This window comes from Streptomyces desertarenae (assembly GCF_042681365.1).
In the GTDB taxonomy this organism is placed as follows: domain Bacteria; phylum Actinomycetota; class Actinomycetes; order Streptomycetales; family Streptomycetaceae; genus Streptomyces; species Streptomyces desertarenae.
Genome location: NZ_JBHUFU010000005.1, coordinates 112,360 through 169,182 on the forward strand (window position 1 = coordinate 112,360; position 56,823 = coordinate 169,182).

At 73.4% G+C, this 56,823-nt stretch carries 49 protein-coding genes, 2 pseudogenes and 1 riboswitch (1 of these 52 only partly in view); of the genes and pseudogenes, 22 read left to right on the forward strand and 29 right to left on the reverse strand.

Annotated features, from left to right (window positions below; genetic code table 11):
- The 4 genes from ACFSJS_RS10385 to ACFSJS_RS10400 form a co-directional block, all read right to left on the reverse strand.
- Positions 1–2,349 carry the 5' portion of a ribonucleoside-diphosphate reductase subunit alpha gene (locus ACFSJS_RS10385; RefSeq protein WP_380899052.1) on the reverse strand. The gene continues 78 nt to the left of window position 1, outside the view, so 2,349 of the gene's 2,427 nt are visible here — the first part of the coding sequence; the start codon lies at positions 2,347–2,349; its stop codon lies off the left edge, out of view.
- Between the two features lie 124 nt (positions 2,350–2,473).
- Positions 2,474–2,658, reverse strand: a riboswitch (cobalamin riboswitch).
- A 485-nt stretch (positions 2,659–3,143) separates the two neighbouring features.
- Positions 3,144–4,754, reverse strand: coding sequence for a monocarboxylate uptake permease MctP (gene mctP / locus ACFSJS_RS10390; RefSeq protein WP_380899053.1), 1,611 nt, complete (start codon positions 4,752–4,754; stop codon positions 3,144–3,146).
- Positions 4,751–5,044 carry a DUF3311 domain-containing protein gene (locus ACFSJS_RS10395; protein ID WP_380899054.1) on the reverse strand — a complete coding sequence of 98 codons (294 nt, stop codon included), beginning with the start codon at positions 5,042–5,044 and terminating at the stop codon, positions 4,751–4,753. The genes mctP and ACFSJS_RS10395 overlap by 4 nt, the downstream gene beginning before the upstream one ends.
- Positions 5,045–5,228: 184 nt before the next feature.
- On the reverse strand, positions 5,229–6,041 hold the full coding sequence (locus tag ACFSJS_RS10400) for a GntR family transcriptional regulator (RefSeq protein ID WP_380899055.1): 813 nt from the start codon (positions 6,039–6,041) through the stop codon (positions 5,229–5,231).
- A gap of 340 nt (positions 6,042–6,381) precedes the next feature.
- On the opposite strand from ACFSJS_RS10400, the gene ACFSJS_RS10405 reads away from it, so the two are divergent.
- The 5 genes from ACFSJS_RS10405 to ACFSJS_RS10425 all read left to right on the forward strand — a co-directional run bounded on the left by ACFSJS_RS10405 (position 6,382) and on the right by ACFSJS_RS10425 (position 12,381).
- Positions 6,382–7,680, forward strand: coding sequence for a sugar ABC transporter substrate-binding protein (locus tag ACFSJS_RS10405; protein WP_380899056.1), 1,299 nt, complete (start codon positions 6,382–6,384; stop codon positions 7,678–7,680).
- Between the two features lie 110 nt (positions 7,681–7,790).
- The gene (locus tag ACFSJS_RS10410; protein ID WP_380899057.1) at positions 7,791–8,786 is read left to right on the forward strand and encodes a carbohydrate ABC transporter permease; all 996 of its coding nucleotides are present in this window, start codon (positions 7,791–7,793) and stop codon (positions 8,784–8,786) included.
- Between the two features lie 71 nt (positions 8,787–8,857).
- Positions 8,858–9,691, forward strand: a complete 834-nt coding sequence (locus tag ACFSJS_RS10415; RefSeq protein WP_380899254.1) for a carbohydrate ABC transporter permease — start codon at positions 8,858–8,860, stop codon at positions 9,689–9,691.
- 9 nt (positions 9,692–9,700) lie between these two features.
- Positions 9,701–11,248 (forward strand): glycoside hydrolase family 3 protein, encoded by a 1,548-nt coding sequence (locus tag ACFSJS_RS10420; protein WP_380899058.1) that lies wholly within the window; start codon positions 9,701–9,703, stop codon positions 11,246–11,248.
- A 44-nt stretch (positions 11,249–11,292) separates the two neighbouring features.
- Entirely contained in the window at positions 11,293–12,381 is a 1,089-nt protein-coding gene (locus ACFSJS_RS10425) for an SIS domain-containing protein (protein ID WP_380899059.1), read from the forward strand.
- Between the two features lie 107 nt (positions 12,382–12,488).
- Here the strand turns inward: ACFSJS_RS10425 and ACFSJS_RS10430 are convergent, their stop codons facing one another.
- On the reverse strand, positions 12,489–13,283 hold the full coding sequence (locus ACFSJS_RS10430) for an SDR family oxidoreductase (protein ID WP_380899060.1): 795 nt from the start codon (positions 13,281–13,283) through the stop codon (positions 12,489–12,491).
- Between the two features lie 81 nt (positions 13,284–13,364).
- Between ACFSJS_RS10430 and ACFSJS_RS10435 the strand changes: the two genes are divergently transcribed.
- Positions 13,365–14,006: a TetR/AcrR family transcriptional regulator gene (locus ACFSJS_RS10435; protein ID WP_380899061.1), complete on the forward strand. Its 642-nt coding sequence runs from the start codon at positions 13,365–13,367 to the stop codon at positions 14,004–14,006.
- A gap of 303 nt (positions 14,007–14,309) precedes the next feature.
- Entirely contained in the window at positions 14,310–15,794 is a 1,485-nt protein-coding gene (locus tag ACFSJS_RS10440) for a sensor histidine kinase (protein WP_380899062.1), read from the forward strand.
- Positions 15,795–15,961: 167 nt separating this feature from the next.
- On the opposite strand, the gene ACFSJS_RS10445 is transcribed toward ACFSJS_RS10440, so the two are convergent.
- Together ACFSJS_RS10445 and ACFSJS_RS10450 are read right to left on the reverse strand one after the other, a co-directional pair.
- A complete protein-coding gene (locus tag ACFSJS_RS10445) occupies positions 15,962–16,219 on the reverse strand; it encodes a WhiB family transcriptional regulator (RefSeq protein WP_028427873.1) in 258 nt (85 codons plus the stop codon).
- Between the two features lie 316 nt (positions 16,220–16,535).
- Positions 16,536–17,504, reverse strand: coding sequence for a diacylglycerol/lipid kinase family protein (locus ACFSJS_RS10450; RefSeq protein ID WP_380899063.1), 969 nt, complete (start codon positions 17,502–17,504; stop codon positions 16,536–16,538).
- A gap of 71 nt (positions 17,505–17,575) precedes the next feature.
- Between ACFSJS_RS10450 and ACFSJS_RS10455 the strand changes: the two genes are divergently transcribed.
- On the forward strand, positions 17,576–18,025 hold the full coding sequence (locus tag ACFSJS_RS10455; protein ID WP_380899064.1) for a hypothetical protein: 450 nt from the start codon (positions 17,576–17,578) through the stop codon (positions 18,023–18,025).
- 74 nt (positions 18,026–18,099) lie between these two features.
- Here the strand turns inward: ACFSJS_RS10455 and ACFSJS_RS10460 are convergent, their stop codons facing one another.
- From ACFSJS_RS10460 to ACFSJS_RS10475, 4 genes are all read right to left on the reverse strand, one after another.
- Positions 18,100–19,191 carry an RNA polymerase sigma factor SigF gene (locus tag ACFSJS_RS10460; RefSeq protein WP_380899255.1) on the reverse strand — a complete coding sequence of 364 codons (1,092 nt, stop codon included), beginning with the start codon at positions 19,189–19,191 and terminating at the stop codon, positions 18,100–18,102.
- Complete coding sequence (locus ACFSJS_RS10465; protein WP_380899065.1) at positions 19,080–19,493, reverse strand: ATP-binding protein; 414 nt, start codon at positions 19,491–19,493, stop codon at positions 19,080–19,082. Before ACFSJS_RS10465 ends, ACFSJS_RS10460 begins: the two co-directional genes overlap by 112 nt.
- Positions 19,494–19,805: 312 nt before the next feature.
- Complete coding sequence (locus ACFSJS_RS10470) at positions 19,806–20,291, reverse strand: GNAT family N-acetyltransferase (protein WP_380899066.1); 486 nt, start codon at positions 20,289–20,291, stop codon at positions 19,806–19,808.
- A 9-nt stretch (positions 20,292–20,300) separates the two neighbouring features.
- The gene (locus ACFSJS_RS10475; RefSeq protein ID WP_380899067.1) at positions 20,301–21,269 is read right to left on the reverse strand and encodes a 1-aminocyclopropane-1-carboxylate deaminase/D-cysteine desulfhydrase; all 969 of its coding nucleotides are present in this window, start codon (positions 21,267–21,269) and stop codon (positions 20,301–20,303) included.
- 667 nt (positions 21,270–21,936) lie between these two features.
- On the opposite strand from ACFSJS_RS10475, the gene ACFSJS_RS10480 reads away from it, so the two are divergent.
- Positions 21,937–22,344 (forward strand): DUF2267 domain-containing protein, encoded by a 408-nt coding sequence (locus tag ACFSJS_RS10480; RefSeq protein ID WP_380899068.1) that lies wholly within the window; start codon positions 21,937–21,939, stop codon positions 22,342–22,344.
- Between the two features lie 358 nt (positions 22,345–22,702).
- Here ACFSJS_RS10480 and sodN read toward each other — a convergent pair whose 3' ends face one another.
- A complete protein-coding gene (gene sodN, locus ACFSJS_RS10485) occupies positions 22,703–23,098 on the reverse strand; it encodes a superoxide dismutase, Ni (RefSeq protein WP_344631430.1) in 396 nt (131 codons plus the stop codon).
- Between the two features lie 173 nt (positions 23,099–23,271).
- On the opposite strand from sodN, the gene sodX reads away from it, so the two are divergent.
- The gene (gene sodX / locus ACFSJS_RS10490) at positions 23,272–23,688 is read left to right on the forward strand and encodes a nickel-type superoxide dismutase maturation protease (RefSeq protein ID WP_380899069.1); all 417 of its coding nucleotides are present in this window, start codon (positions 23,272–23,274) and stop codon (positions 23,686–23,688) included.
- Here sodX and ACFSJS_RS10495 read toward each other — a convergent pair.
- Positions 23,607–24,221, reverse strand: coding sequence for a CGNR zinc finger domain-containing protein (locus ACFSJS_RS10495; protein ID WP_380899070.1), 615 nt, complete (start codon positions 24,219–24,221; stop codon positions 23,607–23,609). The genes sodX and ACFSJS_RS10495 overlap by 82 nt on opposite strands.
- Positions 24,222–24,319: 98 nt before the next feature.
- On the opposite strand from ACFSJS_RS10495, the gene ACFSJS_RS10500 reads away from it, so the two are divergent.
- Positions 24,320–25,102, forward strand: a complete 783-nt coding sequence (locus tag ACFSJS_RS10500; protein WP_380899071.1) for a class I SAM-dependent methyltransferase — start codon at positions 24,320–24,322, stop codon at positions 25,100–25,102.
- 90 nt (positions 25,103–25,192) lie between these two features.
- Here ACFSJS_RS10500 and ACFSJS_RS10505 read toward each other — a convergent pair whose 3' ends face one another.
- Entirely contained in the window at positions 25,193–26,389 is a 1,197-nt protein-coding gene (locus tag ACFSJS_RS10505; RefSeq protein ID WP_380899072.1) for an NAD(P)-dependent malic enzyme, read from the reverse strand.
- A 549-nt stretch (positions 26,390–26,938) separates the two neighbouring features.
- Between ACFSJS_RS10505 and ACFSJS_RS10510 the strand changes: the two genes are divergently transcribed.
- From ACFSJS_RS10510 to ACFSJS_RS10525, 4 genes are all read left to right on the forward strand, one after another.
- Positions 26,939–27,916, forward strand: coding sequence for an ABC transporter substrate-binding protein (locus ACFSJS_RS10510; RefSeq protein ID WP_380899073.1), 978 nt, complete (start codon positions 26,939–26,941; stop codon positions 27,914–27,916).
- Positions 27,917–27,962: 46 nt separating this feature from the next.
- A complete protein-coding gene (locus ACFSJS_RS10515) occupies positions 27,963–28,946 on the forward strand; it encodes an amino acid ABC transporter permease (RefSeq protein WP_380899074.1) in 984 nt (327 codons plus the stop codon).
- The gene (locus tag ACFSJS_RS10520; RefSeq protein ID WP_380899075.1) at positions 28,943–29,716 is read left to right on the forward strand and encodes an amino acid ABC transporter ATP-binding protein; all 774 of its coding nucleotides are present in this window, start codon (positions 28,943–28,945) and stop codon (positions 29,714–29,716) included. Before ACFSJS_RS10515 ends, ACFSJS_RS10520 begins: the two co-directional genes overlap by 4 nt.
- 189 nt (positions 29,717–29,905) lie before the next feature.
- Positions 29,906–30,868 carry a zinc-binding dehydrogenase gene (locus ACFSJS_RS10525; protein ID WP_380899076.1) on the forward strand — a complete coding sequence of 321 codons (963 nt, stop codon included), beginning with the start codon at positions 29,906–29,908 and terminating at the stop codon, positions 30,866–30,868.
- A gap of 76 nt (positions 30,869–30,944) precedes the next feature.
- Here ACFSJS_RS10525 and ACFSJS_RS10530 read toward each other — a convergent pair whose 3' ends face one another.
- The 7 genes and pseudogenes from ACFSJS_RS10530 to ACFSJS_RS10560 form a co-directional block, all read right to left on the reverse strand.
- Positions 30,945–32,006, reverse strand: a complete 1,062-nt coding sequence (locus ACFSJS_RS10530; RefSeq protein WP_380899077.1) for a helix-turn-helix transcriptional regulator — start codon at positions 32,004–32,006, stop codon at positions 30,945–30,947.
- A 1-nt stretch (position 32,007) separates the two neighbouring features.
- The gene (locus ACFSJS_RS10535; RefSeq protein ID WP_380899078.1) at positions 32,008–32,937 is read right to left on the reverse strand and encodes a DUF4097 family beta strand repeat-containing protein; all 930 of its coding nucleotides are present in this window, start codon (positions 32,935–32,937) and stop codon (positions 32,008–32,010) included.
- A gap of 133 nt (positions 32,938–33,070) precedes the next feature.
- Entirely contained in the window at positions 33,071–33,247 is a 177-nt protein-coding gene (locus ACFSJS_RS10540; RefSeq protein WP_202917891.1) for a DUF6104 family protein, read from the reverse strand.
- 144 nt (positions 33,248–33,391) lie between these two features.
- Positions 33,392–37,225 (reverse strand): multifunctional oxoglutarate decarboxylase/oxoglutarate dehydrogenase thiamine pyrophosphate-binding subunit/dihydrolipoyllysine-residue succinyltransferase subunit, encoded by a 3,834-nt coding sequence (locus ACFSJS_RS10545; protein WP_380899079.1) that lies wholly within the window; start codon positions 37,223–37,225, stop codon positions 33,392–33,394.
- 234 nt (positions 37,226–37,459) lie between these two features.
- On the reverse strand, positions 37,460–38,554 hold the full coding sequence (locus ACFSJS_RS10550) for a sensor histidine kinase (protein ID WP_380899080.1): 1,095 nt from the start codon (positions 38,552–38,554) through the stop codon (positions 37,460–37,462).
- On the reverse strand, positions 38,545–39,309 hold the full coding sequence (locus ACFSJS_RS10555) for a response regulator transcription factor (RefSeq protein ID WP_380899081.1): 765 nt from the start codon (positions 39,307–39,309) through the stop codon (positions 38,545–38,547). The genes ACFSJS_RS10550 and ACFSJS_RS10555 overlap by 10 nt, the downstream gene beginning before the upstream one ends.
- Before the next feature lie 62 nt (positions 39,310–39,371).
- Positions 39,372–39,470, reverse strand: a pseudogene (locus tag ACFSJS_RS10560) (spermidine synthase); the annotation flags it as partial.
- Positions 39,471–39,692: 222 nt separating this feature from the next.
- On the opposite strand from ACFSJS_RS10560, the gene lon reads away from it, so the two are divergent.
- Together lon and ACFSJS_RS10570 are read left to right on the forward strand one after the other, a co-directional pair.
- Entirely contained in the window at positions 39,693–42,140 is a 2,448-nt protein-coding gene (gene lon / locus ACFSJS_RS10565) for an endopeptidase La (RefSeq protein ID WP_380899082.1), read from the forward strand.
- Between the two features lie 232 nt (positions 42,141–42,372).
- Positions 42,373–42,921, forward strand: a complete 549-nt coding sequence (locus ACFSJS_RS10570) for a MarR family winged helix-turn-helix transcriptional regulator (RefSeq protein WP_380899083.1) — start codon at positions 42,373–42,375, stop codon at positions 42,919–42,921.
- Positions 42,922–42,937: 16 nt separating this feature from the next.
- Here the strand turns inward: ACFSJS_RS10570 and ACFSJS_RS10575 are convergent, their stop codons facing one another.
- Positions 42,938–43,735: a hypothetical protein gene (locus ACFSJS_RS10575; protein ID WP_380899084.1), complete on the reverse strand. Its 798-nt coding sequence runs from the start codon at positions 43,733–43,735 to the stop codon at positions 42,938–42,940.
- Positions 43,736–44,154: 419 nt separating this feature from the next.
- Between ACFSJS_RS10575 and ACFSJS_RS10580 the strand changes: the two genes are divergently transcribed.
- The 5 genes from ACFSJS_RS10580 (at position 44,155) to ACFSJS_RS10600 (ending at position 50,083) form a co-directional block, all read left to right on the forward strand.
- Positions 44,155–47,013 (forward strand): sensor histidine kinase, encoded by a 2,859-nt coding sequence (locus tag ACFSJS_RS10580; protein ID WP_380899085.1) that lies wholly within the window; start codon positions 44,155–44,157, stop codon positions 47,011–47,013.
- Entirely contained in the window at positions 47,010–47,570 is a 561-nt protein-coding gene (locus ACFSJS_RS10585; protein ID WP_380899086.1) for a roadblock/LC7 domain-containing protein, read from the forward strand. The genes ACFSJS_RS10580 and ACFSJS_RS10585 overlap by 4 nt, the downstream gene beginning before the upstream one ends.
- On the forward strand, positions 47,567–47,956 hold the full coding sequence (locus tag ACFSJS_RS10590; protein WP_380899087.1) for a DUF742 domain-containing protein: 390 nt from the start codon (positions 47,567–47,569) through the stop codon (positions 47,954–47,956). Before ACFSJS_RS10585 ends, ACFSJS_RS10590 begins: the two co-directional genes overlap by 4 nt.
- A gap of 151 nt (positions 47,957–48,107) precedes the next feature.
- The gene (locus ACFSJS_RS10595) at positions 48,108–48,713 is read left to right on the forward strand and encodes a GTP-binding protein (RefSeq protein ID WP_380899256.1); all 606 of its coding nucleotides are present in this window, start codon (positions 48,108–48,110) and stop codon (positions 48,711–48,713) included.
- Between the two features lie 134 nt (positions 48,714–48,847).
- Positions 48,848–50,083: a styrene monooxygenase/indole monooxygenase family protein gene (locus ACFSJS_RS10600; RefSeq protein ID WP_380899088.1), complete on the forward strand. Its 1,236-nt coding sequence runs from the start codon at positions 48,848–48,850 to the stop codon at positions 50,081–50,083.
- A 69-nt stretch (positions 50,084–50,152) separates the two neighbouring features.
- Here the strand turns inward: ACFSJS_RS10600 and ACFSJS_RS10605 are convergent, their stop codons facing one another.
- The 7 genes and pseudogenes from ACFSJS_RS10605 to ACFSJS_RS10635 all read right to left on the reverse strand — a co-directional run.
- Positions 50,153–50,929, reverse strand: coding sequence for a coiled-coil domain-containing protein (locus ACFSJS_RS10605; protein WP_380899089.1), 777 nt, complete (start codon positions 50,927–50,929; stop codon positions 50,153–50,155).
- A gap of 180 nt (positions 50,930–51,109) precedes the next feature.
- On the reverse strand, positions 51,110–52,384 hold the full coding sequence (locus tag ACFSJS_RS10610; protein ID WP_380899090.1) for a glycoside hydrolase family 64 protein: 1,275 nt from the start codon (positions 52,382–52,384) through the stop codon (positions 51,110–51,112).
- Between the two features lie 336 nt (positions 52,385–52,720).
- Positions 52,721–53,017 (reverse strand): hypothetical protein, encoded by a 297-nt coding sequence (locus tag ACFSJS_RS10615; protein WP_380899091.1) that lies wholly within the window; start codon positions 53,015–53,017, stop codon positions 52,721–52,723.
- A gap of 17 nt (positions 53,018–53,034) precedes the next feature.
- Positions 53,035–53,757, reverse strand: coding sequence for a TetR/AcrR family transcriptional regulator (locus tag ACFSJS_RS10620; protein ID WP_380899092.1), 723 nt, complete (start codon positions 53,755–53,757; stop codon positions 53,035–53,037).
- Positions 53,758–53,825: 68 nt separating this feature from the next.
- Entirely contained in the window at positions 53,826–54,761 is a 936-nt protein-coding gene (locus ACFSJS_RS10625; RefSeq protein ID WP_380899093.1) for an AurF N-oxygenase family protein, read from the reverse strand.
- Between the two features lie 204 nt (positions 54,762–54,965).
- Positions 54,966–55,433 (reverse strand): SH3 domain-containing protein, encoded by a 468-nt coding sequence (locus tag ACFSJS_RS10630; RefSeq protein WP_380899094.1) that lies wholly within the window; start codon positions 55,431–55,433, stop codon positions 54,966–54,968.
- Positions 55,434–55,865: 432 nt separating this feature from the next.
- Positions 55,866–56,582, reverse strand: a pseudogene (locus ACFSJS_RS10635) (lytic polysaccharide monooxygenase auxiliary activity family 9 protein); the annotation flags it as partial.
- Positions 56,583–56,823: the final 241 nt, after the last annotated feature.

Sequence of the window (56,823 nt, forward strand, 5' to 3'; positions counted from 1 at the left end):
CGCGGAAACGGGGGTGGGGGCGGGGGCGGGCACGGCGGCGGCCGCGCCGCCCGCGGCGCGCGCGATCCGGGTCGCGGGGCGCGAGCGCAGGTAGTAGGTGGTCTTCAGACCGCGCTTCCAGGCGTAGGCGTACATGGAGCTGAGCCTGTTGATGGTGGGCGACGCCACGAACAGGTTCAGCGACTGCCCCTGGTCCAGGAACGGGGTGCGGTCCGCGGCCATGTCGATCAGGGAGCGCTGCGGCAGTTCCCAGGCCGTGCGGTACAGCGAGCGGACCTCCTCGGGGAGCCACTCCAGCCCGGCCACCGACCCGCCCGACTCGCGCAGCGCCTCACGGGTCCGCCCGTCCCACCGGCCCAACCGCTTGAGGTCGCCCACCAGGTAGGGGTTGACCTGGAGGAACTCACCCGAGAGCGTCTCGCGTTTGAAGAGGTTGGAGACCTGCGGCTCGATGCACTCGTAGACGCCCGCGATCGAGGCGATCGTCGCGGTCGGCGCGACGGCCAGCAGCAGCGCGTTGCGCAGTCCGGTGCCGGCGATCCGCTCGCGCAGCGCCGCCCAGCGCTCGGGCCAGGCGGTCCTCGCGTCCGGGTAGTGGTCGGGGTGGAGGACGCCGCGGGCGGCGCGCGTGCTCTCCCAGGCGGGGTGGGGGCCGTACCGCTCGGCCAGGTCCGCCGAGGCCTCGTAGGCGGCGAGCATGATGCGCTCGGAGATCCGGGTGGACAGCCGCCGCGCCCCGGGCGAGTCGAAGGGCAGCCGCAGCCGGAAGAACACGTCCTGGAGGCCCATCAGGCCCAGACCGACCGGCCGCCAGCGGGAGTTGGACGCGGCGGCCTGCTCGGTGGGGTAGTAGTTGACGTCGACCACGCGGTCCAGGAAGAGCACGGCGGTGCGGACGGTGGCGTCCAGCCGCTCCCAGTCGACCGCCCCGCCGGGGCGCCCCCCGTCCTCGCGCAGGTGAGCGGCGAGGTTGACCGAGCCCAGGTTGCACACCGCGGTCTCGCCGTCGTCGGTGACCTCCAGGATCTCGGTGCAGAGGTTGGAGGAGTGGACGACGCTGCCCGGCTCGGCGGTCTGGTTGGCCGTGCGGTTGGCGGTGTCCTTGAAGGTCATCCAGCCGTTGCCGGTCTGGGCCAGGGTGCGCATCATCCGTGCGTAGAGGGTGCGGGCCGGGACCGTCCGCACCGCCGACCCGGCGGCCTCGGCGCGGCGGTAGGCGGTGTCGAACGCCTCGCCCCACAGGTCCACCAACTCGGGGACGTCCGAGGGGGAGAACAGCGACCAGTCGGCGTCCGCCTCGACCCGGCGCATGAACTCGTCGGGGATCCAGTGGGCGATGTTCAGGTTGTGGGTGCGGCGGGCGTCCTCGCCGGTGCTGTCGCGCAGTTCGAGGAACTCCTCGACGTCCGCGTGCCAGGTCTCCAGGTAGACGCAGGCCGCCCCCTTGCGCCGGCCGCCCTGGTTGACGGCCGCGACCGAGGCGTCCAGGGTCCGCAGGAACGGCACGATGCCGCCGGAGTGCCCGTTGGTGCCGCGGATCAGCGAACCCCGCGCGCGGATCCGCGAGAACGACAGCCCGATGCCGCCGGCGTGCTTCGACAGCCGCGCGACCTGGTGGTAGCGCTCGTAGAGCGAGTCCAGCTCGTCCCGGGGGGAGTCCAGCAGGTAGCAGGACGACATCTGGGGGTGCCGGGTGCCGGAGTTGAACAGGGTGGGGGAGGAGGGCAGGTAGGACAGCGTGCTGGTGAGCCGGTGGAACCCGGCGACCTCCTCCAGCGCCTCCTCGGAGGAGTCGGCGGCCAGGCCGCAGGCCACCCGCAGCAGGAAGTGCTGCGGGGTCTCGATCACCCGCCGGGTCGCCGGGTGGCGCAGCAGGTAGCGGGAGTGGAGGGTGCGCAGCCCGAAGTAGCCGAAGCGGTCGTCGGCGCCGTCCGCCGCGGCCCGCTCCGCCAGCGCGTCGAGCCGTTCGGCGTGCTCGGCGACGAACCCGGCCGTGCGGTCGGCGATCAGCCCCTCGCGCCGGCCGACCGCCACCGACGCGGAGAAGGACACCGCGCCCTGTCCGGCGGCCTCCTCGCGGATCGCCCGGACCAGCAGCCGGGCCGCGAGCCGCGAGTACTCGGGCTCCTCGGCGATGAGGCCGGCCGCTGCCTCGGTGGCCAGGGACCGCAGTTCCCCCGCGCCGGAGCCGGGACTGCGGCCGCGCAGCGCGGCGGCGGCGACCCGGCCCGGGTCGGTGGCGGGCAGATCGGCGGCGAGGTCGGTCAGGGTGCGCAGCAAGGCGGTACCGGAGCGGTCGTCGTCCTCCGGTGCGGGGGCCGAGACGGGCTCCGCTGCTGAGATGGTCAACTCGGTGCTCTCCCTCGTGGGCCTGCGGCCCCGCGGGGAGGCGGGCACGACGGGCGGACGGGCATGCCCGTCCGGATCGGGGCGTGACCGCGCGCGTCCGCCGGCCCAACCCACGGGGCCCGGACGTGACTGGACACCGTCGGCAGGTCCTCGGACTTGTGGCGGGCGGCCGGCCCGTGCAGACGGCACAGGGGCAGCCCGCCGCACACCGTTGCGGGACAGCTCCGGATTCCCACCGGATTCCCCTGCGGCGACAGCGGGATGAGCATACATCTTGTGCCGTATCGAGCCAGCACCCCAACATGTTGTGTCGTGGTGCCCCTGCGGCCCCGTAGAGGGCGGAAACGGCGGACGGTGCGGGAACCGCCCGGCGCCCCCCGGGCGCCGCGGTCGGCGGGGAGGCGGGGGGGGGACCTCCGCCGCGCGGTTCAGGCGCGGCGCACTTCGTACCCGGTGGCGGGCGCAAGGACTCCGTCGATGGCTCGCAGGAACGCCGCACCCGGCGGCGCCGGGCGGCGGGGCCGCGTGCCGCCGTCCTCCCCGGGTGGGAGTCCCCGGGGATCCGCTGGGAGCGGCGGGCGGAGGCCCGGTCCACCGCCGGGGGCGAAGGCGGGCCGGGTGGCCCAGGGGTCCGGGCGGTCCGCGCGTACTCCCCGCCGCGCACCGCGGAGGCGCCCGCGTCCGGCTGCCCGACCGCCCTCCGCCTCCCCGGCGGCCCTCATGCGGCACCCCGCCGGCGGCGCGGGGACTCCCCGTCGGCGGGGTGCGGGGGTGCGGGGGTGCGGCGGGGCGCCTCAGTGCCGGGCGTCCACCGTGGGCGGGGGCAGTTCCTTCTGGACGCCCGGGTCGCCGGCGTCCGCGGTGTAGTCGCCCGCGGTGGTGCTGTCGAGGCCCTCGGGGGCCTTCACCGCGCGCAGGACCAGGGTCATCACGACCGTGACCGCCAGGTTGAGCACGAACGCCGTCAGGCCGATGTAGCCGATCTCGCCGATGAGCGGGATGGTCTGTGAGCTGCTGGCGAAGTGCTGCTGGGTGGGGCTGGAGGTGTTGTAGGCCACCGCCGTGCCGTAGGCCATGCCGACCGCCCAGCCGGCGAGCAGCGCCCAGCGGTGGAACCACCGGGTGAACAGACCGCCCACGATCGCGGGGAAGGTCTGCAGGATCCAGATGCCGCCCAGCAGCTGGAAGTTGATCGCCACGGTCTTGTCCATGCCCAGGACGAAGACCAGCGCGCCGACCTTGACCAGCAGGGAGGTGACCTTGGAGACCTGGGTCTCCTGCGCGGGCGTGGCGCCCGGTCTGACGAACTCCTTGTAGATGTTGCGGGTGAACAGGTTGGCCGCCGCGATCGACATGATCGCCGCCGGGACCAGCGCGCCGATGCCGATCGCCGCGAAGGCCACCCCGGCGAACCAGTCCGGGAACATGGTCTCGAAGAGCTGGGGGATGGCGAGCTGGCCGTTGTCCACCTTCACCCCGGCCGCGATCGCCATGAAGCCCAGCAGGGCCAGCAGGCCGAGCATCAGCGAGTACAGGGGCAGGATGGTGGTGTTGCGGCGGATGACCTCGCGGCTGCCGCTGGAGAGCGTCGCCGTGATCGAGTGGGGGTACATGAACAGCGCCAGTGCCGATCCCAGCGCCAGCGTGGCGTACCCCCAGTGCGCGCCCTCGCCCGGGACCACCGCGCCGCTGCCGGTGGCGGCGAACTTCTCCCCGGCGTCGGCGAAGATCTGGTCGAAGCCGCCGAGCCTGATCGGGATGTAGATCACCGCGACGGCGATGACGAGGTAGATCAGCGTGTCCTTGACGAACGCGATCAGGGCCGGGGCGCGCAGGCCGGAGGAGTAGGTGTAGGCGGCCAGTACGCCGAAGGCGATCAGGATCGGCAGGTCCTTGACGAACCAGTGGGTGGACTCCCCGCCTCCGACGCCCATCACGTCCAGCACCGCCTGGATGCCGACGAGCTGGAGCGCGATGTAGGGCATCGTCGCCAGGATGCCGGTCAGGGCGACGGCCAGCGACAGGGCCCTGGAGCCGAACCGGCCGCTCACGAAGTCCGAGGTGGTCACGTAGCCGTGGCGGTGCGAGACCGACCACAGGCGGGGCAGGAAGAGGAAGATCAGCGGATAGACCAGGATGGTGTAGGGCACCGCGAAGAAGCCCGCGGCCCCCGCCGCGTAGATGGCCGCGGGGACGGCCACGAAGGTGTAGGCGGTGTAGAGGTCGCCGCCGAGCAGGAACCAGGTGATCCAGGTGCCGAAGCTCCGGCCGCCCAGGCCCCACTCGTCGAGGTGCTCGGCGTCGGCGGCCCGGCGCCAGCGGGCGGCCAGGAAGCCCATCACCGTCACCACGGCGAAGAAGAAGACGAAGACGGCGAGGGCGACGACGTTGACCCCGTCCTTCACCGCGTCTCACCTCCCGCGCGCTCCGCGCCGCCGGCCGGTCCCGCCGCGGCGCGCCGGGCGCGCTGCTCGCGCCGCACCAGGGCGTACGCGACCGCCGTCAGGACGGCGGAGACGGGCACCCAGAGCATCTGGTACCAGTAGAAGAAGGGCACTCCGGCGAGCGTCGGTTCGGCCGTCGCGTACGAGCCGACCCAGAGCATCGCGACGAAGGGCGCGAACAGGCAGACGCCGGCCACCGCACGCGCCGGCGTCACGACTGGCTGCGGCCTGGGGGTTCCCGGTGGTGCCATGGCTGCGGCTCCGTCCTCGAGTCGATCACCTCTGGTGCGACGAGGAAATCTAGACCGGCCCTCCGCCCCGCGTCACTAGGCGGGCGGACATCGATCGGGTGTGGATGCGGCTCCTCCGCGCCGCGCGCCGCCCCGTCCGCTCCTCCCGCACCCCGGCCGCCGGGACGGGCCGGGGTGCGGGAGGTCAGCGACCCCGGCCCGGGCGCTGGAGGCGGGCGACGAACTTGTAGCGGTCGCCCCGGTAGACCGAGCGCACCCACTCCACCGGCTCCCCCTCGGTGTCGCGCGAGTGCCGGGAGAGCATCAGCATCGGCAGCCCGACGTCCGTGCCCAGCAGGCCCGCCTCGCGCGGGGTGGCCAGGGAGGTCTCGATGGTCTCCTCGGCCTCGGCGAGGTGGACGTCGTAGACCTCGGCCAGGGCCGTGTAGAGGGAGGTGTACTTCACCAGGCTGCGGCGCAGCGCCGGGAAGCGCTTCTGCGACAGGTGCGTGGTCTCGATCGCCATCGGCTCGCCGCTGGCCAGCCGCAGGCGCTCGATGCGCAGCACGCGGCCTCCGGCGGGGATGCCCAGCAGTTCGGCGAGCCGTTCGTCGGCGGTGACGTACCCGATGTCCAGCAGCTGGGAGGTGGGCTCCAGGCCCTGGGCGCGCATGTCCTCGGTGTAGGAGGTGAGCTGGAGGGCCTGGGAGACCTTGGGCTTGGCCACGAAGGTCCCCTTGCCCTGGATGCGCTCCAGCCGTCCTTCGACGACCAGTTCCTGGAGGGCCTGGCGCACGGTGGTGCGGGAGGTGTCGAACTCGCCGGCCAGCGTGCGCTCCGGGGGGACCGGCGTGCCGGGCGGCATCGTCTCGGTCATCTCCAGCAGGTGGCGCTTGAGGCGGTAGTACTTCGGCACGCGGGCGGTGCGGCCGGCCGGACCGCCGTTCCCGGTCCCGGCGTCCACCGCGGACCGCGTGCCCGCGCCGGCGGCGGTGGCCGCACCTGCGTCGCTCCCCATCGTGCGCCTTCCCGACTCGTGTCGTGACTCGTCTCGTGCGGTCACCGGCTTCCTCCGTACGTAGCGGCTCACATCGTGGCACGGTCCCCGCCCCCGGTGGCGTTCCGGCTCAGATGTCGGTCCGGTAACGGATGCGGCCGCGAGCTTTATACACCGTTGACAGCCCTATAGGTCTAGGCCAAGCTGCGGGCACTGGTCTACACCATTAAGACCGGCCCGGCCCCACGGACAGTACTTCGAAGGCCGGTGCCCACGGCGCGTCCGCGCCGGCGGGGCGCCGGCGGGAGCGGAGATCTCGGGCGGTGGGCGGGGGGATTTCCGGCACCCGAAGGAGAAGGACGTGAAGCGCAAGCTCGTAGCGGCGATCGGCGCCGTGGCGATGACGACCGGTCTCGTGGCCTGCGGGTCGGACGGGGGGAGCAACGCTTCCAAGGACCCCGAGGAGCGCAGCGAGACGCTCACGGTCTGGCTGATGAACGACGCCCAGAGCACCTGGCCCGAACTGGTCGAGGACGTCAACGAGCAGTTCAAGGAGAAGTACCCGAAGGTCAAGGTCAACGTCCAGTACCAGCAGTGGGGCGACAAGGCCAAGAAGCTCGACACCGCGCTGGGCGGCGACAAGTTCCCGGACGTGGTCGAACTCGGCAACACCGAGACCATGACCTACATCCTCAACGGGGCCCTCGCCGAGATCGACCCGGCCAAGTACGACAACTCCGACACCTGGATCCAGGGCCTGAAGGACACCTGCTCCTTCGAGGGCAAGCTCTACTGCGTCCCCTACTACGCCGGTGCGCGCGTCGCCGTCTTCAACCAGGAGATGTTCGAGAAGGGCGCCGGGACCAAGGAGCTCCCCCAGACCGAGGACGAGCTGAAGAAGGCGCTCGACGCGGTCGAGAAGGAGTACGGCGAGGACAAGGCCTTCTCCGCCCTCTACCTGCCCGGCCGCTACTGGTACGCCGCCATGTCCTACGTCGCCGCGTACGGCGGGCGGATCGCCGAGTACGACGAGGGCAAGGGCGAGTGGAAGGCCGCCCTGAGCACCCCCGAGGCGCACAAGGGCATCGAGCACTTCGTCGGCCTGGTCAACGAGTACAACAACGGCGACCGGACCAAGGACGAGCAGGACCACGCCAACGTCATGGCCAACAAGAAGGCGGCCCTGATCTACGGCAACGGCTGGGAGGCCGGCTCCGTCTTCGAGGGCGAGAACGGCAACCCCGAGCTGAAGGGGAAGATCGCCACCGCCGGCATGCCCGGCCCGAACGGCAAGCCCCTGCCGTCCTTCATCGGCGGCTCCGACCTCGCGGTGGTCCAGAAGTCCGAGGCGAAGGACCTCGCCGAGGAGTGGATCTCCCTGTTCACCAGCGAGAAGTCGATGGAGGTGCTGGCCTCCAAGAACATCCTGCCGAACAACACCAAGCAGCTCGAACCGCTGAAGCAGAAGCCGGAGACCGCGCCGATCGCCAACGCGGTGCCGGACGCCTGGTTCACCCCGATCGCGCCCGGCTGGACCGCGATCGAGAACCAGAACGTCCTGGAGAACATGCTGCTGGACATCCTCAAGGGCACCCCGGTCGCCGACGCCACCAAGAAGGCCGACGAGCAGATCGACGAACTGATCAACAACGAGGCCTGAGCCCGCGGCCGGGGACCGCACACCCCGGTCGCCTCCACGGGAGGCGGGGCCCGCCGCGGCCCCGCCTCCCGCGCCCCTCCGGTGAAGAGAACGAACGGAAGGCCAGCACCGTGAGCGCCGCCGACACCAAAGCCGCCGACCCGCCGGCGGCACCACCGCAGAAGCCGACGAAGGCCGTATCGGGGCCGTCGGGTGGGACGGTGCGTCCCAGCCGGACACCGCGGCCCAAGCTCCCCTACCTGCTGATCGCCCCGGCGATCGTGGCCATCGCCGCGGTCTTCGGCTACCCGCTGGTCAAGACCGTGATCATGTCCTTCCAGGACATGCGCCGCGCCCATCTGTGGGGCGGGACCACGCCCCCGTGGGTGGGTCTGGAGCAGTTCACCAACGTCCTCGGCGATTCCGAGTTCTGGTGGGTCACCTTCCGCACCGTGCTGTTCATGGTCGTCTGCGTGGTGGCGACCATGGGGCTGGGGCTGCTGGTCGCCCTGCTGATGCAGCGGCTGTCCACCTGGGTGCGGCTGCTGCTGACCGGTGCGCTGGTGGCCGCGTGGTCGATGCCGCTGCTGGTGGCCACCTCGATCTTCCGCTGGCTCTCCGACTCCGACTACGGCGTGATCAACAGCACGCTGAGCAAGATCCCCGGCCTGGACTTCCAGGGGCACAACTGGTTCCTCGACCCCTGGCAGGGCTTCACCGTCATCGGCGCCGTGGTGGTCTGGGGCGCGATCCCGTTCGTGGTGGTCACCCTCTACGCCGCGCTCACCCAGGTGCCCAGGGAGCTGGAGGAGGCCGCGCAGCTCGACGGCGCCGGAGCCTTCGGGGTCTTCCGCAACGTCGTCTTCCCGGTGATCAAGCCGGTCTTCCAGATGGTGGCGACCCTCTCGGTGATCTGGGACTTCAACGTCTTCGGCCAGATCTTCCTGATGCGCGGCAACAAGCCGGAACCCGAGTACGAGCTGCTGGGCCTGTACTCGTTCAGCAAGGCGTTCGACAGCGCCTCGTTCAGCCAGGGCACCGCGATCGCGCTCATCACCGTGCTGCTGCTCTCCGGTGTGGCCGTGTACTACCTGCGTCAGCTCATGAAGACAGGAGAGGTCGAGTGAGCACCTCCGCATCCTCCGCCGCACCCGCCACCGCGCCCGAGGCCGCCACCGACGGCAGGGACGTCTACGAGCTGCGCCCCGACCGCAAGAGGCACCGCCTGGTCTACGACGTGCTGGGACTGGGGGTCTTCGCGGTGATGGCCTTCCCGGTCTACTGGCTGGTGGTCAGCGCCTTCCGGCCCAACCACGAGATCCGCAGCTACGACCAGACGCTGTGGCCCAGCTCGTTCACCCTCGACAACTTTTCCCGGGCCGTCGACGCGCCGAACTTCTGGACCGCCATCCAGAGCAGTCTGATCATCTGCGGGACCTCGGTCGCCGGCGCCATGCTGATCGGCACCATCGCCGCCTTCGCCATCGGGCGCTTCGACTTCTACGGCCGCAAGCCGTTCATGACCGTCCTCATCCTCGTCCAGCTGCTGCCGCCGACGGCGATGCTCATCCCCATCTACGTCCAGCTCAACACCATGGGCGCGCTCAACGAGTACTGGGGCGTGATCGTCGTCTACCTGGTGTCCGTGCTGCCCTTCACCACCTGGATGATCCGCGGTTTCGTGATCAACGTGCCCAAGGAGCTGGAGGAGTCCGCGATGGTGGACGGCTGCACCCGGATGGGCGCCTTCTGGCGGGTCATCTTCCCGCTGGTCGCCCCGGGGCTGGCCGCGGCGTCGATCTTCGCCCTCATCACCGCCTGGAACGAGTACCTGTTCGCCTACATCCTCCTGCAGGACAACGACAAGTACACGCTCAACGTGTGGCTGATGAACTTCACCACCGACCGCGGGACGGACTACGGAGCCCTGATGGCCGCCTCCGTCCTGATCGCCATCCCCGTGGTGGTCTTCTTCATGATCGTCCAGAAGAAGATGGCGGCGGGCCTCACCTCCGGCGCAGTGAAGGGATAGCCGAACCCCATGACGACTCTCACCGGCGCCACCGGGACCCTGGTCCGCAACGCCCTCGCCGTCCTCCAGCCGGGCTTCACCGGCACCACCGCGCCCGACTGGCTGCTGCGGCGGCTGGAGGAGGGCCTCACCTCGGTGGGCCTGTTCGGGCGCAACATCACGTCTCCCGCGCAGCTGGCCGCGCTCACCGCCCAGCTGCGCGGTGTCCAGCCCGAGGTGCTGGTCGCCATCGACGAGGAGGGCGGCGACGTCACCCGCCTGGAAGCGCGCACCGGCTCCTCCTTCCCCGGCAACCTCGCCCTGGGAGCGGTCGACGACACCGGACTGACCCGTGCCGTCGCCCGCGAACTGGGCCGCCGGCTGGCCGAGTGCGGCGTCAACCTCAACTGGGCGCCGTCGGCCGACGTCAACTCCAACCCCGACAACCCGGTCATCGGCGTCCGCTCCTTCGGTGCCGACCCCGAGCTGGTGGCCCGGCACACCGCGGCCTGGGTCGAGGGACTGCAGTCCGCCGGGGTCGCCGCCTGCACCAAGCACTTCCCCGGCCACGGGGACACCAGCGTCGACTCCCACCACGCCCTGCCCCGCATCGACGCCGACGCCGACACCCTGCACGAGCGGGAACTCGTCCCGTTCCGGGCGGCGATCGCCGCGGGCAGCCGGTGCGTGATGAGCGCGCACATCCTGCTGCCCGCCCTCGACCCGGGGCTTCCGGGCACGCTCAGCCCGGCCGTCCTGAACGGGCTGCTGCGCGCGCCCCGCCGGGAGGGCGGGCTCGGCTTCGACGGGCTGATCGTCACCGACGGGATGGAGATGAAGGCCGTCGCGGCGGCCTACGGAGTCGAGCGGGGCAGCGTCATGGCCGTCGCCGCGGGCGCCGACGCCATCTGCGTCGGCGGGGGGCTGGCCGACGAGGGGACCGTGCTGAGGCTGCGCGACGCCCTGGTGCGGGCCGTCGTCGAGGGCGAACTGCCGGAGGAGCGGCTCGCCGACGCCGCCGACCGCGTCCGCGCCCTGGCCCGCTGGGCGGCGGACCGGGCCGCCGCCCGCCGGAACGGGGAGACCGTGCCGCCGGACCCGGGGATCGGGCTGGCCGCCGCCCGCCGCGCCCTGAGGATCACCGCCACCGAGGCGCACACCCCCCTGACCGGGGCGCCCTACGTCGCGGCCTTCACCCCCGTGGCCAACATCGCCGTCGGGGACGAGACCCCCTGGGGCCTGGCCGCCGAACTGGAGGAGTTCCTCCCGGGGACCGCGACAGGGTCCTGGGGCCGGGAGCAGGCCGCGCAGGCGGGTACGGAAGCCCTGGTCGAGCGGGTGCTGGCCGAGGCGGCCGACCGTAGGATCGTCGCAGTGGTACGCGACGTCCACCGGCACCCCTGGATGGCGGACGCCCTGGACGCCCTGCTCTCCGTCCGCCCGGACACGGTGGTGGTCGAGATGGGCCTGCCCCAGGCGCCGCCGTCCGGAGCGCTCCACATCGCGACCCACGGCGCCGCCCGCGTCTGCGGACGGGCCGCCGCGGAGGTCGTCGCCGGCCTGGGAGCCGACGGCTGAGCTCCGTGGACCGTACGCACCACAGACACACGGGAGGCCCCAGCATGACCGCCACGAACCCGGCCGCGGACCCCGGAGCGCGCGGCGACCGGCCGGGCCGGATCATGTCCGGCGAGATGGCCGAGCAGCCGGCCGTACTGCGGCGGATCCTCGACGAGGGGGCGCCGAGGATCCGGGAGACCGCCGAGCGCATCGCGGCGCGCAACCCCCGCTTCGTCCTGCTCACCGCACGAGGCACCTCCGACAACGCGGCCCTGTACGCCAAGTACCTGCTGGAGATCCGGCTGGGCAGGCCCTGCGGGCTGACCTCCATGTCCACCACCACCGCCTACCAGGCGCGGCAGGACCTGACCGACTGCCTGGTCATCGCCGTCAGCCAGTCCGGCGGCTCCCCGGACCTGGTCGCCTCCACCCGGGCCGCGCGCGAGGCCGGGGCCGTCACCCTGGCGGTGACCAACAACCCGGGCTCGCCGCTGGCCGAGGCCGCCGAGTTCCACATCGACGTCCTGGCCGGTCCGGAGAAGGCCCTCCCGGCGACCAAGACCTACACCGCCGAACTGCTGTCGCTGTACCTCCTGGTGGAGGGGCTCAGGGGAGGTGGAGACGGCGCCGGCGAGGCCAAGGCGCTGCCCGACCTGGCGGAGTCCGTCCTGGCCCGCCGGGAGGAGGTGCGGCAGCTGGCCGCCCGCTACCGCTTCGCCGAGCGGATGGTCATCACCTCCCGCGGCTACGGCTACCCCACGGCCAAGGAGGCGGCGCTGAAGCTGATGGAGACCAGCTACATCCCGGCGCTGTCCTACTCCGGCGCCGACCTGCTGCACGGCCCGCTGGCGATGGTCGACAACGTCTCCCCGGTGATCGCCATCGTCCCCGACGGCAGGGGCGGCCAGGCCCTCCAGCCCGTCCTGGACCGGCTGCGGGACCGCGGCGCCGACCTCGTCGTCGTCGGCCCCGAGCGGCAGGTGGCCGATGCCTCCGCGGGCTTCGTCCTGCCCACGCAGGGCGTTCCCGAGGAGCTCCAGCCCGTCCTGGAGATCCTTCCGCTGCAGCTGCTGGCGTACGAGGTGACCATCGCCCGCGGCCAGGACCCGGACGCCCCCCGCGCCCTGGCCAAGGTGACCGAGACCCGCTGACCGCCGCGCCCCGGCCGGACCCCGCGCCCTCCCCGGCGGGGCCCGGCCGGGGCACCCCGGGTCTTCGGGCGCGGTGCGCCGGTGCCGCCGCGGCCGGGTTCGCCCCCCTACAGCAGGGCGCCGCCCGTCGCGTCGACCCACTGCCCCGTCACCCAGCGGCTGTCACCGGAGGCGAGGAAGGCCACCACGTCGGCTATGTCCTCCGGCCGGCCCACCCGTCCCAGGGCGGCCGTCTGCGCCGACTGCCGCCATGCCCGGCAGTCGCCGCGCAGCCAGCCGGCGTTCATGTCGGTGTCCACCACACCCGGGGCCACGGCGTTGACCGTGATGCCGCGCGGGGCCAGCTCCTTGGCGAGCGTCAGGGTGAAGACGTCCAGCGCCCCCTTGGCCATCGAGTACGCGATCAGCTCGGGCACGGCGTTGCCGCGCGTCAGCCCGGTGGAGACGTTGACGATCCGCCCGCCGTCCCGCAGCCGCTCCAGGGCGAGCCGGGTGACCAGGAACGGCGCCTTGGCGTTGACCGCGAAGACCCGGTCGAAGTCCTCCGCCGTCAACGCCGCGAGCGGTTCGCGCCGCCCCGTGATCCCGGCGTTGTTGACCAGGACGTCCACCCCGTCGGCCTCCCGGTCGAAGGCCTCCCACAGCGCCTCCGCGTCCCCCGGCACCCCCAGCTCGGCCCGGACCGGGAACGCGGAGCCGCCCGCCGCCTCGATCGCCGCGACGGTCTCCTTCGCGGACCGCTCGTCCCGCCCGTAGTGCACCCCGACCCGGAGGCCGTCCCTGCCCAGCCGTTCGGCCACGGCCCGCCCGATCCCCCTGCTGCCGCCGGTGACCAGCGCCGTCCTCCCCGCTGACCCGGCACCCCCCGGCACCTCCGCCCGCTCCCGCACGAGTGCGGCCATGACGATCACGCCCCTTTGTGTATCGGTCGCTACAGAAAGGACGGTAGCAGCATTCTGAAGCGACCGCTATAGAATTCCCCCATGGCGACCAGACACCGCGGACGGCCCCGCTCCTTCGACCGCGACACCGCCCTGGAGAAGGCCCTGCGCGCCTTCTGGGAGCACGGCTACGAGGCCACCTCGATCGCCGACCTCACCCGTGCCATGGGCATCGCCGCGCCCAGCCTGTACGCCGCCTTCGGCGACAAGCGGACGCTGTTCGAGGAGGTCGTGGAGGCGTACGTGAACCGCTACGGCGGCTTCATCGGGCGCGCCCTGGCCGAGGAGCCGACGGCCCGGCGGGCGGTCGAGCGGGTGCTGCGCGAGGCGGCGGCGGAGTACACCGAACCGGGCCGTCCGCCCGGCTGCCTGGTGATCAACGCCGCCGTCAACGCCGGACCGGCCTCCGCCGCGGTCGTCGAGGAACTGCGGGCGATGCGGGAGGCGAACACCCGCGCGTTCGCCTCCCGCATACGGGCCGCCGTGGCCGACGGCGAGCTTCCCGCGGGGACGGACGCGGCGGCGCTGGCCCGGTTCGTCGCGTCGGTGCTCCAGGGGATGTCCCAGCAGGCGCGCGACGGGGTCGGCCGGGAGGAGCTGGAGGCCGTCGCGGCCACGGCGATGAGGGCCTGGCCGGCGGGGCCGCAGGAGGCCCGGCGCGGCGGGGAGGCGGCGGACCGCTGAAGGGCCCGGGGACACCCGCGGGCCGCGGCGCCGGGACGGGACCCTCAACCCGTCCGGCACCGCAGCCCGGAGCGATCGAGGACCTGGCGCAGTCAGGGCAGAGAGCGCCGGGTCCCGCTCCGCCCTCCTGTGCGGGGAGGGCAGAAGCCTGCCGCCATTGTCCCCTGTACCACCTGTCCGTGTCCACGGCTTGAACACAACACCGGTGTGCGGGGACGGCTGCCGTCAATTCTTGCGCACAAGGGCGCGTCTGCACAGACGTACGCACGGACGACCTCCGGTTAGGCTCGCACCGTGCCCTCCATGAACGACCTCGTACACCAGCACACCGCCCTCGGCGACTCCGACCTGGAGTGGTTGCACCTGCTGGTCTCCGAGTGGCAGCTGCTCTCCGACCTCTCCTTCGCCGACCTGGTGCTGTGGGTGCCCACCCGGGACGGGACGCGCTACGTCTCCGTCGCGCAGATGCGCCCCAACACCGGCCCCACCTCCTACCAGGACGACATGGTGGGCCACATGGTGCCGCGCGGCCGCCGGCCGCTGCTGGACGCCGCGCTCGACGAGGGGCGGATCGTCCGCGAGGGCGACCCCGAGTGGCGCGAGGAGGTGCCGGTCCGGGTCGAGTCCATCCCGGTGCGCCGCGAGGGGCGCGTCCTCGGGGTCATCGCGCGCAACACCAACCTGCTGACGGTGCGGACCCCGAGCCGTCTGGAGCTGACCTATCTGCAGAGCGCCTCCGACCTCGCGCAGATGATCGCCGCCGGAACGTTTCCCTTCCCCGACCAGCAGGTCGACATGGACGCCTCACCGCGCGTCGGCGACGGGCTGATCCGGCTGGGCGCGGACGGCGTCGTCCAGTACGCCAGCCCCAACGCCCTGTCCGCCTACCACCGGCTCGGCCTCGCCACCGACCTGGTCGGCCTGCACCTGGGCCAGGCCACCGCCGAACTGGCGCCCGCGCGCGGTCCGGTGGACGAGTCGCTGGTCAAGCTCGCCAGCGGCTGGGCGCCCCGCGAGACCGAGATCGAGGGCAACGGCTGCGTGGTCCAGCTGCGCGCCATCCCGCTCAAGCCGAAGGGCTCCCGCATCGGTTCGCTCATCCTGCTCCGCGACGTCACCGAACTGCGCCGCAGGGAGCGGGAGCTGATCACCAAGGACGCCACCATCCGGGAGATCCACCACCGGGTGAAGAACAACCTCCAGACCGTCGCCGCCCTGCTGCGCCTCCAGGCACGGCGGATCGGCGCGGTGAGCGGGGGCACCGCGCGGGAGGCGCTGGAGGAGGCCGTCCGCCGGGTCGGGTCGATCGCCATCGTGCACGAGACGCTCTCCCAGACCCTGGACGAGCGCGTGGAGTTCGACGACATCGCGGACCGGGTGCTGGCGATGGTCGCCGAGATCGCCCCCGGGACGGTCGCCGGGCGCCGTACCGGGCGCTTCGGGGTGCTGGCGGCGGAGGTGGCCACGCCGCTGTCCATGGTGCTCACCGAAGTGCTCCAGAACGCCCTGGAACACGGCTTCCGGCCGGGGGAGCGCGGCACGGTCGAGGTGGCCGCCGTCCGCAGTCCGGGGGCCGGCCGGGAGGAGGGGAGGCTGCTGGTCACCGTCCAGGACGACGGACGCGGCCTGCCCGAGGGGTTCGACGCCCGCACCGCCGGGAATCTGGGCCTGCAGATCGTACGGACCCTGGTGGAGGGGGAGTTGGGCGGGGGCTTCGACATGCTCCCGGCCCCGGGAGGCGGCACCCGCGTCGTCCTGGACATCCCCGTGGAGCCCGAACGGCGCTGAACCGACAGCGCCGTCCCCCCGGTCGGCCGGGGAGACGGCGCCGCGGGAACCACCGAGCCCCGGACCACGGCTCATGCCGTACGGTCCGGGGCTCGGCGACGTCATTGCGGTGCGCACTGTGGGCACTGCGCGCTGCGGCTCGGGGGCAGCAGGTGGCGGGGTGGGCGTCAGGCAGTGGCCTTGCGTGCCCGGTTGCGGGCTGCGCGGCGCTTCATCGCGCGGCGCTCGTCCTCACTGAGGCCACCCCAGACACCGGAGTCCTGGCCGGACTCCAGGGCCCACTGCAGGCACTGCTCCATCACGGGGCAGCGGCGGCAGACGGCCTTGGCTTCCTCGATCTGCAGCAGCGCAGGACCGGTGTTGCCGATGGGGAAGAAGAGCTCGGGGTCTTCCTCGCGGCAAACGGCGTTGTGACGCCAGTCCATGGCTGCTCCATCTCCTACGCGTTGCGGTACTTGCTTGTGAATGTGAACGCTTTCACGAATCCCCCCGCAAGGGAAGGGGCAGCGCCCGGCTTCGCCGGGTGTGTCCCAAGGGATGAGGAAGAGGATTCGGGGCTCTCAAGGGGGTCGGCGTCGACCGTCCCGATCGCCAGTAAGAGACTCGCAAACCTCGGCTGCGGATACAACCCCTTCCGGAAAGTTTTTTTTGATTCCTTGGTGTCGGGTAGGTCACAGCCGTACTTCCAGGGGGTGGAAGCTGGCCTAAACGTTCGAGTGAAAGGACTTTCACCACATCCGCTTACACAATCACACGCAGTGCACGGCGTACGCCTGTGAACGTGACGCTCGTGCGGAGCCCCAGGTGGTCACCGTCCATCTGAAACGGCAGTGGCACCTGTGATTCCAAGGTGAACTCGGTCAGATCGTGGAGGGAGACCGCATGCCGACCGCGGGGCCCGCGCTCGGGCGAGGAGGTCAGCAACTGGGTCCCGTAGCGGGTCACCGCCGAGGGGGTGAGCCGGGTCAGTCCCAGCACGTCCAGGGCGGTGTCGAAGGAGGCGCGGGGGGCCGCGTACACCGGGCGGTTGCCCAGGTACGTCCAGGGCGCCGTGTTGCAGACTATGGACAGCGCCAGGTCCTCGACCGGTTCCTCGCCCGGCCGCCGCAGCGTGATCGTCCCGTGGCGCCGGTAGGGGTCCCCGAGGAACTGCCGTACCACCTGGCGCACGTAGAGGGCGTGCGTGGAGCGCCGGCCGCGCTCGCGCTTCTGCTCGACCCGGCCCACCACTCCCGCGTCGAAGCCGAGTCCCGCGCAGAAGGTGAACCAGCGGGCGGGCACCTCCGCGTCGTCCGTCCCCGGGGTGCCGGCGGCCAGCCCCAGGCCGACCGTGCGCTCGCTGCCCGAGTTCAGCGCGCCCAGCAGCGCCCCGGTGGCCTCCACCGCGTGGTTGGGCAGCCCCAGCGCGCGGGCGAAGACGTTGGTCGAGCCGCCGGGCACGACGGCGAGGCGGGGAAGGACGTCGGGGGCGGGGCCGTCGCACAGCAGCCCGTTGACGACCTCGTTGACCGTGCCGTCGCCGCCGAGCACGATGACCAGCTCGATCTCCCCGCGCTGGACCGCCTGGCGGCCCAGGTCGCGCGCATGGCCCCGGTACTCGGTGGTGGCGACCTCCAGCTTGAGGTCGCTCGCCAGGGCGTGGATGAGTACGTCGCGGGTGCGTGCACTGGTGGTGGTGGCTTTGGGATTGACCACGAGGAGCGCGCGCATGGTGTGCAGGGTACCCATCCGCCCGCGGAGGAGGCCGGTCGGCCCGTGGCGGGCCCGGCTACCCTGGCGGGGTGAGCACGGACGCATCCCCCGCCAAGGCCCCCCGCACCCCCGAGACGCCCCGCCCGGCCCGGATCACCGCCGCGGCCGTGCTGGTGGCGGCGCAGGGCGTGGTGGTCGCGGGGCTGGGAGCGGCGATGCTGGTCATGCTGCTGGCCGGACGCCGCGCCGACGACCCGGTGCAGGCCCTCACCGGGGGCGTGACCGTCCTGGCGCTGGCCGTGCTGCCGCTGGCGGCCGCCGGCGGGCTGTGGCGGCTGCGCCGGTGGAGCCGCGGGCCGGCGGTGATCGTCCAGCTCATGGCCGCTCCGGCGGGCTGGCAGATGGCGCAGAACGGCGGTGTGTGGCTCGCGGGCGGAGCGGCCATCGCGCTCACCGCGCTGGCCGTGCTGGCCTGCCTGGTGAACCCCACCGCCACCGAGGCCCTGGGCATCGGCCCGCGCGGCTCCCGGGACGCCTGAGCCCGGACCCCGCCGCGCGGACCCCGCCGCGCGGACCCGCCCGGGCCGGGCCCGGTGCCGGACGGGCGGCGCCCCTACTCCTCCACCAGCAGCCGGTCGCGCAGCTGGGCGAGGGTGCGGGCCAGCAGACGCGAGACGTGCATCTGCGAGATGCCCACCTCCTGGGCGATCTGCGACTGGGTCATGTTGCCGAAGAACCGCAGCAGCAGGATCTTCTTCTCGCGCGGTGGGAGCTGCTCCAGCAGCGGCTTGAGCGACTCCCGGTACTCCACGCCCTCCAGTGCGTCGTCCTCGGCGCCGAGGGTGTCGGCGACGGCGGGCGACTCGTCGTCGGTGTCCGGGACGTCGAGGGAGAGCGTGCTGTAGGCGTTCGCCGACTCCAGGCCCTCCAGCACCTCCTCCTCGGAGATCGACAGCCGCTCGGCCAGCTCGTGGACGGTCGGGGCGCGCCCGTGCTGCTGGGACAGCTCCGCGGTGGCCGTCGTCAGGGAGAGCCGCAGCTCCTGGAGTCTGCGCGGCACCCGCACCGCCCAGCCCTTGTCGCGGAAGTGCCGCTTGATCTCGCCGACGACGGTCGGGGTGGCGTAGGTGGAGAACTCCACGCCGCGCTCCGGGTCGAAGCGGTCCACCGACTTGATCAGGCCGATCGTGGCGACCTGCGTCAGGTCGTCCAGCGGCTCGCCCCGGTTGCGGAAGCGCCGTGCCAGGTGCTCCACGAGCGGCAGGTGCATCCGCACCAGGGCGTTGCGCAGCTCGGCGCGCTCCGGGGAGGCCTCCGGCAGGGAGCGCAGCCGGACGAAGAGCTCCTTCGCGCCGCTGCGGTCCTGCGGTTCGGGCTGGCGGTGGACGTAGACGCTGCCGCCGACCGGCCCGCCGTGCTGCTCGTCTGCCATGGTGCCCGCCCGCTCTGGCCACTGGTGAGGATCGGCTGGATGAGGTCGGGCGTACTGTTCGGGGATGACCGGGTCCGCCGTCTCGTGGTGGCCCGTCCGCGTTTCGTGCTCCAGGTCGTTCACACCGACCCCCTTGTCCCTTGCCGGCCCGTGTGCGTCGGTCACGGCGCCCCTGGACCTGCGCCGCGCTTCTTGTGCAGGCTGATGCTGACCGTGCGGTCCTCCGCCACGGCCGAGTCGACCTCGCCGGCCAGCGCGGAGAGCACCGTCCAGGCGAAGGTGTCGCGCTCGGGCGCGCGGCCGTCGGTGGTGGGCGCCGACACCGTCACCCACAGTGAGTCCCCGACGAGCCTGAAGACGCAGCTCAAAACGCTGCCGGGGACCGCTTGCTGGAGCAGGATGGCGCACGCCTCGTCGACGGCGATGCGCAGATCCTCGATCTCGTCGAGGGTGAAGTCCAAGCGGGCCGCGAGACCGGCGGTGGCGGTACGCAGCACCGACAGGTAGGCGCCCGCGGCGGGGAGCCGGACCTCGACGAAGTCCTGCGTCCCGGGCTCGCCTGCGATCTGGGACACCCTCACCTCCAAGGTGGCACGAGCTGGTGGCTGCCGCAGACGCCGGTCCGGCGGCCCGTACGCATGGGTCAACGGATGGGTGCGGCAGATCGTTCGCCTGCGACGCTATCGCGATCCGGGGCGTGCTGTCGCCCACGTCCGCGAGGGTGCGCTCCGCGGGTGCGTCACCCATAGTAAACACATGGGCACTGTCCGTGGCTAGAGGTCTGCGGTGCCCAATCCGCCGTCCACCGCGTGCCAACGCTCCTCGGGGTGCCGTGTGTTCCCGGCAGCTCCCGCGGGCCGCGGCGGCCGCTCCTCCCCGGGCGCGGGCTACCGGGGGGTGCTCCCGGCGGCCAGGGCCCGCAGCGGTTCGCCGGAGAGCCGGAAGATCCTCCACTCGTCCATCGGCTCGGCCCCCAGTGAGCGGTAGAAGCCGATGGCGGGCTCGTTCCAGTTCAATACCCACCACTGGAAGCGCTCGTAACCCCGCTCCCCGCAGATCCGGGCCAGTTCGGCCAGCAGCGCCCTGCCGTGGCCCCCGCCGCGCGCGGCGGGCCGCACGTAGAGGTCCTCCAGGTGCACGCCGTGCGTGCCCGTCCAGGTCGAGAAGTTCGGGAACCACAGGGCGAAACCGACCGGCTCGCCGCCGTCGTCCTCGGCGACCAGGGCGAAGACGGCCGGGTGCTCGCGGAAGAGGGCGTCGCGCAGCTGCTCCTCGGTGGCCCTGGCCTGGTCCAGGGAGCGCTCGTACGCCGCCAGTTCGCGGATCATGGCGTGGATCGCGGGGACGTCGGCGGGGGTGGCTTCGCGTATCACGCCGGAAGGCTAGCCGGTGACCACGGCGGCCACCGAGGTGCCCGGCGCGAAGGCCCCCTCGCCGGCCATGGCGGACAGCCCGTACAGCATCTTGGCGACGTAGACCCGGTCCAGGTCCGGCAGCCCGTGCCGCGCGCCGAAGTCGCGGGCGAAGTCCTCCAGGGCTCCGGTGGTGCGGGCGTAGCCGCCGCAGTGGAAGCGCTCCTCGACCGTCCACGCGCCGCGGCGACCGCCGAAGGCCGCGCGCTGGAGGCGCTCCACCTCGGCCGGGAGGAAGCCGCCCCGCAGGACGGCGAAGCCGACGGCCCGCTGCCCCTCCCCGAGCCCGGCCGCGAGTCCGGCGAGCGTGCCGCCCGTGCCGCAGGCCACGGCCGCCACGTCGGCCGCGCCGCGCAGCTCCCGGCCCAGGGCGGCGGCGCCCCGGACGGCCTCGGCGTTGCTGCCGCCCTCCGGCACGAGGCGGAACGGGCCGAAGAGGTCGCGCAGCCGGGCGATCCACTCGGGGTCCTCCTTGCGCCGGTACGCGGCCCGCGTGACGAAGTGCAGGCGCATGCCGTCGGCGGCGCAGCGGGCCAGGGAGGCGTTGAGGGGGCGCCCGGCCAGCTCGTCCCCCCGTACGACCCCGACCGTGGAGAGCCCCAGCAGGCGCCCGGCGGCGGCGGTGGCGCGCAGGTGGTTGGAGTACGCCCCGCCGAAGGTCAGCAGGGTGCGCTCCCCGTCGGCCAGGGCGGCGCGCAGGTTGGGCACCAGCTTGCGCCACTTGTTGCCGGGGATCTCGGGATGTATCAGGTCGTCGCGCTTGAGCAGCAGCCGCACGCCGTGGCGTGCGAAGCGCTCGTCGAAGACCTCCACCAGCGGGGACGGCAGGCGGGGGGAGAGCGCCTCCAGGGCGGCCGGCGCCGGGGCCCCGGAGGGGGGAGCGGGGCGGGTGCGGGAGGCGGGGAGGCCGTCGGGGCCGCCGCGGGTCGGGCTGCTCACCCCGTCATTGTCCGCTCCGGCGGCCCGCGCGGGGCATGGCACCCCGTGCCATGCCCGCCGGGGGCAGGGCGGGGTGCGGGCGTCCTTCCCGGAACCGCTTTCCCGCCTCCGGACGGTTGCGGGTGCGACGGTGCGTCGCGGACCCGGCCGGAGCGGGGCGTCCCGCTCCCGCCCGCGGGTGCGGCCGGGCGCCTCCGCCCGGCGCCGACCGGGTGTGAGGTGCGTCATACCGGAGGTCGGCGCTCTGTCCGCCGCACCGCCGGGGGCGCGGCGGTGCGGAAGGGGCGGAACCCGTGGTCGGAGGGGGTTCCGGGGTCCGGGGGCGGTCGCCGCGCGGAGGGGCCGGAGGCGCCGGTGGAGGCGTCGGCGTGCGCCATCGCGAATGTCGTCGCCCTGTCCGTATGAAAGCGCTTTTCGCGGGCACATGGGTGTACGCCCCGATCGATGGAAGACGCCCGTCGCGCCCCCGAGATCAGGGCTGATGTGAGGTGGCTGCGCATCTATGAGCCGACTGTTGTCAGGTTTTCTTGACCTGAGCTATATAGATGTGCGGAGGGCATTGCACTCAGTGCCGAACCGCCGACTGCCCGCTGCCCGGCGGGCGGCGGACGGCGGTCCGTGCCGACCACCTCACCGGTACCAGTCAGTACGGAAGGGGAGATGGATCATGCGGTGGAGCGACTTCGTGGCGAAGGTGCGCGACCGGGGGCAGTACCCGACGGTCCAGGAGGCCGAGCGCGTCTCGCGGATCGTGCTGTCGGCCCTCGGCGGCCACCTGACCGGACCGGAGCGCACGGAACTGGCCGTCCGCCTCCCCGAGGAGGGCACGCGGGTGCTGACCGGCCAGATCGGGACCGGCAAGCCGCTCAGCGGCTCCCAGTTCGTCGACAGCGTCGCTGCGCGCATCGAGGGCGCCACTCCCGCGACCGCTCGCTGGGACGTCAGCTCGGTGCTGAGCGTCGTCGCCGAACTCGCCGGCGACGACCTGCTCGGCCGGATCATCGACCGGCTCCCGCCGGGTTACGCCCTGCTGTTCGGGCGCGCCCAGCTCGCCCAGCTCCCCCAGCTCGTCTGAGCACGCCGGCCGCACCGGAGGGCACCGCACCCCGCACCGGACGGCCGGGCCGGCGGCCCGCAGCGATTTCCCCGCGCTGCGGGCCGCCGGCCTGTCCGGGACCGGCCCTGCCGGAAGCGGGTGGACGCGGGGCGACCGGCCCGGCCGTCCGGTGGAGAGGTCCGCGGAGAGGTCCGCGGAGAGGCCCGTGGAGAGGTCCGGCGGTCCGGGGCGGGCGGCGCCGGGGCGCGGCCGGAAAAGGGACCGCACCCGGCCCGCCGCGGGTTCCGGGGTGCGGAACCTGCGGCGGGCCGGGTGCGGAAGGGACCGGCGGATCCGGCCGGCCGCGGCGGCGTCCGCGGCCGGCCGGCCGGACGGCTCAGGCCTTCTTGGTCTCCCAGAAGATCTTGTCGATCTCGGCGATGTAGTCCAGCAGCTTCTGGCCCGTCGCCGGGTCGGTGGAGGCCTTGGCGGCCGAGGCGGCCTTGAGGGCGTCGTTCACCAGCTGGTGCAGCTGGGGGTACTTCTCGAAGTGCGGAGCCTTGAAGTAGTCGCTCCACAGGACCGAGATGTGGTGCTTGGCGAGCTCGGCCCGCTGTTCCTTGATGTACGTGGCGCGGGCCCGGAAGTGCGGGTCCTCGTTGGCCTGGTACTTCTCCTGGATGGCCTTGACCGACTCGGCCTCCACGCGGGCCTGGGCCGGGTCGTAGACGCCGCAGGGAAGGTCGCAGTGGGCGCTGACCTTCACCTTCGGGGCGAACAGGCGGGAGAGCATGAGAGCTGTCCTTCCTCGTGATCGTCTTCTCTCATGTGAGATTACTCCGTGAGGAACGCCTTTTCGCGTGTGCCCCCGTGCACCTAGGACAAAAGTCCGAGCGGGACGGGGAGGGAGGACGGAGGGACGCCGGGAATGCCGGACGCCCAGGACGAGGACCGGAGGTGCCGCTGATGCCGGAGCGGGTGGACGAGCAGGGGGGCCGCGGGCTGCTGCGGATCGGGCTGGCCGAGGTCTACAACCCCTCCATGGAGCCGACCCTGCTCCCCGGTGACCTGCTGGTGGTGCGCTACGGGGGGGCGGTGCGGCCCGGGCAGGTGGTGGTGGTCCGGCACCCCTTCCAGCACGACCTGCTGATCGTCAAGCGGGCCGTGGCGCGGCGCGGGGGCGGCTGGTGGGTGCAGGGCGACAACCCGTCCGTGCGCAACGACAGCCGCGAGTTCGGGGTCGTGCCCGACGAGCTGGTGGTGGCGCGCGCATGGGTGCGGCTGCGGCCCCTGCGGCAGGTTCAGCGGACGCCCGGCGCGCTGCTGGGCTGGGCGCTGTCGTCGGTGCGCCCGCTGTTCCCCAGACGTTTGCGGGCCCGGTAGGCGGCGACGTTGGCGCGGGTGGCGCAGCGGTCCGAGCAGTAGCGCCGGGAGCGGTTGGTGGAGGTGTCCAGGTAGGCGTTGCGGCAGGGGTCGGCCTGGCAGACGCCCAGCCGGTCCACCCCCAGGTCGGTGAGGTGGAAGGCCAGGCCCATGCAGGCGACGGCCGCGTAGCCGGCCGTCGCGTTGGCGGGGTGGTCGGCCAGGTGCAGGTGCCAGCGCGGCCGGCCGTCGTCGTCGAGGTGGTCGTGCCCGGAGATCTGCGGGCTGGCCGGGTACTCCAGGAGCAGGGCGTTGAGCAGGTCCACGGCCCCGGCTTCGTCGCCCTCGGAGGCCGCGGTGAAGACGGCCCGCAGCCGTGCGCGGACGTTGCGCAGCCTGGTCACGTCGGCCTCGGTGGCGCGGCGCGCGGCGGCCTGGCCCGGCCCGAACAGGGCGCGTACGGCCTCGACGGAGGTGAGCGTGTCCTCGCCGCGCCGGGGCTGCTCGGTGTTCACCAGCCGTACGGCGTAGTCCGAGTAATAGTTCAGTTCCACTTGTGGTCCTTACGGATGCGCTCTATGATCATGGCTGGGGCGGGTAAGGGTCCTTATCCGTGCAAGACTATTACTCATTCGGGAGTCAGGGGGTCGTCATGACCGGAGCGGACGCGACCGCGCAGACGGACTGGCAGAGCTGGCAGTCCAGTTGGGACCGGCAGCAGGAGTGGTACCTGCCCGACCGCGAGGAGCGCTTCGGGGCGATGCTCGACGCGGTCGAGGCGCTGGTCGGTCCCGAGCCGAGGGTGCTGGACCTGGCGTGCGGCACGGGCAGCATCTCCGACCGCCTGCTGAAGCGGTTCCCGAAGGCCACCAGCACCGGGGTCGACCTGGACCCGGCCCTGCTGACCATCGCGCGGGGCCACTTCGCCGGCGACTCCCGCGTGGAGTTCGTCCGCGCCGACCTGCGCGACGAGCGGTGGACGGATGCGCTGCCGCACCGCGCGTACGACGCGGTGCTCACCGCCACCGCACTGCACTGGATGCGCTCGGACGAGCTGCGGAGGCTCTACGGGCAGATCGCCGGCGTGGTGCGGGACGGCGGCGTCTTCGCCAACGCCGACCACATGCCCGACGGCACCACGCCCCGGATCAACGAGGCGGTGAACGCCTACCACCGGGCGCGTCGCGAGCGCGAGCGGGCCGAGGGCGTGCAGGACTGGGCGGACTGGTGGAAGACGGCCGCCGCGGACCCGGTGCTGGCCGGGCCGACCGCCGAGCGCTTCCGCATCTTCGGCGACCCGGCCGAGGGGGACCACGCCGACGGCGAGACCCAGTCCGCCGCCTGGCACGCCGAGACGCTGCGGGCGGCGGGCTTCGCCGAGGCGCGGACGGTGTGGGCCTCCCCGGCCGATGCGATGGTGCTCGCCCTGAAGTGAGCGCCCGGCGCGGCCCGCACGGCAGCGGGGGCGGCGCGGGCCGGTCGTCCGCCGGTCCGCGCCGCCCCCGCCCGTGTCCGGGGCGCCCGCTCAGCGCCGGGCCACGCCCTCCGCGCGGGCGGCGGCGGCCACGGCCGCGGTCACGGCCGGGGCGACCCGCTCGTCGAACGGCGAGGGGATCACGCACGCGGCGCTCAGCTCGTCGGCGACCACCGCGGCCAGGGCCTCGGCGGCGGCCAGCTTCATGCCCTCGGTGATCCGGGAGGCCCGCACCTGGAGGGCGCCCGCGAAGATGCCGGGGAAGGCGAGCACGTTGTTGATCTGGTTCGGGTAGTCGCTGCGGCCGGTGGCGACGACCGAGGCGTACTTGTGGGCGACGTCCGGGTGGATCTCCGGGTCCGGGTTGGCCATGGCGAAGACGAAGGCGTCCCGAGCCATCCGCGCGACGGCCTCCTCGGGGACGGTGCCGCCGCTGACGCCGATGAAGACGTCGGCGCCCGCCAGCGCGGACTCCAGCGAGCCGGTCAGCCCGGCCCGGTTGGTGAAGCCGGCCAGGTCGCGCTTGACGTCGGTGAGGTCGGTGCGGTCGGGCGAGACGACGCCCTTGCGGTCGCAGACCGCCACGTCGCCGATGCCGGCCTCGACCAGGATCCGGGCGATGGCGACGCCGGCCGCGCCCGCGCCGGAGATGACGGCGCGCAGCTCTCCCAGCGCCACGCCCCGCAGCCGGGCGGCGTTGCGCAGCGCGGCGAGCGTGACGACGGCCGTGCCGTGCTGGTCGTCGTGGAAGACGGGGATGTCCAGGCGCTCCTGGAGCCGGCGCTCGATCTCGAAGCACCGGGGCGCGGAGATGTCCTCCAGGTTGATGCCGCCGAAGGAGGGCGCCATGCGGACGACCGTCTCCACGATCTCGTCGACGTCCCGGCAGTCCAGGGCGATCGGCACCGCGTCCACACCGCCGAACTGCTTGAAGAGGATCGCCTTGCCCTCCATCACCGGGAGCGAGGCCTGCGGTCCGATGTCCCCCAGGCCCAGCACCGCGGTGCCGTCCGTGACCACCGCGACGACCTGGGACTTCCAGGTGTAGTCGTGGACCAGTTCCGGTTGCTCGGCGATGGCGCTGCACACCTTGGCCACACCCGGTGTGTAGGCCAGGGAAAGGTCGTCCGCGTCCCGCACCGGCACGGTCGCCCGGACCGCCATCTTGCCGCCGCGGTGCAGGGCGAAGGCCGGATCGATGGCTCCGTCGTCCAGCTCGCTGCCGGAATTGACGATCTCCGCTGCCACTGTCTTGACCCCTTCGTCGAAAAGTCTGCTGAGGGTGGCCGCTTCCTGGTCGAGGAGCGGGCGGGCACCGCGTCCGCGGCCCGTCCGGCGGATGGGCCACCGTCGAGGGGGGAACGGACGCCGGGCGCGCCGCACACGCGCCCTGGTCCCCGGGTGAGGGGTGTAACTGCTCTTTCTACCGGATGAGCGCCACCGTGCACGAATGTCTTCCGTCGCGGCCGCCGCCGTCCGAGGCGTCCACCACACGGGCATGCTGGACAAAGTGCCTGCAGGGAAGACGGAGGCTCGCTGGATCTCCGCGAGGGGAGTGACGAAACTCTCCTCCCCGGGGTTCCCGGCCCTCCGGGCGGCAGGCCGGAGGCATCGGCAGACGACCGCATCCGGGCGTCCGGTGACCGTTACCGCCTGCCCGTTATCCGATTTTGACCTGGTTGCCATCCTGGGCTCCGGTGTCCGGATGGCAAGATTCCCCTCATCGCACGGTGCCGCGCCGACTCCCGGCGCGACCGGCCGTACCGGACACTCCACTCATCCAGCAGGAGGACCTCCATGACCGCACGCACCACCCGCCCCCTGCCCACGGTGGGGGGCGCCCCGAGGCCGTCCGCCCGCCGGCGTCTGGCCGTGGCAGGAGCGCTCGCGGTGGCCGGCTCCCTGCTGCTGACCGCCTGCGGCGACCAGACCGACGGTGCCGGTGCCGGTGACGGCGACGGCGGCACCAAGGCGCAGAAGAAGTCCCAGGCCCCGCTCTTCGACAAGCTCCCCAAGGACATCCAGGAGGCGGGTGTCATCAAGGTGGGCTCGGACATCGCCTACGCGCCGATCGAGTTCATGAACGAGAAGGGCGAGCCCGACGGGGTCGACCCGGACCTGGCCGAGGCCATGGGCAAGGTCCTGGGGGTCGAGCTCAAGTTCGAGAACGGCACCTTCGACCAGCTCGTGCTGGGCATGAACTCCGGCCGCTACGACATCGTCATGTCCGCCATGACCGACACCAAGGAGCGCCAGAAGGGCGAGAGCGAGGACGCCGAGGGCGGGGCGGACTTCGTCGACTACTTCAAGGCCGGCTCCGCGATCCTGGTCAAGAAGGGCAACCCGGAGAAGATAGAGACCCTCGAGGACCTCTGCGGCAGGACGGTCGCCGCCCAGCGCGGCACCGCCAACGAGACGCTGGTGAAGAAGCAGGACAAGGAGTGCGACGAGGGGATCGACGAGTTCATCGCCGACAAGGACACCGACTCCATCACCCAGCTGCAGAACGGCCGCGCCGACGCCGTCGTCACGGACTTCCCCGTGGCCCTCTACAACGAGCTGACCGCCGGCGGCGGCAAGCTCTTCGAGGTCGTCGGCGAGCAGATCGACGCCGCTCCCTACGGCATCGCGGTCAGCAAGAAGGACACCCAGCTGCGCGACGCGCTCAAGGAGGCCGTCCAGGCGATCATCGACAACGGTGAGTACGCCAAGGTCCTCAAGGAGTGGAAGGCCGAGGCCGGGGCCATCGAGGAAGCCACCGTCAACGCGGGCTAGTGACCCACCCCGAGTACTGTCCGCACAGAGTTAAGGCAAGGCTTCCGTGACCGAACCCCACGACAAGACCGAGAAGGTCCCGGACCCCGGCGGCAGCCGGGCCGGGGCGCCGGACGGCAGCGCCGGCACCATTCCGCCCGAGGCCATCAGGGCCATTCCGGTCCGGCACTACGGCCGCTGGGCCGGATCCGTGGTGGTCGTCGTCCTGCTCGCCCTGGTGGTGGCGGCCTTCGCGCGCGCCGCCATCGACTGGGGACTGGTCGGCAGGTACCTCACCGACGGCACCTTCGTGACCGGCGCCTGGGAGACCCTGAAGATCACCGTGTACGCCATGGTGATCGGCGTGGTCCTCGGCATGCTACTCGCGGTGATGCGCATGTCGAAGAACCCGGTGCTCGGCAGTGTCGCCTGGGCCTACATCTGGTTCTTCCGCGGCACCCCCGTCCTGGTCCAGATCTTCCTCTGGTTCAACCTGTCGATCGTCTTCCAGTACCTGGACCTCGGTCCGCTGTACAAGGACGAGATGAACGACGTCATGACGCCCTTCGTCGCGGCGCTCCTCGGCCTCGGCCTCAACGAGGCGGCGTACATGGCGGAGATCAGCCGGGCCGGCATCCAGTCCGTGGACAGCGGCCAGAGCGAGGCGGCCCAGGCCCTGGGGATGAAGGGCTCCCAGACGATGCGCCGCATCGTGCTGCCGCAGGCGATGAGGGTGATCATCCCGCCCACCGGCAACGAGTTCATCAACATGCTCAAGACCTCCTCGCTGGCCTACGCCATCGGCTACCAGGAGCTCTTCCTGGCGAGCCGTGACTTCGGCTCCCGGACCCTGGCGGTCATGGAGGCCCTGATGGTGGTCACCATCTGGTACCTGGCGCTGACGACCCTGTTCAGCATCGGCCAGTACTACCTGGAGCGGTACTTCGCCCGCGGCGCGAACCGGGAGCTGCCGCCGACGCCCCTGCAGCGGATCAGGGCGCAGCTCACCTCGTTCCGCACGCCGAGCCAGGTGGGAGGGAAGACGGTATGACCACCGAGAAGGTCCCGATGGTGAAGGCCGAGGGCGTCCACAAGTCCTTCGGCCACGCCCACATCCTCAAGGGCATCGACCTGGAGGTCGCCCCGGGTGAGGTGTTCTGCCTGGTCGGCCCGTCCGGCTCCGGCAAGTCCACCTTCCTGCGCTGCATCAACCACCTGGAGAAGATCAGCGCCGGGCGGCTGTGGGTCGACGGCCGGCTCGTCGGCTACCGGCAGCAGGGCGACAAGCTCTACGAGCTCAAGGAGCGCGAGGTCGCCGCCCAGCGCCGCGACATCGGCATGGTCTTCCAGCGCTTCAACCTCTTCCCGCACATGACCGCGGTGGAGAACGTCATGGAGGCGCCGGTCCAGGTCAAGGGCGAGTCCCGGTCCGCGGCCCGGGAGCGGGCCCTGAAGCTGCTGGACCGGGTCGGGCTCGGCAACCGGACCGGCAACTACCCCGCCCAGCTCTCCGGCGGCCAGCAGCAGCGCGTGGCCATCGCCCGCGCGCTGGCGATGGAGCCCAAGCTGATGCTCTTCGACGAGCCCACCTCGGCGCTCGACCCGGAGCTGGTCGGCGAGGTGCTGGACGTCATGCGCGACCTGGCCGAGGACGGCATGACGATGATCGTCGTCACCCACGAGATGGGCTTCGCCCGGGAGGTCGGCGACTCGCTGGTCTTCATGGACGACGGCGTGGTCGTCGAGTCCGGCCACCCGCGCGAGGTGCTGACCAACCCGCAGCACGAGCGGACGAAGGCGTTCTTGTCGAAGGTGCTCTGACGGAGCCCGCGACCGCCGCCGGGGGTGGCGGGAGTCCCGGACAGGACTCCCGCCACCCCCGGTTCCCGTCCCGGCGGACCTCCCGGCGGCCCCCGCCGCTCCCCGTCGTGCCGCCGTTGTGCTGGTCGGCGGCGCGCGTCACACCGCCGCGCGGTTCCGCCGCGTTCCCACTCGTCCTAGGGTCGGATCATGTTTGCTGCCTATGCCGCGCGCATCGACCGTGACCAGCCGCTGAACGGACTCGAGTTGGGCGAGCGCCCCGAACCGGACGTTCCCGTGGGCTGGACGACCGTCGACGTCAAGGCGGCCTCCCTCAACCACCACGACCTGTGGTCCCTGCGCGGAGTCGGCCTGGGCGAGGAGTCCCTGCCGATGATCCTCGGCTGCGACGCGGCCGGGGTCGACGCCGACGGCAACGAGGTCGTGCTGCACTCGGTGATCGGCGCGACCGGCCACGGCGTCGGACCGCGCGAGCGGCCCTCGATCCTCACCGAGAAGTACCAGGGCACGTTCGCCGAGCGGGTGGCCGTGCCGCAGTGGAACGTCCTGCCCAAGCCGAAGGAGCTCTCCTTCGAGGAGGCCGCCTGCCTGCCGACGGCGTGGCTGACCGCCTACCGGATGCTGTTCACGAACGCCGGAGTGCGGCCCGGGGACTCCGTCCTGGTGCAGGGCGCGGGCGGCGGCGTCGCCACCGCCGCCATCGTGCTGGGGGCCGCGGCCGGTCTGCGGGTCTTCGCCACCAGCCGCGAGGAGACCAAGCGCAGGCGTGCCGAGGAGCTGGGCGCCGAGGCCGCCTTCGAGACCGGTGCCCGGCTGCCGCACCGGGTGGACGCGGTGATCGAGACGGTGGGAGCCGCCACCTGGTCCCACTCGGTGAAGTCGCTCAAGCCCGGCGGCACCCTCGTCATCTCGGGTGCCACCAGCGGCACGACCCCGTCCTCCGGCGAGCTGAACCGTATCTTCTTCCTGGAGCTGAAGGTGGTGGGCTCCACGATGGGCTCGAAGGAGGAGCTGGCCTCGCTGCTGAGCTTCTGCGCGGCCAAGGGCGTCCGCCCGGTGATCGACTCGGTGCTGCCGCTGGACCGGGCCCGCGAGGGCTTCGAGAAGATGGCCAACGGCGACCTGTTCGGAAAGGTCGTCCTGACGGTGTGAGGGCCGCCGCGGCGCCGCCCGGCCGGGCCCGCGGTCCGGGCGGGCGGCGCATCGGCCGCGCCGCCCGCCCGGACCGTCACTCCGCCGCGCGGGAGTGCAGCAGCGCGACGATGTGGGCCGCCGCCGCGGACAGCCGGCGGCGGGCCTCCCGCAGCCCCTCCTCGTCGATCCCGTGGTCGCGGGCGGCGTCCCGCACGTCGTCGCGGAAGCCGTCCAGCAGCCGCTCCAGGTCGCGCAGCGGGTCGCCCGAGGGCGCGGCGGGCTCCTCGGCCCACGCCGGCACCGGCGCATCGGGGGTGTCGGGCGTATCGGAGGTGTCGGGGGGCGCGTGCGGCGGACGGTGCGCGGTGCGGCCGGCCGGGCGTTCCCTGCCGCCCTCACCGCCGAAGCCGCCGAAGCCGCCGAGGTCGCCCAGGGCGCCGAGACCGCCCAGCTGCCGGCTCAGCTCCGACATCCCCGCGCGCACCGCGCCCTGCCAGTCGCCCTGCTGGACCCGCGACTGCACCTGCTCCTGGACCTGCCGGGCGATCCGCTGGGCCTCCTCGCGGGCCTCGTCCCGGGCCCGGCGGGCCTGCCGCGCCTGGTGCCTGGCCTGCTGCGCCTCCTGCCGGGCCCGGCGGGCCTGCTCCTTCCACTGCTCCCCGGCCCGGCGCAGCTCCTCCTTGGCGGCCCGCAGCGCCTCCTTGTCCGTCCAGGGCCCCTGGAAGGCGGCCTCCCAGCCGGAGAAGAGGTCCTCCTCCCCGGCGCCGCGGCTGGTGCGCCGCGCCTCCTCGCGGACCTCGCGGCGCAGGTCGTCGGCGGCGTCGCTGACGTCCTCGCGGATGTCGGCGGCCAGGGCCGCCAGCGACTCGTGGATCTCCCGCTCCAGCTCGGACAGCTCCTCCTGCCGGCCGGCCAGCTCGGCGCGGCCGGCGTCGGTGAGGGCGTAGACCTTGCGGCCGCCCTCGGTGGTGTGGCTGACCAGGCCCTCGGCCTCCAGCTTGGCCAGGCGGGGGTAGACCGTGCCGGCGGAGGGGGCGTACAGGCCCTGGAAGCGCTCCTCCAGCAGCCGGATCACCTCGTAGCCGTGGCGGGGGGACTCGGCGAGCAGCTTCAGCAGGTACAGGCGCAGTCGGCCGTGGGCGAAGACGGGGGCCATGTCACACGTCCTTGTGGAGGGAGGGGGTCGTCGGCGGGACCGTGGTGCCGGCGTCCGGGGAACCGGAGGACTCCGGGGAGCCGGAGGGCTCCTCGGCGGGGCCGTCCGCGGGGGGACGGCGCAGCAGGGCGATCGCCCCGGAGACGGTGGCCGCGCGCAGCCGCCCGCTGCCCGTCCCGAGGGTGCCGGTGATCCGTTTGGTCCCCCACTGCCCGGTCACCCGCAGGTCGTCGAAGGCGCAGGAGACGGCGCCGCCGGCGGTGTTCGCCTCGACCACGGTGTCGGGCGGGTGCGGCAGCCGGATGGCGATCTCACCCGAGACGGAGCTGAGCCGGACGTCCGCGGCCCCCGCCCCCCGCGCCGGGGCGAGGTCGAGCACCATGTTGCCGCTGACGGAGTCCGCCGTGATCGACGGCCCGCCGCCGTCCACGACCGTGAGGTCGCCGGAGACGGTGCCGAACCGCAGGTCGCCCGTCACGCCCTGCGCCTCCACGTCCCCGGAGACCGTCTCGGCCCGCACCGGGCCCGCCAGCCACGCCAGGACGGTGCCGCCGGAGAGCCCCCGCACGTGGGTGCGCCCCCGGACGCCCGTGACGACCGCGTCGGCCCCCACCACCCCGACCTCGACCCGCCCCACCCCGGCGGGCACGGCGACCGACACGTCGGCGGTGCGCCGCCACTCCTTGCAGTCGAGCAGGGTGAGGAAGCCCTTCCAGGGCAGATCGTCGTAGGCGACGGTCAGGACGCCGTCCTCCAGGGTGACGGTCAGCGGAGGACCGCTCAGGGCGCCGACCTCCAGCCTCGCCCCGGGCGCGTCGGTGCCGACGACGTTCACCGCGCCGTCCGCCACGCGCACCCGCAGCGTGTGGATCTCGTCGTCGAAGGCGAGCCTGCGGGGCTCCTCGACGGACCACTGGGACCCGTGTGACACGGCGGCCTCCCTGTCTCGGCACGCGACGACATATCGCGTCTCTGCCAGAACACGATATATCGCAGGAACGGGACGTCAAGGGCACCGGTCCCCGCCCGCCCCGCGCCGGGGCCGGCCGGGGGGCCGCCGTCCGTCACTCGTCCTCGTCGTCCAGGCGCGCCAGCCAGGTCGCGAGCCGCTCGACGGGCACCTCGAAGTCCGGGTTGAGGTCGACGAACGTCCTCAGCTGCTCGGCGAGCCACTCGAAGGTGATCTCCTCCTCGCCGCGCCGCTGCGCCAGCTCCTCGATGCCGCGGTCGGTGAAGTACATGGGCGTGCTCCCGTTCGGTGGTGGGTGGACGGTTCGGGGAGGGGGTACGGGCGTGGGGCCCGCACCGTCGTGTGACGGTGCGGGCCCCACGGAGCCTGCGCTGCGGTCGGCGGCCGCCCCGCGCGGGGCGGCCGCCGCGGCCGGTCAGAGGTCGAAGACCTCGTTGACCAGCTGCTGCTGCTCGGCCTGGTGACGCTTGGCCGACCCGACCGCCGGAGACGAGGACGACGGACGCGAGACGCGGCGCAGCCGGTCCGCGTTCGGAGCCGTCCCCGAGCCGATGAACAGGTCGAGGTGGTCCACCAGGTTGAGCGCGATGAACGGCCAGGCGCCCTGGTTGGCCGGCTCCTCCTGGGCCCAGACGATCTTCTCGGCGCCGCTGTAGCGGGCCATCTCCGCCTGGATCTCCTGGCTGGGCAGCGGGTACAGCCGCTCCAGCCGGATGATCGCGGTGTCGGTCACGCCCCGCCTGCTGCGCTCGGCGGCCAGGTCGTAGTAGACCTTGCCGGAGCAGAAGACGACCTTGCGGACCTGGGCCGGGTCGACCGACTCGTCACCGATGACCGGCCGGAAGCCGCCGGAGGTGAACTCCGCCGCCTTGGAGGTCGCCGCCTTGAGCCGGAGCATCGACTTCGGGGTGAAGACGACCAGCGGCTTGTGGTGCGGGTTGTGGACCTGCCAGCGCAGCAGGTGGAAGTAGTTCGACGGCAGGGTCGGCATCGCGACCGTCATGCTGTTCTGCGCGCACAGCTGGAGGAAGCGCTCGATCCGGGCCGAGGAGTGGTCCGGGCCCTGGCCCTCGTAGCCGTGCGGCAGCAGCAGCGTGACGCCGGAGGTCTGGCCCCACTTCTGCTCGGCCGAGGAGATGAACTCGTCCACCACCGTCTGCGCGCCGTTGACGAAGTCGCCGAACTGGGCCTCCCACATCACCAGCGCCTCGGGACGGGCCAGGGAGTAGCCGTACTCGAAGCCCATCGCCGCGTACTCGCTCAGCAGCGAGTCGTAGACGTTGAAGCGGGCCTGGTCCTCGGACAGGTACAGCAGCGGGGTGTAGTCCTCGCCGGTCTCCCGGTCCACCAGCACCGCGTGCCGCTGGCCGAAGGTGCCGCGGCGCGAGTCCTGGCCGGCCAGCCGGACGGGGGTGCCCTCCATCAGCAGCGAGCCGATGGCGAGCGTCTCGCCCATCGCCCAGTCGATCTTGTCCTCCTCCACCATCGCCGCGCGGCGCTGGAGCTGCGGCAGCAGCCTGGGGTGGACGGTGATCCGCTCGGGGATGTTGACCTGCGAGGCGGCGATCCGCTTGAGGACCTCCTGGCTGACGCCGGTCTCCACCGCGACCGGGAACTCCGGCTGCGGCGCCGGGGTCTCGGCCGGGGCCGGGTTGGAGGTGGCGTCGCGGACCTCGGTGAAGACCTTCTCCAGCTGCCCCTGGAAGTCCTGGAGCGCCTGCTCGGCCTCCTCCAGCGTGATGTCGCCCCGGCCGATCAGCGACTCGGTGTAGAGCTTGCGCACCGAGCGCTTCTTGTCGATCAGGTTGTACATCAGCGGCTGGGTGAAGTGCGGGTTGTCGGCCTCGTTGTGACCGCGGCGGCGGTAGCAGATGAGGTCGATGACCACGTCCTTGTTGAACGCCTGGCGGAACTCGAAGGCCAGCCGCGCCACGCGGACGCAGGCCTCCGGGTCGTCGCCGTTGACGTGGAAGATCGGCGCCTCGATCATCCGCGCCACGTCGGTGGCGTACATCGAGGAGCGGGCCGACTCCGGGGGAGCGGTGAAGCCGACCTGGTTGTTGATGACCACGTGCACGGTGCCGCCGGTGCGGTAGCCGCGCAGCTGGGACATGTTCAGGGTCTCGGCCACCACGCCCTGGCCCGCGAAGGCCGCGTCGCCGTGGAGCTGGACGGGCAGGACGGTGAAGTCGGTGCCGCCCTTGCCGATGATGTCCTGCTTGGCGCGGGCCACGCCCTCCACGACCGGGTCCACGGCCTCCAGGTGGGAGGGGTTGGCGGTGAGCGAGACCTTGATCTGCTCGCCGTCCAGGCCGGTGAAGGTGCCCTCGGCGCCCAGGTGGTACTTCACGTCGCCGGAGCCGTGCATCGACTTCGGGTCGAGGTTGCCCTCGAACTCGCGGAAGATCTGGGCGTAGGACTTGCCGACGATGTTGGCCAGCACGTTCAGGCGGCCGCGGTGGGCCATGCCGATGACGACCTCGTCCAGGCGCGCCTCGGCGGCGGCGTCGAGCACGGCGTCCAGCAGCGGGATGACCGACTCGCCGCCCTCCAGCGAGAAGCGCTTCTGGCCGACGTACTTGGTCTGCAGGAAGACCTCGAACGCCTCGGCGGCGTTGAGCCGGCGCAGGATGCGCAGCTGCTCGTCGCGCTCCAGCGAGGCGTGCGAGCGCTCGACGCGGTCCTGGATCCACTTGCGCTGCTTGGGGTCCTGGATGTGCATGTACTCGATGCCGGTGGTGCGGCAGTACGAGTCGCGCAGCACGCCCAGGATGTCGCGCAGCTTCATCACCGACTTGCCGGCGAAGCCGCCGACCGCGAACTCCCGCTCCAGGTCCCACAGGGTGAGCCCGTGCTCGGTGATGTCCAGGTCGGGGTGCTTGCGCTGCTTGTACTCCAGCGGGTCGGTGTCGGCCATGACGTGGCCGCGGACCCGGTAGGAGTGGATCAGGTCGAAGACGCGGGCGGCCTTGGTGACGTCGTCGTCGTGGCTGACGTCGATGTCCCTCAGCCAGCGGACCGGCTCGTAGGGGATCCGCAGCGCCTCGAAGATCTCGTCGTAGAAGTTGTCCTCGCCCAGCAGCAGCTGGTGCATGATCCGCAGGAACTCGCCGGAGGCGGCGCCCTGGATCACGCGGTGGTCGTAGGTGCTGGTGAGCGTCATGACCTTGGAGACGCCCAGCTTGTTCAGGGTGTCCTGCGAGGTGCCCTGGAACTCCGCCGGGTACTCCATGGCGCCGACGCCGAGGATCAGGCCCTGGCCGGGCATCAGGCGCGGCACCGAGTGGACGGTGCCGATGCCGCCGGGGTTGGTCAGCGACGCGGTGACCCCGGTGAAGTCCTCCATCGTCAGCTTGTTGTTCCGGGCGCGGCGGACGATGTCCTCGTAGGCCTGCCAGAACTCGAAGAAGGTGAGGGTCTCGGCCTTCTTGATGGCGGCCACCACGAGCTGGCGCTCGCCGCCCGGCTTCACCAGGTCGATGGCCAGGCCCAGGTTGACGTGGTCGGGCTTGACCAGCGTCGGCTTGCCGTCCTTCTCGGTGTACGAGTAGTTCATCGACGGCATCGCCTTGAGCGCCTTGACCATGGCGTAGCCGATCAGGTGCGTGAAGGACACCTTGCCGCCGCGGGCGCGCTTGAGGTGGTTGTTGATGACGATGCGGTTGTCGACCAGCAGCTTCACCGGGATCGCGCGCACCGAGGTGGCGGTGGGCAGCTCCAGCGAGGCGTTCATGTTCCGGGCGACCGCGGCGGAGGGGCCGCGCAGCGTCACGTACTCGGGCCCGGCGGGCTCCTCGGCCTTCCCGCCCTTCTCGCCGCCGGCGGGCGCGGACTTCGCGGCCGCGGGCTGCGCCTTCGGGGCCGGTGCCGCCGCGGGGGCGGCGGACTCGGGCTGCGCCTTCGGGGCCGGCGTCGCCGCGGGGGCGGCGGGCGCGGTCTCGGCGGCGGACTCGGGCCGCGCCGGAGGCGGGGTCTGGGTCTGGGGCTGGGGCTCAGCGGGCTTCGACGCGGTGGGGGCCGCGGCGCCTCCGGCGGCCTGCCCGGGCTTGTAGTCGGCGAAGAAGTCCCACCAGGCCCGGTCGACGGAGTTCGGGTCCTGGAGGTACTGCTGGTAGATCTCGTCGACGAGCCACTCGTTGGCACCGAACCCGGCGGCGGGACTCTTCCCCTGCCCGTCCTGATCGGTCGTGGGGGACCCTCCCGGCCGGGGGCTGGAGGAGCTCGAAGTCTTGGGGGCCTGTGGCGACACGGCGGCAACCGCCCTCTTCCGCTTACCTGTGTGGGTGGACAGCAGAAATAAAGGCTACGCTCCCCGGCCCGTTCGGTGCAGTCGGCATGGGGTTTGCGTCGCCTAAGTCACATCCTGCGGTGCGTTTCGGCGCTTTCTTTGGCGGGAAACACACCCGGTTCGACAGAATTCGGCAAGGGCCGACCCGGGGAACGGGTCGGCGCCCCGCTCCCTGGTGTCCCGACTCCTCGAACCCTACGTCAACTCCATCGCGGCGGGGTCGCCGGGAAGAGTGACCAGGATCCGGCAGCCCCGGGGGGATTCGGCCACCCGGATCCGCCCGCCGTGCAGATCCACCGCCCAGCGGGCGATGGCCAGCCCCAGCCCCGTTCCCCCGTCGCCGCTCTCGGCCGAGGCGGAGCGGCCGAAGCGCTCGAAGACCCGCTCCCGGTCCGCCTCGGGGATCCCCGGCCCCTCGTCCAGCACCTCCAGGGCCAGGCTCAGCGGTGCCCGCCCGGCCCGCGCGCGCACCGTCACCCGGCCGTGGGGCGGGCTGTGCTTGACGGCGTTGTCGATCAGGTTGGCGACCACCTGGTGCAGCCGCTCGGTGTCGGCGTACGCGCTCAGGCCCGCGGGGGAGACGTCCAGGTGGAGGTGGACGTCGGTGCGGGCGTGGCCCTGCCCCTTGGTCATGTTGGCCTCCTTGAGCACTCCCGCCAGGTAGGGCCACACCTCGAAGCGGCGGACGCGCAGCGGCACCACGCCGTTGTCGAGCCGGGACAGGTCCAGCAGGTGCTCCACGAGGCGGCCCAGCCGCTCGGTCTGCTCCAGGGCGGTCTCCATGGTCACCGGATCGGCCCGGGAGACCCCGTCGACGACGTTCTCCAGCACCGCGCGCAGCGCCGCGATCGGAGTGCGCAGCTCGTGGGAGACGTTGGCGACCAGCTCCTTGCGGTGCCGGTCGGCGGCCTCCAGGTCGGCGGCCATGCGGTTGAAGGTCGCCGCCAGCTCGCCCAGCTCGTCCCTGCGGTCGACGTGGACCCGGCGGGTGTAGTCGCCGCGCGCCATCGAACGCGCCGCGTCCGTCATCTCGTCCAGCGGCGCGGCCAGGCCGTGCGCCACGAACTGCGTGACCAGCAGCGAGGCGATCACCGCCAGCAGCGCGATGACCCGCAGTTCGATCGCCGAGTGGAACGCCACCAGGGTCAGCAGCGTGGTGATGGCCACGGTGGCGATGACCAGCGCGCCCAGCGCGGCCTTGACCGAGCGGTTCGGGTCCAGGGGGCGCAGGCCCTCCCAGGCCCGGCCGCACAGGGCCCGCCCGCGGTGCGCCGCGGCCCTCAGGCCCATTCGGAGGCGGGTGCCGGCGCCTCGAGGGCGTAGCCCACACCGTGGACGGTGCGTATCCGCTCGGCGCCGATCTTCCGGCGCAGGGCCTTGATGTGGCTGTCGACCGTCCGCGTCCCCGAGGCGTCCGCCCAGTCCCACACCTCGGCCAGCAGCTGCTCGCGCGAGAGGACCGCGCGGGGCGAGTTGGCCAGGCAGACCAGCAGGTCGAACTCGGTCGGGGTGAGGTGGACGTCCTTGCCGGAGACCCGGACCCGGCGCTGCGCGTGGTCGATCTCCAGCTCGCCCAGCCGCAGCGTGCCCGAGCGCGGCGCGGTGGCGGCGAGGGTGGCCCGCTCCACGCGGCGCAGCAGGACGTGGGCGCGGGCGACCAGTTCGCGCATGGAGAACGGCTTGGTCATGTAGTCGTCGGCGCCGACGCCGAGGCCGACCAGCATGTCCGTCTCGTCGTCGCGGGCGGTGAGCATCAGCACCGGCACCGGCCGCTGGGCCTGCACCCGGCGGCACACCTCCAGGCCGTCGAAGCCCGGCAGCATCACGTCCAGCACCAGCAGGTCGGGCTGCCACGCCTCGAAGACCTCCACCGCCGCCGGGCCGTCCCCGGCGGTACGGACCTGGAATCCCTCGGCGCGCAGTCTCGCGGCGATCGCCTCGGTGATCGTCGGGTCGTCCTCGACGACCAGCACCCGGCGCTGGGCGCCCGGGGTGGCCGCGGCGGTGCCGCCGTGGGACTGCGTCGTGCTCCTGTGGTGGTCCATATGCGTCTCTGCCCTGCCGCTCGGTTGCCTTGCAGCAGCGTAAAGGCCCTCTCCGCGGGGCGCTACGCCGGTCGGGCGGCGAGGTGGACCACGTCCGGGACGCCTCGGGCGACAGCTGCCTCTTCGGTCCGCACCCGCACGGAACCGGCATCGCGGAGGGAATCCCCGGAGGCCGGGGCGAAGCGGCGGGCACGGCGGCGCCGGGAGCGGCGGACGGTGCACGCGGATCATCCTGCCGCCGCCTCGCGGGGCGGCGGCAGCGCGCCGGAAGCCCGGAGGGCTGATCGCTCAGAGCGAACACGGACGAGGAACACCGCGTTGCGCCGGAGCATTGACAGGACATTGAGTCTTCTCAGCTCAACTTGCCTGCCGAGGGAGAGATCATGGCTCTGTCGCCCACAACGCTCACCCTGCCCGTGGTGCCGCTCGACGACGAGGTCGTGCTGCCCGGGATGGTGGTGCCCCTGGACCTGTCCGACACCGAGGTGCGGGCCGCCGTGGAGGCCGCCCAGTCCGCCGCCGGGAGGGAGGGCGGGGCCGGCGGGGACGCCGGGGCCGGGGACCGGAAGGCGGAGAAGTCCGCCAAGCCCCGGGTGCTGCTCGTGCCGAGAGTGGACGGCACCTACGCGGCCATCGGCGTACTGGGCCGCGTGGAGCAGGTCGGGCGGCTGGCCGACGGCGACCCCGGCGCCCTGATCCGCGGGGTGAGCCGGGTGCGGATCGGCGCCGGCACCACCGGCCCCGGCGCCGCCCTGTGGGTGGAGGGCGCCGAGGTGGAGGAGTCCGCCCCCAGCCCCCTGCCCGGTGCGGTCGCCGAACTGGTCAGGGAGTACAAGGCCCTGGCCACCAGCTGGCTGCGCAAGCGCGGCGCCTGGCAGGTGGTCGACCGCGTCCAGCAGATCGACGACCCCGGGCAGCTCGCCGACAACTCCGGCTACAGCCCGTTCCTGAGCACCGGGCAGCGCGTGAGGCTGCTGGAGACCACCGACCCGGTCGAGCGGCTGCGGCTGGCCACCACCTGGCTGCGCGAGCACCTGGCCGAGCAGGACGTCGCCGAGGCCATCGCCAAGGACGTCCAGGAGGGCGTGGACCGCCAGCAGCGCGAGTTCCTGCTCCGCCGCCAGCTGGAGGCCGTCCGCAAGGAGCTGGCCGAGCTGAGCGGCGACACGGACGGCGGGGGCGACGACTACCGGGCCCGCATCGAGGCCGCCGACCTGCCCGCGGCGGTCCGCGAGGCCGCCCTGAAGGAGGCCGACCGGCTGGAGCGGGCCTCCGAGCAGAGCCCCGAGAGCGGGTGGATCCGCACCTGGCTGGACACCGTCCTGGAGATGCCGTGGAACGAGCGGACCGAGGACGCCTACGACATCGCCGGCGCCCGCGCCGTCCTGGACGCCGACCACGCCGGCCTGGAGGACGTCAAGGAGCGCATCACCGAGTACCTGGCCGTGCGCAAGCGCCGCGCCGAGCGGGGCCTGGGCGTGGTCGGGGGGCGGCGGGGCGGCGCCGTGCTGGCCCTGGTGGGCCCGCCGGGCGTCGGCAAGACCTCGCTGGGCGAGTCCGTGGCCCGCGCCATGGGCCGGAAGTTCGTCCGCGTCGCGCTCGGCGGGGTGCGCGACGAGGCCGAGATCCGCGGCCACCGCCGCACCTACGTCGGCGCCATGCCGGGCCGGATCGTGCGGGCCGTCAAGGAGGCCGGCTCGATGAACCCGGTCGTGCTGCTCGACGAGATCGACAAGGTGGGCAGCGACTTCCGCGGCGACCCGGCCGCGGCCCTCCTGGAGGTGCTGGACCCCGCCCAGAACCACACCTTCCGCGACCACTACCTGGAGGTCGAACTCGACCTGTCCGACGTGGTGTTCCTGGCCACGGCCAACGTCCTGGAGTCCATCCCGCAGCCGCTGCTGGACCGCATGGAACTGGTGCGGCTGGACGGCTACACCGAGGACGAGAAGGTCGTCATCGCCCGCGACCACCTGGTGCCCCGGCAGCTGGAGCGCGCCGGGCTGGACGCCGGCGAGGTGGTGGTCGGGGAGGACGCGCTGCGGAAGCTGGCCGGCGAGTACACCCGCGAGGCGGGCGTGCGCGACCTGGAGCGGTCCGTGGCGCGGCTGCTGCGCAAGATCGCCGCCCAGCACGAGCTGGGCGAGCGCGACCTGCCGCTGACGGTGGGCGCGGACGGCCTGCGCGAGCTGATCGGCCGCCCGCACCACACCCCCGAGTCCGCCCAGGACCCGGCCGAGCGGCGCACGGCGGTGCCGGGTGTGGCCACCGGGCTGGCGGTCACCGGGGCCGGCGGCGACGTGCTGTACGTCGAGGCGTCGCTGGCCGATCCGGAGACGGGCGGCTCGGGGCTGACGCTGACCGGGCAGCTCGGCGACGTGATGAAGGAGTCCGCGCACATCGCGCTCTCCTACCTGCGCTCGCGCGGCACCGAACTGGAGCTGCCCGTCGGCGACCTGAAGGAGCGCGGCGTCCACCTGCACGTCCCGGCGGGCGCGGTGCCCAAGGACGGGCCGAGCGCGGGCATCACCATGACCACCGCGCTGGCCTCGCTGCTGTCGGGCCGTCGGGTCCGCCCGGACGTGGCGATGACGGGCGAGGTCTCGCTGACCGGCCGCGTGCTGCCGATCGGCGGGGTGAAGCAGAAGCTGCTGGCCGCGCACCGGGCCGGGATCACCACGGTGGTCATCCCCAAGCGGAACGAGCCGGACCTGGACGACGTGCCCGAGGAGGTGCTGCGGACGCTGGACGTGCACCCGGTCTCGGACGTCCGCCAGGTGCTGGAGCTGGCCCTGGCGCCGGCCGGGGCGGAGCTGCCGGTCGCGGCCTGAGGCCGCCCGCCGAGCCGTCCCGCCCCGCGCACCGGCCGGCCCCGCGCCGGCAGCCCTTCCCGGGCCGCCGGCGCGGGGCCGCCGCACGCCGTGTGCCGCCGCCCGTCCGACGGGCGGACGGACGGCGGCGTACGGTGGAGGAAGAGGACATACTGATGCCCGCCGCGGCCGCCGCAGACGAGGCGGCCGCGCGAGCCGACGTCCGGTCACCGACCCCGGAAAGGGCCCTGACGTGCACGAGAGCGGGACCGCGGGCGGATGCGGCGCCCCCGGGCCGGAGTTCCTCGCCCTGGAGCGCGAACTGGCCGTCCTCCTGCGGCGGGCCAGGGCCTCCTCCGCCGAACTGGCCCGCGAGGTCCACCCGGACCTGGAGGCGTCGGCCTACGGGCTGCTGGTGCGGCTGGCGGACGCCGGACGGCAGCGCGCCACCGACCTCGCCGCGTACTTCGGCGTCGGACGGGCCACGATGAGCCGTCAGCTGCGCGCCCTGGAGGACCTGGGGCTGATCGTCCGCACCCCGGACCCGGACGACGGCCGCGCCTGGCTGGTGGGGCTGACGGCCGAGGGGCACGAGCGGTTCGCCCGGGTGCGGGCCGCGCGGCGGGACCGGTACGTCCGCCGGCTGGCCTCCTGGGACCGCCGCGAGATCGCCGAGCTGGCCCGGCTGCTGCACCGGCTGAACTCCCCCGGCGCCACCGGGGGACCGGCCCGGCCGGCCCGCGGGCACCGCGCGGCGCCCGCTCCCGGCGCGGGCCGTGCCGGGAGCGCGGAGCAGGACTGATCCCGCGCCGGCCGGCTCAGAACTCCACCAGCACGGCCGTCGCGTCGTCGTGCACCTTGCCGCGCGGGTGGGCCGCCCGGGAGCCGTCCGCGGCCTCGGCGGCGCGGACCCGCGCCACCAGCGACCGCGGCCCCTCCGCGCGCAGCACCGCCATCACCGCGGCCCAGTCGCCCAGCCGGAAGGTCTCCGCCCAGCGGGTCGCCCCGTCGCTCAGCGCGGCCAGCGCGCGCACCCGCTCGCGGGGCAGACGGCCCGTCACCGCGCGCCGGGCCACCGCGGGGTCGGCCGCCGCGGTGAAGAAGCCTCCCTCGGCGTTGCGCAGGCCCTCCAGGTAGGCCGCCCGCTCGCCCGGGGGGAGCTCCCGCGCGGCGGGACGCAGCCGGTCCAGCCGGGTGTCCAGCACGGGCAGCACCGCGCCGTCGACGTCCTCGACCAGCAGGGCGGAGTCGGAGAGCACCAGGTGCTCGACGGCCGTCTCGTCCCAGCGCGCCACCACCACCGTCGCCTGGGGAGTGCGTCTGTGAGAAAGGTCACAGCGGGGGCCGTGGGCGGAGGCGGCCCGCTCGATGGCGGAGGCCAGGCACTGTGTCAGCGTCATATCCCGCCGCGAACCGGACAGTTCGAGCAGCGCTCCGCCCAACCGCGCCACGTACCAGGGGACGTCGTGCTCGCAGCCGGTGTCGTCCGGCGGCGGAGTCACCCCGTCCAGGACGACCAGCGCCCCGCCGCGCCCTGCCGCAGGTAGGGCTACCGATGCGTAGTCCTCGTTGGGCGTCCCCGGGCTCCCCGGCTCGCTCACCGCCTCGATCCGCATGCGCACCAGTCTGCCGGAGCGGCGCGGGGCGGAACGGGGGGCGGGAGGCGGAGGGGCCGCGCGGACCGCGGGGCGGGCCCGGTCCGGGGAGCAGCCCGCGGCCTGCGGCCGGAGTTCTACCGGAATCTGACGATCCGCGGCATGGCGGGCGCGAATCTTTCCAAAACCGTGCGGTGATTTCCAACCCCTGCCCGGTGGTGTTCGAAGACCATTCCCCGTTGGAGTTGTTCCGTAACTCCTCAGTGATGTTCACTCCTCCGAGCGGCCCGGTACGGGGGAACCGTTCCCGCCCCTCGGTACGTCGGAGAGCCGGTCGCCGCGGACGGGCGCGGACGGCGGGACATCGGGCCCCTGCCGCACATGTTGGACTGTCACGTTCCGGTCGTCGCCGGAACGACGGAACGAGATTGCGAGCACGGGTGGGGAAGAAGCGACACCAGGACAGTCGGCCGGACCACCAGGGCACCGCGGCTCCGCCCGCCGGGCGGCGGGCGAGAGTACGCAACAGACTGCTCGCCTCGGTCGCCCTGTGCACCGTCGCCGTCCTCGCCGCCGGCGCCCCGTCGGTCGCCACCGCCTCGCGCGACCTGTCCGAGGCCCAGCGCCTGGTCGACCGCGCCGAACTGGGACAGCGGGCCGTCTCCCTCTCCCACGCCCTGGCCGACGAGCGCGACGCCGTCGTCCGCCACCTCGCCTCCGGCCGCGGCGGCGAGGGCGTGCCCGAGCGCGAGCGCACCCGGGTGGACCGCGGGCTGCAGGAACTGGGCGAGGACGCGCCCACCGACATCCGGCGGCTGCTCGACGCCTTCCCCGACACCCGCCAGCGGGCCGTCGCCGGAGAGGGCGGCGCGGTCGAGGCCTACGAGGCGTACACCCAGATCATCCAGTCCCTGGGCGGCATCACCGCCGCCACCTCGCGCGCCCTGCCCGGCCGCGCGGAGAACTCCACGGCCGACTCCCTCCCCGACCTCGGCCGCGCCGCCGAGCAGGCCTCCGCGGCCCGCGGGCTGCTGCTGGCCGCGCTCACCGCCGGCGGCGGGCAGCCCCGGCTGACCGCGGCGGCCCAGCAGGCGCACCTGCGCGAGCAGGCCGCCCTCGCCGACTTCGAGCAGACGGCGCCCGCCTCCACCCGCGACGCCTACACCCGCACCGTCACCGGCGCCGACGTCACGCTGGCCGAGCGCTACCTGGCCCGGCTCACCGACCAGCCGCGCCTGGCCCCCCAGGACCTCACCCTGGACCGCGACCGCGTCGAGTCCTCGCTGACCGCCCGGGTGGACCGGATGCGCAGCATGGAGTCCTCGCTGGCCGCCGCCGAGGTCAAACGGCTGGAGGAGCTGCGCGACGACGACCTCACTGCCCTGGAGCTGAGCATCGCCCTGCTCGGGGTGTGCGCGCTGATCGCGCTCGGCATCAGCGTCCAGACGGCCCGCTCGATGGCCCGCCCGCTGGCCGTGCTGCGGCGCGGCGGCGAGCGGGTGGCCGCCGACCCGGTGGGGGAGGAGCCGGTCGTCTACACCGGCCGCAACGACGAGTTCGCCGATGTCGTGCGCGCCGTCAACCGGCTGCGGGAGACCGCCGCCGCCCTCCACGAGCGCGCCGTCCGCGCCGAGGCGGCGGGCGGCGAGGTGGCGGCCGAGCGCGAGCGGATCGCCGCCGAGCGCGAGAGGCTGCTGCGCGAGTACGAGACGGCGCGGGAGGCCGCCGAGAAGACGGTGCGGGCCGCGGAGGAGGCCGCGCGCAAGGCCGCCGAGGAGGCGGAGCGCAAGGCGGCCGAGGCCGCGGAGGCGTCCCGCCGGGCCGCCGCGCGGGCCGCCGGGCGGAACGCCGCGGAGGAGGACCACCGGGGCGCGTCCGTCGGCACCTTCGTCCACCTCGCGCTGCGCACCCTGGGCCTGGTGGAGCGCCAGCTCACCCTCATCGAGTCCATGGAGCACGAGGAGAAGGAGCCGGACCGGCTCGCCACCCTCTACAAGCTCGACCACCTCGCCACCCGGATGCGCCGCCACAGCGAGAACCTGCTGCTGCTGGCCGGCGCCGAGCACGCCACCGGCCACCGCGAGCCGGTGCCGCTGCTGGACGTGCTGCGCGCCGCGGTCAGCGAGATCGAGCGCTACGAGCGGGTGGAGGTCGCGGGGCTGCCCCCGCACGCCCAGGTGGTCGGCTCCGCCGCCGACGACATCAGCCACCTGATCGCCGAACTGGTGGACAACGCCACCGCGTTCTCCCCGCCGGACGCCGAGGTGCGGCTGTCGGGCTGGATGCTGGAGAACGGCGAGATCATGCTCTCCGTCCAGGACGAGGGCATCGGCGTGGACCCCGAGCGGCTGGCCGAGCTCAACACCAAGCTCGCCGAGGGCGCCGACGCCGCGCCGCAGGAGGACGACGCGCTGGGCATGGGCCTGTACGTGGTGGCGCGGCTGGCCGCGCGGCACGGGGCCCGGGTGCAGCTGCGCGAGCAGAAGCAGGGCGGCATCACCGCGATCGTCGTACTGCCGCGCGCCCTGCTGCCGGACCGTCCGATGCCGGGCTCCCCGGCGGGTCCCAAGGCCGTCCAGGCGGGCGCCGTCCCCAGCCTGCCGGGCTCCGTCGCCGAGGCCAACGGCAACGCGCTGCCGGCCCGCCCCGACCGGGCGCGGCCGCGCCCGGAGGCGGAGGACGCGGCGCAGGACGCAGCGGAGGACGAGGAGGCCGGCCGGCCGGAGGAGTCCGGCGCCGGGAGCGCGCCGGAGCACGGGCGCGAGGACACCGCGGTGATCCCCCGTGTCACCGGCACCGGTCCCGCGCCCGGCACCGGTCCCGCGCCCGGCGACGTGGACGTCGCCGCGGCCGACGAGGCCGCCGCCGACCCCGCGCGCGGGACCGCGGCCGGGATCGGGGGCGCGCACCCGGACGAGCACGGCCGCACCGCGGACGAGACCGCCCTCCGGCCCGCGCCGCAGGCGGAGGCGGCCGGTCCGCAGGCCGCCCCGGAGGCGGACACCGCCCCCGCCGCCCCCCGGGCCGTCACCGCCAAGGGGCTGCCCAAGCGGACGCCCCGGAACGTGGCGACCGCGGTCGGCGCCCCGCGCCCGAACCGGGGCCGGGGCGGGCTGCAGGCCGAGGAGCTGCGCAGACGGCTCGGCGGCTTCCAGCAGGGCGCCAGAGACGGGCAGCGGGACGCGCAGGCCCAGATCGCCGCGGAGAAAAGCGGCGGCCAGAGACGCGACACCGGCCCGGACGAGGGCCGCACGGGGACCACGGACACGGCTGGAACTGTCGAGGAGGCACGGAAGTGAACGCGCCCACCACCGCACACACGCCGAGCAGGCAGGCGCGCAACCTGCGCTGGCTGCTGTCCAACCTGGTCGACGAGGTCCCCGGCGTACGGTCCGTCGCCGTGGTCTCCTCCGACGGGCTGCTGCTGCTCTCCTCGGACCCGGGCGCCCGCGCCGCCGCGTCCGGGGACGCGGCGGCGGACGGCGGTGCCGCCGCAGCCGCGGACGCCGACGGGGCGCTGGAGCGCCGCGAGCGCGGCGGCGGACGGGACGAGCGCGGCCCCCGCGGCTCCAGCGCCGACCTGGCCACCATCGTCTCCGGCCTCGGCTCCCTCACCCAGGGCGCCTCGAAGCTGATGGACGGCGGAGCCGTCAAGCAGACCATGGTCGCCATGGACGAGGGCAGCCTGTTCGTGATGTCGATCAGCGACGGCTCGCTGCTCGGCGTCCACGCCGCCCCCGACTGCGACATGAGCGTCGTGGCGTACCACATGGCCCTCTTCGTGGGGCGGGCCGGACACGTCCTCACCCCCGAACTCCGCACCGAACTGCGCACGTCGATGGAGCTGGACCAGTGACCTTCCACAGCCCGCTGCCCGTACGCAAACCCTCGCGGGTGCGCCCGTACTCCCTGACCGGCGGACGCACCCGGTTCGGGCATGTCCTGCTGGTGGAGACGCTGGTCGCCGCCATCGAGGCGCCCGAGGCCCGCCGCGAGCTGACCTCGGGGGGCCTGCGCGACCGCGTGATGCCCGAGATGCTGGCCATCGTCGAACTGTGCCGCCGGATGCGCTCGGTCGCCGAGATCGCCGCCCGGCTGCGGATGCCCCTGGGCGTGGTGCGGGTGCTGCTCAGCGACCTCGCCGACCAGGGGCGCATCCGGGTCTACGGCACCGGCTACGACAGCGAACGCCCCGACCGCGCGCTGCTGGAGAGGGTGCTGGGTGGGCTCCGCAGACTCTGACTCCGTACCGGACGCCGGGGAGGGACCCGGGAGAGGCCCCCGAGGGGTGCGCGGCGCGGGGCCCGGCGAAGCAGCGTCCGGCGCCGCCGCACCGCCACACTCCGACACCGACAGGAACACCGAGAAAGACCCCGTGGACGACGTGGACGACGTGAAGGACCCCGCAGAGAGCGCCGGCAGCCCCCAGCCCTGGGAGGAGGAGCGCGGCAGAGCCCCCATCTCCGTCAAGATCGTCGTGGCGGGGGGCTTCGGCGTGGGCAAGACGACCCTCGTCGGGACCGTCTCCGAGATCGAGCCGCTGACCACCGAGGCGGTGATGACCCAGGCCAGCGAGGGCACCGACGACCTGGCCGCCACCCCGGAGAAGACCACCACCACGGTCGCCATGGACTTCGGCCGCATCACCCTCGACGCCGACCTGGTGCTCTACCTGTTCGGCACCCCGGGGCAGCAGCGCTTCTGGTTCATGTGGGACGACCTGGTGCGCGGCGCGATCGGCGCGGTGGTGATGGCCGACACCCGGCGGCTGGAGGACTGCTTCCCGGCGCTCGACTACTTCGAGAGCTGCGGGGTGCCCTACGTGGTGGCCGTCAACCACTTCGACGGCACCGAGTACTACGAGGCCGAGGACGTGCGCGAGGCGCTGTCCGTCCCCGACCGCGTGCCCGTCCTCATCATGGACGCGCGCAAGAGGGACACCGTCCTGGACTCGCTGACCGCGCTCGTCGGCCACGCGCTGGAGCTCACGCCCGCCTGACCGGCGGGCTCCCGCCCGGCGCCGCCGCACCCGCACACCCGCGTCCCGCGCGCACCGCGCCCCCCAGCATCCGCCCCCCACACCCGGGCACCCGCCCCCAACCCCATCACCCAGGCACCTCAGGGGAGACCGTCATGCGGAAGATACTCATCGTCGGAGCAGGCCAGTCCGGCCTCCAGCTCGCGCTCGGCCTGCAGGCGCACGGCTACGAGGTCACCGTGATGTCGAACCGCACGGCGGACGAGATCCGCGGCGGCCGGGTGATGTCCACCCAGTGCATGTTCGACCAGGCCCTCCAGCACGAGCGCGACCTGGAGATCAACTTCTGGGAGGACCGGAGCCCGCGCGTCGAGGGTCTGGGCGTCTCGGTCGCCGGCCCCGACGGCTCGCGGCCCGTCAACTGGCTGGGACGCCTGGACGGCTACGCCCAGTCGGTCGACCAGCGCGTGAAGATGGCGGGCTGGATGGAGACCTTCGCCCAGCGCGGGGGCCAGCTGGTCATCCACGGCGCCGCCGTCTCCGACCTGGACTTCTTCGCCCGCGCCTACGACCTGGTGCTCGTCGCGGCGGGCAAGGGCGAACTGGTGACGATGTTCGAGCGCGACGCCGCGCGCTCCCCGTACGACAGGCCGCAGCGCGCGCTGGCCGTCGCCTACGCGCACGGTGTGGAGCGCCGCCCCGAGCACCCCGACACCCTGGCGGTGCGCTGCAACCTGGTGCCGGGCGTCGGCGAGCTGTTCATGATCCCCGGCTACACCGTCTCCGGCGCCTGCGACATCATGTTCTGGGAGGGCGTCCCCGGCGGCCCGCTGGACGTCTTCACCGGCGTCACCGACCCCGCCGAGCACTTCTCCCTGACGCTGGAGCTGATGAAGCGCTTCACGCCCTGGGAGTACGAGCGGGCCGCCAAGGCCGAGCTGACCGACGCGGGCGGCACGCTCGCGGGCCGCTACGCCCCGACCGTCCGCAAGCCCATCGGCCGCCTCCCCTCCGGCGGCGCCGTCCTGGGCGTGGCCGACGTGGTGGTGGCCAACGACCCGATCACCGGCCAGGGCTCCAACTCCGCGTCCAAGTGCGCGGCCGCCTACCTCGCCTCGATCCTGGAGCGGGGCGAGGAGCCGTTCGACGAGGAGTGGATGCAGGCCACGTTCGACCGCTACTGGGCGACGGCGCAGCACGTCACCAAGTGGACGAACGCGATGCTGGCGCCGCCGCCGGAGCACGTGCTGAAGCTGATCGGCTCGGGCATGCAGTACCAGGCGCTGGCCGACCGCTTCGCCAACGGCTTCAACGACCCCGCCGACTTCGAGGACTGGTTCTTCGAGCCGGAGAAGGCCGAGGCGTACCTGGCGAGCCTGGCCGACGGCTGAGCCGCCCGGGGCCGGCCGGGTCCGGGTGCCGGGCGGTGCCCGGACCCGGCCGCACGGGGCCGCCGCCCCTCACCCCGCGGGGCGCCGCCCCCGGCGGGGACGGCGCGGCCGCAGCGCCTCCTCCGCACGGCGCAGCGCGGCCAGTTCGTCGTCGCCGAGCGAGGCGAGCGCCCGCTCGACCTCGGCCAGGTGCCCGGCCGCCTCGTCCCGCTGCCGCCCGTGCCGCTCGGTGAGCGCCAGCTGCCGGTCCAGGGCGCCGCGCGCCTCGCCCGCCAGCCGGTCCAGCCGCCGCTCCCGGACCGACAGCCGCCGGGCCGCCGCGACCCGGTGCGCGGCGGCCCGCTCCAGCAGCCGCTGGTGGTCGAAGACCGCCCGCACCTCCCGTTCGTCGCGGCTCAGCAGCAGCCGCAGGTGCGCCGGGACGGTGCCGTGCGTCTCCCGGTACTGGCGGCGGGCGAGCCGTCCGGCCTCGTCGCGCGCCCGGTCCAGGCGCACCCGGACGTCGGCCAGGTCGCGCTGGACCCTGCCGACCTTCTCGCGCTGGGCGGTCAGCCGGCGTTCGGTGGCGCGGTGGGCGCCGGCGGCCCGCTCGGCCCGCCCGTACAGCTCGCGCATCCGGGTCAGCAGTGCGCTGACGGACTCCGGGGCGGAGCCGTCCGGCCCGTACGCCCCTCCGGGGTCCTCGTCCGGCCCGTACCCGTCGTCGCCGTACCCGCCGGGCGGTTCGGCGGCGGGTGCGGGTGCGGGAGCGGCGGACGCGGCGACGGGGACGGCGGACGCGGCGACGGCGGCGGCGACCGCCGCGGCGACCACGGCACGGGCCGCACGGCCCAGCGTTCCCGACACCGGTCCACCTCCGCTGCGACGGCGACGCCCCTGCGGCGATCGTGGCACGCGGCGCCGCCCCCGGCCTCCGGACGGGCGCCCGGGATGCGGCATCCGGGGGCGCGGGCGGCACCGCCGGGTGACGCGGCGGCGCCGGCCGGGCGAACCCCCCGGCCGGCGCCGCGCCCGCCGGACGGCCCGTCAGGAGGGCCGCTTGACGGTCACCGTCAGCGCCCAGTCGTCGGGCCGCTCGGTGTACATCACCGCACCCGCCAGGTCGCCCTCCCGGGTCGGGGTGACGTCGTCGTAGGGGAAGGCGTAGCCCCGGCCGTCGGCCGCCAGCTCGTGGACCAGGCGCGCGTACTCGTGGCGCGGGCCGTGGGTGTAGAACTCCGCGGAGGTGGCGTCGGGCTGCGCGGGGTTGCTCACCAGCGTGGTCCGGCAGAACGCGGCGCCCAGCACCGCGGCGATGCGGCCCTGCTGGGTGGCGTTGATGCCGTGCAGGGAGCCGTCGCAGCCGAAGATGTCGGCCTCGGCGGTGGTGCCCCGCGTGCCGGGCTTGGCGAAGGAGGAGGGGGAGCCGTCGGTGATCCCCTGGAACACGAGCCGGTCGCCGTGGGTCCGGCCGGTCACCGTCACCCCCGGCCACACGTCGCCCAGGGCGATCCGCAGGTCCCTCCCGCCGTCGGCGCGGTAGGTGTGCCACACCTGGTCGACGTACTCGCGGTAGTGCCCGGCGAACACCTCCGTGCCCAGCCCCGGGAGCTTGGCCGGGCTGGTGACGCGGACCAGCCGGCCGCCGTCGTACAGCGCGCACCTGCCCCAGTCGCCGCCCGCCTGCCGCAGCCGGTCGGCCAGTCGGGCGGTCCCGCCCTCCGGCATGCCGCCGACGTGCTGCCGCCCGCCGCTGCCGGGGACGAGGGTGAGCGCGATGGGGAGCCCGACGCCGTCCACGCAGGTGATGTTCCCCCACACTCCGGCGGAGTTGTAGGTGAACTCGCAGTAGTCCCACGCGATGCGGTACGAGGCGTCGGCGGGGTTGGCGGCCGAGGGCTGGACGAGGGCGCCCGCGGCGCCGCCCGCGTTGGGGTTGGCGAAGAAGGACACGCTCCTGTCGAGGGAGAAGTAGGCCCGTCCGCCGGTGAGGTGGTCGTTCAGGGGCACCTGCCGCCCGAACGGTATGCGGTGCGACGCCAGGAAGCCGCTCAGGTCGTACATCCGCTCGGACGGGTTGGGGATCGGGTCGAGTCTGCCCGTGGAGGGGTTGAGGAAGCCCTGTCCGCCGCCCGGGACGTCGGCGTGGACGTAGGCGAACGCGGTGGACCGGCCGGTCTCGTTGACGAACGTCAGGCTCGGGACGGCCGCCGCGCCGCGCCGCGGGGAGGCGGCCGAGCCGGCGGGCGAGGCGGCGAAGCCGATGGCGGGGGCGGCGGCGGCCGCCGCGGACAGGCCGAGGAACCTTCTGCGTGACACCACGGTGGGGATCTCCTGAGGGACGTGGTTTATGGCATGGGCACGACATATGAAGCCGTGCGTCCGGCCGCCGCCCGGTGGGGCGGGACGCGATCCGGATGTCGCCACTGTGGTGAGGGGAGGCGCAAAGGTCAAGACCTTTAGCAGAGAGCGCTCTCATTCAAGGCTCGCCTACAACTCGTGCAAGGAGGAGGACAGATCCGGGACGGCCGCTCCGCCGGAACCGTCCCGCCGGAGCGGGGACCACCGCCCCGAAGGCGCCGGCCGCCCGGCTCCCCGGCATGCGCCGCGCGGGGGCCGGCGGCCGGTGCCCTTCGCGGCGTGCGCGGCCCCGTGCGCCTACGCGCCGCCCCCCTGCGCGCCCGTGGCGCCGCCCGGACGGCGCCACGGCCACTTCGGGCCGCCCTTCGGCCGCCCCTGCGGCAGATGGACGTACCGCCAGCCGCGCGGCAGCGCCAGCCGCCCGCCCCCGGCGACGGCCTCCAGGCGGTAGACGTGGACGACCGGCTCGCCGCCCTCCGGGCGGGGCACGGGGATCTCGTAGTACTTCGGCGGCCGCCCGGTGGGCCCCACCAGGACGGGCAGCACCCGCCCGTCCATCGGCCCGCCGACGAACGCCGTCTCCTCGCTTCTCACCGCTCCAGTCTCACAGCTCACAGCAGGTGCAGCGCGTCGCCGACCACCGGGGCGACGCCGCGGACCAGCCGCCCCACCGGTCCGTCGGGCCGCTCCAGCGCCAGCGCGGCGCGGGTGATCTCCGCGGTGCGCGGGTCGCTCGCCGCGGTGGCGCCCAGCAGGGCGATGAAGTGGTCCACCAGCCAGTCCCGCAGCTCGGCCGCCGGCGGCTGCTTGCCCTCGTCGAGCCAGATCAGCGAGGCGGCCTCCACCGCCGCTATCCAGGTGCGGACCGCCATCCGCAGCCGCGGCCCCGGCTCCAGGTCCGGGGCGACCCGCAGATGCAGCAGCACCTGCTCGGCCGCGGCGCGCCGCACCCCGTCCACGATCGCGTCCGTCCGGGAGGTCTCGGCCACGCTGCCGCCCCGCAGCAGCGCCGCGAACCCCGCGTCGTGCCCGTCGACGAAGGCCAGGTAGCGGTCGAGCGCCCGCGACAGCCTGCGGCCGAGCGGACCGGTCTGCGGCTCGGCGAAGCACTGCCGCAGCTCGTCGGCCGCGCTGCCCAGGGCGGCCTCGTACAGCTGCTGCTTGCCGCCGGGGAAGTAGCGGTAGACCAGGGGGCGCGAGACGCCCGCCGCGGCGGCCACGTCGTCGAGGGAGACGTCCTCGGGCGCGCTGTGCGCGAAGAGGACGAGCGCGGTGGCGATGAGCTGGCCGCGCCGCTCCTCCACGCTGAGCCTGCGGTACGCCGGGGCGGTCATGCGGGCAGCCTAGCCGCCGCCCGCGCCTCCCGCCCCCGCTGCCGCCGCCCCTCCGGCCGGCCGGCGCGTCAGGCCAGCAGGCCCGAACTGCGCCACAGCCTGCGGCCGACCCCGCGCAGCACCCCGATCTCGTCCAGGAAGTCCGTCAGCCGCCGTGCCCCCTCCTGCATCACCTCGCGGCGGTGTCCGCTGGCCCTGACCTGGGCGAGCGCCGCGCGGCGGTCGAGCCCGACGTCGGTGTAGACCCGCGGGTTGACGAAGGACAGGGACATCATCCGGGCCGCCTCGCCGGAGCTGATGCGGGTCAGCTCCGCCTTCCAGCGCGGGCAGCCCGCCATCTGGCGGCGCAGCTCCTCGCGCGCGTAGCGCACGTGCCGGGCCTCCTCCACGACGTGGATGCGGGTGATGCCGCGCACCAGGGGCTGTACCCGCTCGTCGGGGAAGGTCAGCCGCTGCATCCAGTCCAGGATCTCCTCGCCCAGCAGTGTCGCGGCGAACGAGCCGGGGGTGGTGGAGACGCTCTTGATCACCCGCGCCAGGTTGTGGTGGAGCCGCGAGACCGGGTACGGCCGCACGCCCGTCTTCCGGATGAAGCGGGTGAACATCTTGGAGTGGCGGCACTCGTCCTCGATCTCGGTGAGGGCGTAGCGCACGTGCGAGCTGTCCATGGGCTTGTCGTAGATGTGCCGCACCAGCAGCTGGATGAGGATGACCTCGAACCAGACGCCGAGCGAGGCGAGGGAGGCGGCCTCGTGGCGGGCCAGGTCCATCCGCTGCTCCTCCGGCATCCGCCGCCACAGCGGGGTGCCGTAGAGGGAGACCAGCTCGGGCGGCCAGAACCACTTGCCCTCCTCGAAGGGCGCGTCCCAGTCCAATTCCCGGTCGGGGTCGAAGGAGTGCCGGGCCGACGACTCCAGCAGGCGTTCGGCCACCTGCTCGCGGTCCTTGAGGGGGCCGAGGGCGTCGTGGAGCGGTCCGGTCCCGGCGCGGGGGGCTGTCGTCATGGCGAGGCCACCTCACAGTAGGGGTGTTACTGACGGTCACACCAGCGTCGCCCCTTATGAGACTACTCGTCAGCAAGCCCGTCAATCCCCTGCGCGCACCGTGCCGTGCATGCGGTGGCCCGGCCCGGCCCGGCGCCCTGGCCCGGACGCGCCCCGCCCCCGGCGCCGCGGGGGCACCGGGGGCGGGACGCTGGAGGCGCGGCGTCAGTGCTTGTGGCAGAAGTGCGGCGCCGGGCCGATGTTGACGACGTAGCGCGCGGAGACCCAGCCGTGGTGGTGGGCCAGCTTGTACCAGCGCGGGTTGCCGTCGACGTTCTGGCTGTTCACCTTGCACTCGATCTTGATCACCTTGCCGTACGGCAGGGTGCCCAGGATCTTGCTGTGGGTGTTCGGCCTGTGGCGGATGTGCAGGCCGCCGCGCGCGACGACGCGGCCCTTGTAGTCGTGGACGGCGACCTCGGCCCGGGCCTCCTTGCCCGTCCGGGCCTCGGCGGGGGCCATCTCCGGGTTGCGCATCTCGGCCTCGTCGCGCGGGGCCTCCTCGATGCTCTTGTTGCCGAGGTCGGCGACGGGCGCCGGGGGCTCGGCGATGGCCGGCCCGGCGGCGGTGGCGAGTGCGACGGCGCCACCGGCGGCGACCAGGGCGAGCCTGCTGAGCTTGGACTTGACCATTGTGGAGAAACCTCCTGGGAGGGTTGGGTCCGGCGTGGGCCGGACCCGGGGAAGGGACACATGGACTACGTCACGGCTCGTAGCGAACCGATCACTACCACGCGCAGTTCACGTTAAATCGGGACATATGCGTACGCAATTCGTCACGCTGTGTCGCCGTCGTGCCCAAGTCCCAGCTCAGTGGCCCTTATCGCCGGTTTCCCGCCCGAGGCCCCGCCTCCGCCACCCGGGTGGTCCTTTCCGGTCTCCGCGCAGGTCAGGACGGTGCGGCGCGCCCTGTTTCCCCGTCGGCCCCCCGCGCGGCCCCGGATTCCGGCCGGCCGCCCGGTGGGGACTCCCGCGGGCATGCGACGGCCCCCGCCGGGCACGCGCCCGGCGGGGGCCTGGGGTGTCACATCGGTGCGAGGGACGGCGAGGTGCCCCTCGTCACCACGTCACGTTGCCGTTGCCGCCGTCGAAGACGACGTCGGAGCAGGAGTAGAAGTTCTCCTGGCTGTCGGAGCGGATCCAGTGGATGAACATGATGTGCTGGCCGGAGCGCTGCGGCAGGCGGACGTCCCAGTAGTAGTGGCCGGACTCGGAGCCGACGCTGCCGGACTGCGGCGGGTTGGTGACGCTGTTGATCTTCTCCAGGTCACCCCAGGCCAGCGTCTTGGTCGGGGACCAGCCCGGCTTGGTGATGTAGACGTCGAAGCGCCCCGGGTGGTGTGCCCAGTTGCTGTGCTTGATCCGGACGTTGGCACCGGAGGACAGGTGGGTCTTGGGCCAGTCGGTGCGGGCCGCGTTGTAGGCGGAGAAGTCGAACGGGCCCCTGTTGCCGCCGCTGCACAGCGTGCCGTCGGGGATGTAGCCCGTGGTGCGCCCGCCGCCGTTGGAGTCGAGCACGGCGAACCAGTTGTACAGCCCCGTGGTGCCGTCCTCGCGGACCGCGGCGGCGCAGGCCGGGTTGGACGGCGTCTGGTGGTTGTTCCTGATCAGGTCCTGGTAGCACAGATAGGTGCGCGAGCCCGGCATCATCGTGGCGCCGTGCGCCGAGGCCGGGGTGGGCGTGGACGCCATGACGAGGCCGAACAGCGCCGCGCCCAGAACACCTAAGAAGCGGGGGGAGCGGACCGCCGAGGACCGCCGGACGGTGTGTGAGATGGCCATGGTGGGGGGGTCTCCTTCGGAGTCTTCCGCCGCGGCGGGAGGCCACCGGGGCCGACCGGGTGCGACGCCGGCCGGCCCGGCCGCGACCCGTCGCCGGGATCGTGCAGCCGTACCGGGGAGCCGCTCCCGTCCCACAGAGGGCCGGCCGGGATGTGGGGATCGTTCGCGAGGCCGGATGGGAGCGCTCCCAGGGTCAACGTACCGCCAGATGGCGGTTCCGTAAACGCCTTGTCGCGAACCT

Excerpts from the sequence above, each read along its gene's own strand:
- ACFSJS_RS10395 (WP_380899054.1), bottom strand. The coding sequence starts at position 5,044 with ATGGCACCACCGGGAACCCCCAGGCCGCAGCCAGTCGTGACGCCGGCG.
- ACFSJS_RS10400 (WP_380899055.1), bottom strand. The coding sequence starts at position 6,041 with ATGGGGAGCGACGCAGGTGCGGCCACCGCCGCCGGCGCGGGCACGCGG.
- ACFSJS_RS10420 (WP_380899058.1), top strand. The coding sequence starts at position 9,701 with ATGACGACTCTCACCGGCGCCACCGGGACCCTGGTCCGCAACGCCCTC.
- ACFSJS_RS10425 (WP_380899059.1), top strand. The coding sequence starts at position 11,293 with ATGACCGCCACGAACCCGGCCGCGGACCCCGGAGCGCGCGGCGACCGG.
- ACFSJS_RS10430 (WP_380899060.1), bottom strand. The coding sequence starts at position 13,283 with ATGGCCGCACTCGTGCGGGAGCGGGCGGAGGTGCCGGGGGGTGCCGGG.
- ACFSJS_RS10435 (WP_380899061.1), top strand. The coding sequence starts at position 13,365 with ATGGCGACCAGACACCGCGGACGGCCCCGCTCCTTCGACCGCGACACC.
- ACFSJS_RS10440 (WP_380899062.1), top strand. The coding sequence starts at position 14,310 with ATGAACGACCTCGTACACCAGCACACCGCCCTCGGCGACTCCGACCTG.
- ACFSJS_RS10445 (WP_028427873.1), bottom strand. The coding sequence starts at position 16,219 with ATGGACTGGCGTCACAACGCCGTTTGCCGCGAGGAAGACCCCGAGCTC.
- ACFSJS_RS10450 (WP_380899063.1), bottom strand. The coding sequence starts at position 17,504 with ATGCGCGCGCTCCTCGTGGTCAATCCCAAAGCCACCACCACCAGTGCA.
- ACFSJS_RS10480 (WP_380899068.1), top strand. The coding sequence starts at position 21,937 with ATGCGGTGGAGCGACTTCGTGGCGAAGGTGCGCGACCGGGGGCAGTAC.
- sodN (WP_344631430.1), bottom strand. The coding sequence starts at position 23,098 with ATGCTCTCCCGCCTGTTCGCCCCGAAGGTGAAGGTCAGCGCCCACTGC.
- sodX (WP_380899069.1), top strand. The coding sequence starts at position 23,272 with ATGCCGGAGCGGGTGGACGAGCAGGGGGGCCGCGGGCTGCTGCGGATC.
- ACFSJS_RS10500 (WP_380899071.1), top strand. The coding sequence starts at position 24,320 with ATGACCGGAGCGGACGCGACCGCGCAGACGGACTGGCAGAGCTGGCAG.
- ACFSJS_RS10510 (WP_380899073.1), top strand. The coding sequence starts at position 26,939 with ATGACCGCACGCACCACCCGCCCCCTGCCCACGGTGGGGGGCGCCCCG.
- ACFSJS_RS10520 (WP_380899075.1), top strand. The coding sequence starts at position 28,943 with ATGACCACCGAGAAGGTCCCGATGGTGAAGGCCGAGGGCGTCCACAAG.
- ACFSJS_RS10525 (WP_380899076.1), top strand. The coding sequence starts at position 29,906 with ATGTTTGCTGCCTATGCCGCGCGCATCGACCGTGACCAGCCGCTGAAC.
- ACFSJS_RS10530 (WP_380899077.1), bottom strand. The coding sequence starts at position 32,006 with ATGGCCCCCGTCTTCGCCCACGGCCGACTGCGCCTGTACCTGCTGAAG.
- ACFSJS_RS10540 (WP_202917891.1), bottom strand. The coding sequence starts at position 33,247 with ATGTACTTCACCGACCGCGGCATCGAGGAGCTGGCGCAGCGGCGCGGC.
- ACFSJS_RS10550 (WP_380899080.1), bottom strand. The coding sequence starts at position 38,554 with ATGGGCCTGAGGGCCGCGGCGCACCGCGGGCGGGCCCTGTGCGGCCGG.
- ACFSJS_RS10555 (WP_380899081.1), bottom strand. The coding sequence starts at position 39,309 with ATGGACCACCACAGGAGCACGACGCAGTCCCACGGCGGCACCGCCGCG.
- lon (WP_380899082.1), top strand. The coding sequence starts at position 39,693 with ATGGCTCTGTCGCCCACAACGCTCACCCTGCCCGTGGTGCCGCTCGAC.
- ACFSJS_RS10575 (WP_380899084.1), bottom strand. The coding sequence starts at position 43,735 with ATGCGGATCGAGGCGGTGAGCGAGCCGGGGAGCCCGGGGACGCCCAAC.
- ACFSJS_RS10600 (WP_380899088.1), top strand. The coding sequence starts at position 48,848 with ATGCGGAAGATACTCATCGTCGGAGCAGGCCAGTCCGGCCTCCAGCTC.
- ACFSJS_RS10620 (WP_380899092.1), bottom strand. The coding sequence starts at position 53,757 with ATGACCGCCCCGGCGTACCGCAGGCTCAGCGTGGAGGAGCGGCGCGGC.
- ACFSJS_RS10625 (WP_380899093.1), bottom strand. The coding sequence starts at position 54,761 with ATGACGACAGCCCCCCGCGCCGGGACCGGACCGCTCCACGACGCCCTC.
- ACFSJS_RS10630 (WP_380899094.1), bottom strand. The coding sequence starts at position 55,433 with ATGGTCAAGTCCAAGCTCAGCAGGCTCGCCCTGGTCGCCGCCGGTGGC.